Source organism: Pseudomonas proteolytica (genome assembly GCF_007858275.1).
Classification (GTDB): Bacteria; Pseudomonadota; Gammaproteobacteria; order Pseudomonadales; family Pseudomonadaceae; genus Aquipseudomonas; species Aquipseudomonas proteolytica.
In genome coordinates this window covers 1-57201 of record NZ_VFEV01000039.1, presented here as the reverse complement: position 1 = coordinate 57201, position 57201 = coordinate 1, and the positions used below count along the sequence as shown (strand labels likewise).

The window sequence follows — 57201 nt, the reverse complement described above, 5'->3', positions numbered from 1 at the left end:
GGAGGACGGGCTGGTCTCAGTCTGCAGGCCACCCTTGACCGTCGGAGCATCCGGAATCGCCCGGGTCACGAAGTTGACTACGCCGCCGACGTTTTGCGGCCCGTAACGCACGGCGCCACCGCCGCGCACCACGTCTACTGCATCCATGTTGCCCATGCTGATCGGCGCGAACGACAGTTGCGGTTGGCCATACGGGGCGAAGGGCACCGGAATCCCGTCCATCAATACCGTCGAGCGTGACGCCAGGCGCGGATTGAGCCCGCGAATGCCGAAGTTCAACGCCATGTCGTGGCTGCCGGTGCCGTTGTTTTCCGGAGCGTTGACCCCTGGAATGCGGTTGAGCACGTCCCTGGCCTGGGTTGCGCCCTGGCGCTCGAACTCTTCGCGACGGATCACATCACGGGCGCCGGGGTGTTCGAAGACGTTGGTTTGCGCGGCATCGCCCAGCCAGTCGCCCACGACATTGGACGTGCCCAGCTCCAGGGTGGCCGGCGCGTTCAGCGGTTGCAGGCTGTAGGCGTTGTTACCTTCGGCGCGGGCTTGCAGGCCGGTGCCCTTGAGCAACGCGTTCAAACCTTGCTCGGTGGTGTAGTTGCCTGTCAGGCCCTGGCTTTGTACGCCGGCGGTCACTTCGGAGCCAAAGGAAATCAGCACGCCGGCTTCACGGCCAAACTGATTCAGCGCGGCCTCCAGGGACGTCGGGGCGATCTGATAAGGCTTGGCCTCGGCCGCCATGGCGTAGGGCAGGGCGCTGAAACTGAGGCTCGCGCCCAGCAGCAAGTGGCGCAGCGTTCGGGTAAGTGGCGTCAGGCGAGTCGGTTGCTGGGGCATGAAGAACGTTCCTCAGAGGTGGGAAACTGGGTGGCTTTCCCTCTCTGTCACGCGAGGTACGGAAAACGGCTCACGTTTGCCGAAAATAATTTAAACGCGGGCTTCGACGCTGACCCAGTAACGGGTAAAACGCCGCACTTTGACCGGCAGGCTGATTTGCAGCAGGTCGAGGATGCGTTCGCTGTCGTCCAACGGGTAGCTGCCGGAGATCAGCAAGTTCGCCACCTGTGGATCACACTGCAATTGGCCGCGGCGATATCGGCTCAGTTCCTCGAGGAAATCTGCCAGTCGCATGTGCGACGCCACCAGCATGCCGTCGGCCCATGCACCCGTGTTGGCATCGGTGGGGCGCGGCATATCCCAGCCTTTGCGGGTGAGGTTGGCCAGGTGGGATTTTTCCAGGGTTAGGGGCAGACCGCTGTAGGACTTGGGTGACATTTGCACCTGGCCATCCAGCACCGCGACCTGGGTGTGATCGTTGAACTGGCGCACATTCACCTGCGCCGCCTGGGTGGTGACGATGCCCTGGCTGGTGATGATCTGCAGTGGGGTGTTGGCGCGCAGCAATATCTCGCCTTCGAGCAGCCGGATCAGCCGTTGTGGGCCATCGAATTGCACGTCCACCGCACTCGCGGTATTGAGTTGCAGTTGGCTGCCATCGGCCAGCTGTACCTTGCGCCGCTGGCCGAGGGGGCTGCGGTAGTCGGCGGTCAATGGCGGGATCAAGTGCTGCTGGCGCAAGCCCCAGGTCGCTGCCGAACCGGCGCCCAGAATCAACAACAGCTTCAGGGCCTGGCGCCGGCTACTGGATTGCGGTGCGTTCAACGCCGCATGGGCCAGGGGCGAAGGCATCCCGCGCAAGCGCTGGTTGACCCGCTGTATATGCTCCCACGCCCGTTGATGCTCGCTGTGGGCATCCAGCCAATGCTGCCAGTTTGCCTGTTGGCGCGGGTTGAGCGGGCCTTGCTGCATTTGCATCAGCCACTGCACCGCCTGCTCGGCGACTTGGGTCGAGAAGTTCGCGGTGGGGTTCATAGGGCGAAATAGCAGCGCATGGCGGCTTTATTCAGATGACGTTTGACGGTGGCGATGGAGATCCCCAGTTCGGCAGCGATTTGCCCGTAGGTCAGGCCATCGAGTTGGGCCAGCAGGAAAGCGCGCTTGACCAGCACTGGCAAACCGTCGAGCAACTGGTCCAGCTCCATCAGGGTTTGCAGGATGATCGCCCGCTCTTCTTCCGACGGCGCGGCGAACTCGGGCATTTGCGCCAGGGCATCGAGGTAGGCGCGTTCGAGGTCCTGGCGGCGGTAGTGGTTGAACAGCACGCGCTTGGCGATGGTGGTGAGGAAGGCGCGGGGCTCGATCAGCGTCGGTGTCTCGCGGGCGGTCAACACCCGGATAAACGTATCCTGGGCCAGGTCTGCGGCACTTTGCGGGCAGCCGAGCTTGCGTCGCAACCAGCCGGTCAGCCAGTGGTGATGGTCGTGATACAGGACTTCGACGGTATTGGACGGCCGCAACGCGAACACTCCGGCAGCATCTGCATGCTTTAGGTAACGAGAATTGTTCGCATTGTAGGCGGCGAGATGGCATTCAGCAATCGGCAGAAGACCGATAGCCGCTTTTATAGCCGCCAGTCACCTGTGGGAGCTGGCTTGCCTGCGATAGCGCTGTGTCAGTCACCTATGCGTTAACTGACCCACCGCTATCGCAGGCAAGCCAGCTCCCACATTTGTTTTGGGGCATGTCCAAAACTCTCTGTCTTGCCGAGATCCCCTGTATGTCGACTGCCCCACCGCCATCGCAGCCAAAGTACATTTGATGTTCGTCGTTCTCTTTTGCTTATGAGAATATTTATCATTAAACTTCCGCCCCTGATAAACCAGGCGCCACTGGCATGAAAAGCAAAGCCTCACTTCCTCTTTCCTATCGCCTCGGTGTGACGTCGCGCCTGCTGGCGGCTGTCGTCGGCGGCTATGTGTTGGCGTCCCTGGCCAGTGTGTGCCTGAGCTTCTGGCTGCCACTCTCGCGCGCCGATGCGGTGGTCAGTGGCATGCTCAGTTCCTTTGTGTTCTACCTGCTGGCGGTGATCTGGTGCTTTGCCTGCCGCAGTGCGGCCCGCGCCTGGTTTGGCGTGCTGGTGCCGTGCGCGATACTGGCCACCCTGGCTGGCCTGGCCTATTGGATGGGGCGCCCATGAAAGAGGGTTTCCGTCAGGCAATGGCCTGGTTGCACACCTGGGCCGGGTTGATTTTCGGCTGGTTGCTGTTCGCGATTTTCCTCACCGGCACCCTGTCTTACTTCAAGGGCGAAATCACCCACTGGATGCAGCCGGAAGTACCCGCCCATGCCGTGGACGATGCGCGCAGCGTGGCCGTGGCGCAACGCTACCTCGAACAGCACGCACCCACGGCGGCCCGTTGGTTTATCGGCTTGCCCGATAGCCGCGACCCCGGTTTATCGGTGATGTGGCAAGACAAGATCGACCCTGGCCGGCGCGGCAATTTCATCGAGAAAATGCTCGACCCGGTCTCCGGCGAACAGCTCCAGGCCCGGGAAACCATGGGCGGCGAGTTCTTCTACCGGTTCCACTTCCAGTTGCAGATGCCCCATCCGTGGGGTCGCTGGTTGTCGACTATCGCCGCGATGGTGATGTTTGTGGCGCTGATCACCGGGATCATCACCCACAAGAAAATCTTCAAGGACTTCTTCACCTTCCGTCCGCGCAAGGGCCAGCGCTCCTGGCTCGATGGGCACAATGCGGTCGGCGTGCTGGTGTTGCCGTTCCACCTGATGATCACCTACAGCAGCCTGGTGATTTTCATGACCATGGTCATGCCCGCCAGCATCATTGCGTCCTATGACGGCGACACCCGCGCCTTCTTCAATGAATTGTTCCCCGCCACCGACAACGCGCCGGCCCTGGGCCAGCCGGGCAAACTGCTGCCGTTGGCGCCGCTGGTGGAACAGGCGCGGGCGCAGTGGGACGGTGGTCATGTGGGGCGGCTGGCGGTGAACAACCCTGGCGACGTGAATGCCTCGGTCAATGTCTCCCGCGCCGGCTCTGACCGGGTGGTGCATGATTTCGGCAGTACCGTGTCGTTTAATGGCAACACTGGCGAGCTGCTACGGGTCAGTGCCGAACAGTCGCTGCCGATGGCGATTGGGGGCAGCTTCTATGGCCTGCACATGGGGCATTTCGCTGGCCCGCTGCTGCGGTGGCTGTACTTTATCTGCGGCCTGGCGGGCACGGCGATGATTGGCACCGGCCTGGTGATCTGGCTGGGCAAGCGGCAGCTCAAGCACGCAAAAACCGGGGTGATGCCGTTTGAATTGCGCCTGGTTGAAGTGCTGAACCTGGCCAGTATGTCCGGGCTGCTCATCGCCATTGCTGTGTTTTTCTGGGCCAATCGCCTGCTGCCTGCGACCTTCGCCGAGCGTTCGGACTGGGAAGTGCAGAGCTTCTTTATCGCCTGGGGCCTGACCTTGCTCCACGCCATGCTGCGCCGTGGCCGCCGCGCCTGGATCGAGCAACTGGGCCTGGGCGCCGTGCTGTTCATGGGCGTGCCGCTGCTCAATGCGCTGACCACTTCCGAGCACCTGGGCGTGTCGCTGGCCAAGGGTGATTGGGCCATGGCCGGCTTTGACCTGACGTGCCTGGGCAGCGGCCTGTTCCTGGCCTGGGCCGCCTGGAAAATGCAGCACCGCAGCGCCGTGCAGCCCCGGGCCGAGCGCGCCCGCCCACTGACCCTCAAAGGCGAGGTGCACTGATGTTGCTGGCCTTGCTGCTGTGCTACGCAGGCTTTGTTGCGCTGTGCCTGTCCCTGGACCGTCACCACGGCGAGTTGCTGCACAGCAAACCTTCGCCACGGCGGCGCCTGGGGTTGCGTGTGGGCGGATGGCTGCTGTTGGCGCTGTCGATCTGGCCGGCGGTGCACATGGCCGGCTGGAGCCGGGGCCTGGTGGACTGGTGCGCGGTGCTGATGCTCAGCGGGCTGTTGCTGGTGTTGCTGTTGCCGTATCGGCCAAGGCTGGCCTTGATCCTCGCGGGCGTCGGCCTGCTGGCCAGCCCCGTTGCGGCATTCGCGACCCTCTGAGCCCTGTCGATGATCAGCACACCGCCCGAACCCCAGGATCACCCCCACGCAGAATCGTCGGGAGGGCGTGCACATTTCCTGCAGGTATTTTTGTCCCAGCGCTCACAGATGGAGGCGTTGGTCAGCCGCCGCGTAGGCTGCCGGGCGACGGCCGCGGACCTGGTGCAGGACTTGTTCCTGCGCTTCTGGCGCCGGCCCCTGGTGCAGGTCGAAGAACTCAGCACCTACCTGCTGCGCTGCGCCGGCAATATCGCCATCGACCACTTGCGCAGCGAAGGCGCGCGGGTGCGCGGCAATGAAGGCTGGTTGCCGGAACATCAGGATCATCACGGCTCCGAGCCCCAGGCCGCGCTGGAAGCGGGCAACGATCTGCGCCATGTGGAAGCGGCGCTGCGCAGTTTGCCGGAGCGTACGCGGCAGATCTTTTTGCTCAACCGCATCCACGGGCGCAAATACGCAGAAATCGCCAAAGCCATGGGCCTGTCCCAAAGTGCCGTGGAAAAACATATGATGCGCGCCCTCGAAGCCTGCAAAGCCAGCCTTCGTGAACCCCCACCACCACGCTCGCCAGGGAAAGCACCGTGAACGTCACCCCGACGCCCGCCCAGGAACAGGCCGCCCTGGCCTGGCTCAGCCTGCTGCACGATGCGCCGAGCAGTGGCGACCAGGCCACGTTCAGCCACTGGCTGCGCGCCGACCCGGCCCATGTCGAGGCGTATGCCCAGGCCCAGGTGTTGTGGGAGTTGAGCGAAGTGCCGGCGAGCACCCTGGCCGACGAAGATGCCTTGGCCTTGCAGCGTTACCTCAAAGCCATGGATGGCGCGAAACCCGCCCGTATGCGCCGCTGGTCTGTGGCACTGGCGATGGCGGCTTGCCTGGTGTTGATGGTGTCGATGGGCGCCGGTTGGCAGCCGCAGCGCTGGGCCGACGACCTGGGCGCCGATTACGTCAGCGCGCCGGGTGAAGTCAAAACCGTGACCCTGGCCGATCACAGCCAAATCACCCTGGATGCCGACAGCGCGATTGCCGTGGATTTCAGCCAGGGCGAGCGGCATATCCAACTGCGTCGTGGCGCCGGTTTTTTTAATGTCGCCCACACAGGGCAAGCCTTTGTGGTGCACGCCGACAGCGGCGAAGTGCGGGTGCTGGGCACGCAGTTTGAAGTGCGCCTGCAACCGGCGGGCGCCCAGGTAACGGTGTTGTCGGGGCGGGTAGGGGTGACGCCTTCTGCCCAGGGTACTCAGCAGATTCTGACGGCCGGCCAGCAAGTGACCTACGTCGAGGGTGTGGCTGATGAGCGGCATGCCGTGGACAGTGAATCACGCCTGGGGTGGCGCGACGGCTGGCTCAACTACTACAAGGCCCCATTGGCCGATGTGGTCAAGGACCTTGGCCGTTACTACCCCGGCCGCATCCTGCTGCTCAATGACGAACTCGGCGCCCGCCGGGTCAGCGGCAGCTTCCCGAGCAAGGACCCCGAGGCGGTGCTCAAGGCATTGCAAGCAGTGCTGGGTTTTGAGCAGCACAATGTGCTGGGCCGGCTGATTGTCGTTCGCTAAAAACTATCCACATCCCTGTAGGAGCCGGCTTGCCGGCGATGGCGTCGTCAAGAGCAGCGTAGGTCTTGGGGGCCTCATCGCTCGCAAGCCAGTTCCTACAGGAATGGGTGGGTGAGAGAGAGTTGATAACTGTTCTTATTTGTATTTATGATATGTTATTACATTCAAGCGAAGGAGCCTCCCCCATGAAAGTCCTGTCCTCACTCAAAGAAGCCAAAAACCGTCACCGCGACTGCCAGATCGTCAAGCGCCGTGGGCGGATCTATGTGATCTGCAAATCCAACCCACGCTTCAAGGCCCGCCAGGGTGGGGCAAAAAACAAGAATAAAGGCTGAGGGTGAAATTATTTTCAATTTCACCTGAGGTAAAACCCCACGCCATCCGTGTAGTGCTTGAAACTGCGATCAATTCGCATTAACGGCGTTTTCTACACGGGTTCTCAAGCATGAAGTCCAGGGCAAAGTCGGCGGCAGGCGGTTCGGTTAAACAGTGGCTGGGAGCCTCCCTTCTGGCCGCTTCAGGTCTGGCGGTATTGCCGCTGAGCCTGGCGCAGGCGGCGGATGCGCAACAGCAAAGCACGGTCTTCAACTTTGCACTCCAGGCCAAACCGTTGCCCCAGGCACTGAGCGATTTCAGTCGCGTGACCGGCATCAGCGTGGTCTACACCGACGAAGCGCCCTACACCCTCAATGCCCCGGCCGTCACTGGGCAGATGAGTGCGGCCCAGGCCCTGCAGCGCCTGCTGGGCAGTTCCGGCTTGACCTTCCGCCAGATCGACGCGCGCACCCTGGCCCTGGAGCCGCTGCCTACCGAAGGCGCGGTCAACCTCGGCGCCACGACCATCAGCGGCGTGAACCCGCAGCAAGCCACCAGCTACCAGCCACCGCCCACCAGTTCGGTGATGCGCTCCCAGGGCTTGCTGCTGGAAACCCCGCAAACCGTGAACATCGTGCCGGCCCAGGTGATGCGCGACCAGGTGCCGCGCAACCTCGACGATGCATTGACCAACATCAGCGGCGTCACCCAGGCCAACACCTTGGGCAGCACCCAGGATGCGGTGATGCTGCGTGGCTTTGGTGATAACCGCAATGGCTCGGTCATGCGCGACGGCATGCCGGTGGTGCAGGGGCGGGCGTTGAACGAAACCGCCGAGCGCGTCGAAGTGCTCAAGGGCCCGGCGTCGTTGCTGTATGGCATCCAGGACCCGGGCGGTGTGATCAATATCGTCAGCAAGAAACCCGAGCTGACCCAATCCACCGCGCTTACTGTGCGCGGCTCGAGCTATGGCAGCGGCAAGAACGGCAGCGGCGGCAACCTCGATACCACCGGCCCCATCGGCGACAGCGGCCTGGCTTACCGCTTGATTGTCGATCATCAGGATGAAGACTACTGGCGCAACTTTGGCACCTACCGCGAAAGCCTGATCGCACCGTCCCTGGCCTGGTACGGCGACAACACCAAAGTGTTGCTGGCCTACGAGCACCGCGAATTCCTCTCGCCGTTCGACCGTGGCACAGCCATCGACCCGAATACCAACCACCCACTGAACATCCCCGCCACGCGCCGCCTGGACGAGTCGTTCAACAATATGGAAGGCCGCTCCGACCTGTATCGCTTCGAGGTTGACCACGATCTGAATGACGACTGGAAGGCCCATTTCGGCTACAGCTGGAACCGCGAAACCTACGACGCCAGCCAAGTGCGCGTGACCAAGGTCAACCCCAATGGCACCCTGAACCGCAACATGGACGGCACCCAGGGCGCGCTGACCACCGACCGCTTCACCACCGTCAGCCTCGAAGGCAAGGTGGATGTGGCCGGCATGCGCCATGACCTGGTGTTCGGCCTGGATGACGAGTACCGCAAAATCTACCGCGCCGACCTGATCCGCCAAGCCAGCCGCAGTGTGTTCAATTACAACGACCCGGTGTATGGCCGCGAAGTGGCCGGCACCACGGTCAGCGCGCCGGACAGCAACCAGACCGATCTGCTGCGCAGCGACTCGGTGTTTTTCCAGGATGCCATCCACCTCACCGACCAGTGGATCCTGGTCGGTGGCGCCCGCTTCCAGGAGTACGACCAGTACGCCGGCAAAGGCCGGCCGTTCACCGCCAACACCGACAGCAACGGCCAGAAGTGGGTGCCCCGCGCCGGTCTGGTGTACCGCTATACCGATGCGCTGTCGTTTTACGGCAGCTACACCGAATCGTTCAAACCCAACTCCACCATCGCGCCGTTGGACAACAAGATGGTGATCGACGGCAGCATCGCCCCGGAAGAATCCAAGTCCTGGGAGCTGGGGGCCAAGCTCGATATGCCGGGGCGCATTACCGCCAACGTGGCGTTGTTTGATATCCACAAGCGCAACGTGCTGGTGTCGATCACCGAGGGCGCGACCTCGATCTACAGCGTCGCCGGCAAGGTACGTTCCCGTGGTCTGGAAATGGACCTGAGCGGGCAATTGACCGAGCAGTGGAGCCTGATCGGCAGCTACGCCTACACCGATGCCGAAGTCACCGAAGACCCGACCTACAAAGGCAAGGGCCTGCAAAACGTGGCGAAGAATTCCGGCTCTGTTTCAGCCGTGTACGACTTCGGCACTGTCGTCGGCGGCGATCAACTGCGCGTCGGTGCCGGTGCGCGTTATGTCGGTGAGCGTGCCGGCGATGCCCTCAACAGCTTCGACTTGCCGGGCTATACCGTGGCGGATGCGTTTGCCACCTACGACACCAAGGTCGACGGGCAGAAGGTCAAGTTCCAGCTCAACGTAAAGAACCTGTTTGACCGTACTTACTACACCTCGGCCGTCAGCCGTCTGTTTGTGTCCATGGGCGATGCGCGCCAGGTGACGTTGTCCAGCACCCTGGAGTTCTGATCATTGGCGATGACGCTGGCGGCGTGAGCTGCTAGCGTTGCGGTCTTTGATGATTGCCGGGACGGTTTGATGCAGTTGGGACGATGGATACACGCCAGTGCCATGCTGGTGGGCTTGAGCCTGTTGTTGGGTGGCTGTGCCACGTCTTCGAAAACCAGCGAGCAGGCACTGGACCAATTGCTGGCCGATCCGGCCCTGGCCGGTGCCAGCGTTTCCCTGATGGTGCGCGATGCCCGCAGCGGCAACACGCTGTACCAGCACAACCCACGCACGCGGCTGGTGCCGGCTTCCAGCATGAAACTGCTGACCACGGCGGCGGCCATGGATGTGCTGGGCCCGCAGTATCGGTTTTCTACGCAGTTGCTGAGTAATGGCAGCCAACAAGGCACACGCCTGATGGGCAATCTGTACCTGCGCGGCCTGGGCGACCCGACGATCCAGTGGGCCGATTACCAGGCGCTGGCGGCGAGCCTGGCCGCGCAGGGCATCCAGCAGATCCAGGGCGATTTGGTGTTCGATGACACTTGGTTCGACGCCGAACGCCTGGGCGTGGATTGGGCCCATGACGACGAAGACAAGTATTACGGCGCGCAGATTTCCGCGCTGACGGTGTCACCCAATGCCGATTTTGATGCGGGCACCTTGATCGTCACGGCCAAGGCGCCTGTGGCGGTCGGCCAACCGCTGAGCGTCACCCTCAGCCCACCTACCGATTATGTGCAACTGAGCAATCTGGCCGTCAGTGGCCCAGGCAACAGCTATGGGCTCAATCGCCAGCATGGCAGCAACCTGCTGCGCCTCAGTGGCACCCTCAAGCCGGGGACGCAAAGCCGCCAGTGGGTCAGCGTGTGGGAGCCGACGCAACTGGTGGCCAATCTGTTTGCCCAGGCCCTGGCGGAGCAGGGGATCAGCGTGCAGGGTCGGCGGGTGATCGGAGGTGTGAGCCCGGCGAACGCCACTGTGCTGGCGACACACCAGTCGGCGCCGTTGCAGGAGCTGATCAGGCCGCTGCTCAAGCTGTCCAACAACAGCATGGCCGAAGCACTGCTCAAGGCCATGGGGCGACAACAGGCGAATGCCGGGACAGCGGCGGCGGGTGTGGCAGCGGTTGCGGATTTTCTGCGCCGCCAAGGCCTGGACCCGGCAACGCTGAACCAGGTGGATGGCTCCGGTTTGTCGCGACGTAACCTGGTGTCGGCGCAGAACTTCACCGACCTGCTGCTGGCCATGGGCAAGCAGCCGTGGTTTAACGCCTGGTACGACGCGCTGCCGATTGCCGGCAACCCGGATCGGCTGAGCGGCGGCAGCCTGCGTTACCGCCTGCGCGGGACCGCGGCACAAGGCAACCTGCAGGCCAAGACGGGTTCGATGGGTGGGGTGTCTTCGTTGACGGGCTACCTCACCGATGCGAGTGGGCGGCGGTTGGTGTTTTCGATGCTGACCAATAACTACGTGGTAGAGGGTAGCCGGATCAAGGCTGTGGAAGACCGTGTGGCGACAGTCCTTTGTAGGAGCGAGCTTGCTCGCGAAGGTCGTTAACGCTAACGCGGGGAACCTGACTGCCTGCATTGGCCTCAGGTTTTTCGCGAGCAAGCTCACTCCTACAGCGGCGGGGTTGGAGTTCCTGGCGAAACCAGTTGGCAACGGCCCTGGCCCAAAGCCCCTTGTAGGAGCGAGCTTGCTCGCGAAGGTCGTTAACGCTAACGCGGGGAACCTGGCTGCCCGCATTGGCCTCAGGTTTTTCGCGAGCAAGCTCGCTCCTACAGGGGGCGGGGTTGGAACGCCTGCCGGTATTCACCCGGTGTCGCCCCCATCGCCTGGCGAAACCGGTTGGTAAAGTGGCTGGCACTGGAAAACCCGCACGCCAGGGCAATCTCCCCCAATGGCAGTGATCCGCCGCGCAACATGGCCTGGGCCCGTACCAGGCGGCGGGCCAGCACATATTGGTGAGGCGGCAGGCCGAAACTGCTGCGAAACATCCGCGCAAAGTGGTACTCCGACAACGCACACAACCCCGCCAATTGCCCCAGGCTGAGCGGCTCGGCCAGTTGCTGTTCGACGTATTCCACCAACTGCCGGCGTTGGTGCGCGGCCAATCCACCCTTGAGCCGCAAACCTTCGCGCAGGCCGACCTGGCTGAGCAGGGTGTGGCTGAGCATTTCATGGGCCAGGCTACTGGTCAGCAGGCGTTCGGCGGGCTCCTGCCAGTTCAGGCCGATCAACCGGTGAAAACGCCCGGCCTGCTGCGGGTCTTCCAGGAACGTGCTTTCGCGCAGTTGTAGCGCCCGGGGTTCGCGGTCCAGCAGGGTGACGCAACCCAGGGCAAATTGCTCCGGGCTGAAATACACATGGGCCAGGCGGATTTCGCCGTTGATCACCCAGGCCGATTGATGTTCGGCCGGCAGGATGCACAATTTGTCGGGCCCGCCCTTGGTGCCGGGCTGGCCACGGCGAAATGTCTCAGTGCCACCGCCCACGTAGCAGGACAGGGTGTGATGGCTGGGGGCCTCGTAGTCCTGGGCGTCGTGGTGGTTACTCCACAAAGCCGCAGACAAGCCGTCACCCAGCTCGGCACTCAGCTCAAGGCGAGCGTTGGGCGAGCTGTTCAGGGCTTTGAAGACTTGTAGGTTTTCCAGTGCAGACATGGGGTTCTCTCCGACGCCTTGCATCCTACTCCCGGCGGCTGGCGCTGTGATCCCTCGGCCCGACAAAAGCGCAAGAATCTGCAAGTGCCTGGCAGCCAGTCGGGGTGAAACTGTGGCTCAACCACCGGAGTGCGCCATGAACCTATCCCTGTACTTACTGACCGTGCTGATCTGGGGCACGACCTGGATCGCCCTCAAATGGCAACTGGGCGTGGTGGAGATCGCGGCATCCATCGTCTATCGCTTCGGCCTCGCGGCACTGGTGCTGTTTGTGTTGCTGCTGCTCAGTCGCAAATTGCAGGTGATGAACCGCCGTGGGCACCTGATCTGCCTGGCCCAGGGCTTGTGCCTGTTTTGCGTGAACTTCATGTGCTTCCTTACCGCCAGCCAATGGATCCCCAGTGGCCTGGTGGCCGTGGTGTTCTCCACCGCGACGCTATGGAATGCGTTGAATGCCCGAGTGTTCTTCGGCCAGAAAGTCGCGCGCAATGTTCTGTTGGGCGGCGGCCTGGGCTTGATGGGCCTGGGCTTGCTGTTCTGGCCGGAACTGGTCGGGCATACCGCCAGCCCCGAGACGCTGCTGGGCTTGGGCCTGGCGTTGCTGGGGACGATGTGTTTCTCGGCGGGCAACATGCTGTCGAGCCTGCAACAGAAAGCCGGGCTCAAGCCGTTGACCACCAACGCCTGGGGCATGGCTTACGGCGCATCGATGCTGGCGTTGTACTGCGTGATCCAGGGCATTCCTTTTGAAATGGAATGGAACACCCGTTACATCGGCTCGTTGCTGTACCTAGTGATCCCCGGCTCGGTGATCGGCTTTACCGCCTACCTGACCCTGGTCGGCCGCATGGGCCCGGAGCGTGCGGCCTATTGCACGGTGTTGTTCCCGGTGGTGGCGCTGAACGTCTCGGCGCTGCTCGAAGGCTACCAGTGGACCGCCCCGGCGCTGTGCGGGTTGGTGCTGGTGATGCTGGGGAATGTGTTGGTGTTTCGTAAGCCCCGAGCGATTACGCCTGTGAGTCCGCTTTGGGAATCGAAGCAAATCTGATGTGGGAGCAGGCAAGCCAGCTCCCACAGTTTGATCGGGGTTACTTCAGGCCCAGGCGTTTGGCCATGCGCCCCAGGTTGGCGCGGTCCAGCCCCAGTTCGCGGGCGGCGCTGGCCCAGTTGTGCTGATGGCGTTCCAGGCAGGCGCTGATGACTTGCCTTTGGTAATGCTCGGTGGCCTGGCGCAAGTCACCGGTCACCACGGCTAGCTCGGCCTGTTCCTCAATCAGCGGCGCCGCTTCACTCGGCAAGTCCAGGTCCTTGGCGCTGAGGCTGAGGATCTTCGGCCGCTCCCGGTGGTTGCCCAAGGCTTTCAGCGCGCTGCGGCCAATCAAGTGTTCCAGCTCTCGCACATTCCCGGGCCAGCCATAAGCCAGCAACGCCGCCTGGGCATCGCTGGTCAGGCGCAGGCTGCCCAGGCCCATGCGCGAGCGGTTCTGTTCCAGGAAGAAACCGGCCAGCAGCAACACGTCGCGCCCGCGTTCACGCAAGGCCGGAACTTGCAGCGGGTACACGCTCAAGCGGTGATAGAAGTCGGCGCGGTAACGGCCGTTGCGCACTTCTTCGGCCAAGTCACGGTTGGTGGCGGCGATCAGGCGCACGTCCACTTGATGTTCCTTATCCGAACCCAGTCGCTGCAACTGCCCGCTTTGCAACACCCGCAACAGCTTGGCCTGGACAGCCAGCGACAACTCACCCACTTCATCGAGGAACAAGGTGCCGCCATTGGCCAGCTCGAACTTGCCCCGCCGTTCGTTCAGCGCCCCGGTGAACGCGCCGCGAACGTGGCCAAACAGCTCACTTTCCACCAGGGTCTCTGGCAGCGCTGCGCAGTTGAGGCTGATCAGCGGTTTCTCCGAGCGGGGCGAGGCCGCGTGAATGGCCTGGGCCACCAGCTCCTTGCCGACCCCGGTCTCGCCGGTGATCAACACGGTCAAGTCACTGCCGCCCACCAGCTTGATTTCTTCCACCAGGCGTTTGTGGGTCTTGCTCTGGCCGATCATTTCCTTGTGCTGCTGGCCGCTGGCCTGGCGATATATTTCTGCACGCTGGTGTTCGTCCTCGGCGCGCAGGGCCAGGTGTTCCATGCGTTCGGCGACATTGACCGTGGCGGCGGCGAGGCTGGCAAACGCCTGCAAGGCGTCCAGTTCAACGCGCTCGAAGCGTTCGGTGTCGAGGGCATCCAGGGTCAGCAGGCCCCAGGGGTGGTCGTCGACAAACAGCGGGCAGCCCATGCAGTCGTGGACTTCCAGGTGCCCGTGCAGGCCATCGACCAGGCCGTCGTAGGGGTCGGGCAGGTCGCTGTCGCTATCAAAGCGGGTTGGGCCGGGGCTGCTCAGCAGCACGGCAAAGCGCGGATGTTCGCTGATCTTGAAGCGTCGCCCCAGGGTGTCAGGGCTCAAGCCGTCCACCGCCAACGGCACCAGCCATTCGCCGTCCAGGCGCAGCAGTGCGGCGGCATCGCAGGGCAGCAGGGTGCGCATGGCTTGCAGCAGGCGTCGGTAACGCTCGCCTTCTGGCAGTTCGCGGGAAAGGTCGGCAACCAGTGGCAGCAGGGTGGTGAGCAGGGAGTGTGCAGTCATAATGACTCCTTGTAGTCCTAATGACTATAAGTTGTGGGAAGTCATATTGACTACTATTAATTTAAGTCGTTGATAATTAACGGATTATTTGTTGGCACGAATACTGAGTATCCCAAGGTAATCATTCAGAAGCCCAAAGGCTCAGGAGTCTCCCCATGCTTAGCGTTCAAGACCGTGCCATCGTCAAATCTACTGTGCCACTGCTCGAAAGTGGTGGCGAAGCCCTGATCACCCACTTCTACCGCATGATGCTGTCCGAGTACCCCGAAGTGCGCCCGCTGTTCAACCAGGCCCACCAGGCCAGCGGCGACCAGCCTCGCGCCTTGGCCAATGGTGTGCTGATGTACGCCCGGCACATCGACCAGTTGGATCAGTTGGGCGACCTGGTGGCCAAGATCATCAACAAGCACGTGGCCCTGCAAATTCTGCCGGAGCATTACCCGATTGTCGGCAACTGCCTGCTGCGGGCGATTTCCGAGGTGCTGGGTGATGAAATCGCCACCCCTGAAGTGATGAGTGCATGGGGCGCAGCCTACGGGCAACTGGCCGATATCCTGATCGGCGCAGAGAGTGCCATCTACGATGAAAAAGCCCAGGCCGTTGGCGGCTGGCGCGGGGCGCGGTCGTTTTTGCTGGTCAAGCGCGTGGAGGAGAGCAGTGAAATCATCTCCCTGTACTTTGCCCCGGTGGACAACGGCCCGATCCTCGCCGCCGAGCCCGGCCAGTACATCGGCCTGAAGCTGATCCTCGACGGCGAAGAAGTGCGCCGCAACTATTCGTTGTCGGCGCGTACCGATGCGGGCCTGTACCGCATCAGCGTCAAACGCGAAGCGGGCGGGCGCGTGTCCAATTACCTGCATGACCAGATGCACGTGGGGGCGAGCATCGACCTGTTCCCGCCATCGGGGGAGTTCACGCTGGGGGACAGCGACAAACCCCTGGTGCTGATCAGCGGCGGTGTGGGCATTACGCCAACCCTGCCGATGCTGGAAGCGGCGTTGGCGACCGAGCGCCCGGTGCACTTTATCCACTGCGCGCGCAATGGTGGCGTGCATGCGTTTCGCGACTGGGTCGATGCCCTGGCCGCGCGTCACCCGCAACTGCAGCGCTTCTACTGCTACGCCGAAGACGACGGCATCAGCCCGGCGGCGGACAAACTGGGGATGTTGACCCAGGAGCAACTGGCGGCGTGGTTGCCTGAGGAGCGTGATGTGGATGCCTACTTCCTTGGGCCCAAAGGGTTTATGAGTGCGATCAAACGTCACCTCAAGGCTTTGGGTGTGCCTGAAAAGCAGAGCCGGTATGAGTTCTTCGGGCCGGCGGCGGCGCTGGAATAAGCGGCCGCTCTTCAACACCGCATTGGCCTCTTCGCGAGCAAGCCCGCTCCCACATTTGATCTGTGAATACATTCAAATGTGGGAGCGGGCTTGCTCGCGAAGAGGCCCGAAAGACCACCACATTAATGTGTCGTTAACCCGCCTGCACCTAAGATGCCGACGCCTACTGCTAAATTTTCACTTCCTGTGTGTAAACTTGCGGCCATTGGCACACCCATCATTAGGCAAAGGGAAACGGGGATGATTGACGAAATGCGGTTGGGGCGTGAGCGGCGCTTTTTGGTGTTGCTGGGGATCATCTGCCTGGCGCTGATCGGTGGCGCGCTTTATATGCAGATAGTGCTGGGTGAAGCGCCATGCCCACTGTGCATCCTGCAGCGCTATGCCTTGCTGCTGATTGCGCTCTTTTCCTTTATTGGCGCGGCAATGCGTACCCAGCGCAGTGTCACGATCTTTGAAGTACTGGTGGTGCTCAGCGCCCTGGGCGGTGTCGCTGCCGCCGGGCACCATGTGTATACCCAGTTCTATCCGGCCATCAGTTGCGGTGTCGATGTACTGCAGCCGATTGTCGATGACCTGCCCCTGGCGAAGATCTTCCCCCTGGGTTTCCAGGTCGATGGTTTCTGCAGCACGCCGTATCCGCCGGTACTGGGCTTGTCCCTGGCCCAGTGGGCGCTGGTGGCGTTCGTGTTGACGGTGGTCCTGGTGCCGCTGGGCATTTACCGCAATCGCAAGCACAGCGCTTAAACCGTCCTACAAAACGCCCCGGTCCTGCTGATGCAGGCCGGGGCGTTTTTGTGTGTGGGCATTTTGTGAACGGACCGTGACTCTGGACAAGATTGGCGGTGCGCGAAGTGCGACACGTTGTCACAGTGAAGGTGCCGCAGGAGGTTTCCTACCCCTGGGTTTGCCGGTTAATCCACCCTCGGGCAGTTGCTTTTACCTGTCACTTTCTGCTTGGAGCCGAGCCGCGAACGGCGTGCGTTGCAGAACTTGCGGTGATCTACGAATGCCTTGTTTTTAGAGGGCTTGCCTGGGGTTTGGCGACCCGGGAAGGACCCCTTGGGTGCGACACAATGGGCAATAACACGGCATTTTTTGTGGTTTTTGTTGAGAATCAAACGCGATACGATCCCGAACCTTTGCAACAATGGCGCAGGATTATTGCTGGAATCGATAAAAATTATTTCTTTATAAGTCATGGTTTATACATCGCTAGCTAACTACAATCGCCCGCACTGAGTGTCCGGTGCTGCTCAACCCTGAGCAAATAGGGCGGTCGAGAGGCGAAAACATTGCTTCATGCGACCCCAGGTGCCGGCAGCCTTTCAACTATCCGCACCAAATGGAATTGGTCTGTAACAAGGCCTTTGACCAACGAAATCGAATAAGAATTCACCGCCAGACCTGGACGTGTCGATCAGCGCATGAAGCGCCGGGCAGGCCCTTATTCAATCGAAGAGAAATGCCAACCCTTGGCAGGGTGAAGTGTTGGCGATCAAAACCCAACTGCATTGCGCAAGCTGCTTTAGAGGTCGTGAGATGAGTAAAAACAGGTACACCCGATTACTAGGCATAGTGCCGCTTTTCGGCATGTTATTGCTGGGAGGCTGCAACTGGACGCTGCTCGACCCTGTGGGTCAGGTCGGCGTGGAGCAACGTAACCTGATCATCACCGCTACGCTGCTGATGTTGTTGGTCGTGGTGCCGGTGATCGTGATGACCTTCGCGTTCGCCTGGAAATACCGCGCGTCCAACACCAAGGCCACCTACGCGCCGAAGTGGTCGCACTCCACCAAGATCGAGATCGCGGTGTGGCTGGTACCTGTACTCATCATCATCGCCCTGGGTTACATCACCTATAAGTCGACCCACGAGCTGGACCCTTACCGTCCGCTGGAATCCGACGTGCCGCCAATCACTATCGAAGTGGTCGCGCTGGACTGGAAGTGGCTGTTCATCTATCCCGAGCAAGGGATCGCCACCGTCAACAAGATCGTGTTCCCGGCCAACACCCCGATCAACTTCAAAGTGACCTCGGATGCGGTGATGAACTCGTTCTTCATCCCGGGCCTGGGTGGCCAGATCTACGCGATGGCGGGCATGCAGACCAAGCTGCACCTGATTGCCAACCAGAACGCCGAGCTCGACGGTATCTCCGCCAACTACAGTGGCGCGGGCTTTACCGGCATGAAATTCAAAGCAATCGCCACCACTCAGGAAGACTTCAACGCCTGGGTACAAGAAGCCAAGAGCTCACCAAAACAGCTTGAAAAAGCTGAATACGAAGCCCTTGCCAAGCCAAGCCAGAACAACCCTGTAGAGCTGTACTCCTCGTACACGCCGGACCTGTTTCAGAAAATCATCGATAAGTATGAAGGGATGAAGCCAGGCAAGCCGGTCAAGCACGAGAAGAAAGAAGTGGCTGCTGTGGAAGGGACGGACGCAAATTCGCATTCAGCTGCCGGGGCAGAGGAGTAAACGATGTTTGGTAAATTAAGTTGGGAAGCGGTCCCATTCCACGAGCCGATCGTGATGGTGACCATCGCCATGATCGCGCTGGGTGGTCTGGCGCTGTTTGCGGCAATCACCTACTTCAAGAAGTGGACCTACCTGTGGACCGAGTGGCTGACGTCGGTCGACCACAAGAAAATCGGCGTGATGTACATCATCGTCGCCATGGTCATGCTGCTGCGCGGTTTTGCCGACGCCATCATGATGCGGACCCAGTTGGCCATGGCCACCGAAGGTTCGCCTGGCTACCTGCCGCCTGAACACTATGACCAGATCTTCACCGCCCACGGTGTGATCATGATCATCTTCATGGCGATGCCTTTCTTCACCGGCCTGATGAACCTGGCAGTGCCGCTGCAGATCGGTGCGCGTGACGTTGCGTTCCCGTTCCTCAACTCCCTGAGCTTCTGGCTGCTGGTTTCCGGCGTCGTGCTGATCAACCTGTCCCTGGGCGTCGGCGAATTCGCCAAGACCGGTTGGGTTGCCTATCCGCCGTTGTCGGGGCTGCAATACAGTCCGGGCGTGGGGATGGATTACTACATCTGGGCGCTACAGTTATCCGGGTTGGGTACGACGCTAACGGGGGTCAACTTCCTGGCCACCGTGCTGAAAATGCGTACCCCAGGCATGAAACTGATGGACATGCCCATCTTCACCTGGACCTGCACCTGGGCCAACGTCCTGATCGTGGCTTCGTTCCCGATCCTGACCGCTACCCTGGCACTGCTGACGCTTGACCGTTACATGGATTTCCACATTTTCACCAATGAACTTGGTGGCAATCCAATGATGTACGTGAACCTGTTCTGGGCATGGGGTCACCCTGAGGTGTACATCCTGATCCTGCCAGCGTTCGGTATCTTCTCCGAAGTGATCTCGACCTTTACCGGCAAGCGCCTGTTCGGTCACCACTCGATGGTCTACGCCTCCGGCGCGATCTCGGTGCTGGGCTTCATGGTTTGGCTGCACCACTTCTTCACCATGGGTTCGGGGGCCAGCGTCAACGCCTTCTTCGGCCTGGCGACGATGCTGATTTCGATCCCGACGGGGGTGAAGCTATTCAACTGGCTGTTCACCATCTACCACGGCCGCCTGCGCTTCACCAGCCAGGTTCTGTGGACCCTGGGCTTCATGGTGACCTTCGCCATCGGCGGCATGACTGGCGTACTGCTGGCCATCCCGGGTGCTGACTTCGTACTGCACAACAGCCTGTTCGTGATCGCTCACTTCCACAACGTGATCATCGGCGGCGCGGTATTCGGCTACATCGCTGGTTTCAGCTTCTACTTCCCGAAAGCGTTCGGCTTCAAGCTGCACGAAGGCTGGGGCAAGGCTGCATTCTGGTTCTGGATCACCGGCTTCTTCGTCGCGTTCATGCCGCTCTATGCACTGGGCTTCATGGGCATGACCCGTCGTCTGAACGCCACTACCAACCCTGAGTGGGTGCCGTACCTGTACGTTGCCATGTTCGGTGCGGTGATGATCGCTGTCGGTATCGCCTGCCAGTTGATCCAGCTGTACGTGAGTATCCGTGACCGCAAGCAAAACGCCTGCGACTCCGGCGATCCATGGAATGCACACACCCTGGAATGGTCGACCTCGTCGCCACCACCGTTCTACAACTTCGCCGTGCTGCCTAAGGCCGAGACCATCGACCCGTTCACCGAAGCCAAGGAAAACGGTACGGCGTACCAGCGTCCTGTGCGCTACTCGCCGATCCACATGCCGAACAACACCGCCACTGGCGTGGTGATGGGCGCGCTGTTGACGGTCTTCGGTTTCGCGATGATCTGGCACATCTGGTGGCTGGCTATCGCAAGCCTGGCTGGCACCGTGATCTATTTCGTGATCCACGCGGCTCGTGATGATCAAGGCTACATGGTGCCGGTCGACGTGATCGAGCGCATCGAAGCCGAGCAGCACGCTCGCCTGGTAGCCGAGAAGAAGATTCCGGCCAACCGTGTTGAAACCTCGTTGGAACAGGCTTAAACCATGTCGAACTTAGTGACCAATGCTGGACACGCCCATGTCGATGACCATGGGCACGATGACCACCACGACGCGGGCGAGATGACCGTATACGGTTTCTGGCTCTACCTGATGACCGACTGCATCCTGTTTGCATCGATCTTTGCGGTATACGCGGTACTGGTAAACAACGTAGCGGGTGGCCCGTCGGGCCACGACATCTTCGAACTGAACTACGTACTGGGCGAAACCGCCTTGCTGCTGTTCAGTTCGATCACCTACGGCTTCGCCATGCTGGCGTTCTTCCGTGGCAACAAGGCAGGCGTGCTCAAGTGGCTGGGCCTGACCTTCCTGCTCGGCCTTGGCTTTATCGCCATGGAGATCAACGAGTTCCACCTGCTGATCTCCGAAGGCTACGGCCCTAGCCGTTCCGGCTTCCTGTCGGCGTTCTTCACCCTGGTCGGTACCCACGGTCTGCACGTAACCGCTGGTCTGATCTGGATGGCGATCATGATGTACCAGGTCAACAAGCATGGCCTGACGTCGACCAACAAGACCCGCCTGAGCTGCCTGAGCCTGTTCTGGCACTTCCTGGACGTGGTCTGGATCTGCGTCTTCACCGTTGTCTACTTGATGGGGACTCTGTAATGGCTAATGCACACTCCCATGACAGCCATGATGCGAGCCACGGCAGCGTAAAGTCTTACGCTATCGGCTTCATCCTGTCGGTGATCCTGACGATCATCCCGTTCGGCCTGGTGATGTACCCGACCCTGCCGAAGGCCACCACATTGGCTATCGTGCTGTTGTTCGCGGTGATCCAGGTGGTTGTCCACCTGTATTACTTCCTGCACCTGGATCGCTCCCAGGCCCAGCGCAACAACGTGATTGCGTTTGTGTTCACGGCCATTGTGATCCTGCTGCTGGTTGGCCTGTCGTTGTGGATCATGTTCAGCATCCACACCTACATGATGGCGAAGTGAGGTAAGACCCGATGTCGCTTAAGCACTTTATCCAAATCACCAAACCGGGGATCATTTTCGGTAACGTGCTTTCTGTGGCAGGCGGTTTCTTCCTGGCCTCCAAGGGGCATGTCGATCTGGCCATCTTCCTGGCGGCAATGATCGGCACTTCCCTTGTTGTGGCCTCCGGTTGCGTGTTCAACAACTGCATCGACCGTGACATCGATATCAAGATGGAGCGCACCAAGAATCGCGTGCTGGTCCAGGGCCTTATCTCCCTGAAACTGGCATTGATCTTTGCGACCGTCCTCGGTGTTGCCGGCGTGGCGTTGCTGTACACGGTGGCCAATCCGCTGGCGGCGTTGTTTGCCGTGATCGGTTTTGTCATCTACGTCGGCCTCTACAGCCTGTACCTCAAGCGCAAGTCGGTTCACGGCACGCTGGTGGGCAGTCTGTCGGGGGCGATGCCGCCGGTGATTGGTTACGTGGCTGTGACCAATAGCTTCGACATGGCCGCGCTGGTGCTACTGGTGATGTTCAGCCTGTGGCAGATGCCGCACTCCTACGCCATTGCGATCTTCCGTTTCAACGACTACCTGGCGGCTTCGATTCCGGTATTGCCGGTCAAGCGCGGCATCCAGGTGGCGAAGAAACACATCCTGCTCTACATCCTGGCCTTCCTCGTGGCGACCTTGATGTTGACCTTCAGTGGCTACGCCGGCATGAGCTACCTCGCCGTCGCCGCGGCCATGGGCATGTACTGGTTGTACATGGCCTGGACCGGCTACAAGGCGGTGGATGACACCGTCTGGGCGCGCAAGTTGTTCGTCTTCTCGATCTTCACCATCACCGCCTTGAGCGTGATGATGTCCCTGGATTTCCAGGTGCCGAAAGAGTTGCTGCTCACTTACGCCCACTGAGTTGGGATGCAATGAAAAGCCCCGCCTTCGAGAGAAGAGCGGGGCTTTTTATTGAGCTCTGAAAATACCGCAGAACCCTGTGGGAGCGGGCTTGCTCGCGAAAGCGGTGTATCAATCAACAAATAAAGTGACTGACACTGCGCATTCGCGAGCAAGCCCGCTCCCACATTAGAGAGGTGGTGCGGCGGCTTATTGCTGGGCGATGCTGTAACCGTCAAACGCCGTCTGCTGCTGCAGCGCGGTGACGATGCTCTTGCGCGTCAAAGGCTGCTCGGCACCGGAGTTATCCACAAAGGTCTCGCTCTCAAGCTCGGCCTCGTCGCCTTCACCCACAAAGCTGAAACCGAGGAATTCCAGCGCCTCGCGGTCGACATTGAGTTTGGAGCGTGGTGTGCGCAATGGCAGGGTGACGCTGATGCCATCCTTGCTGATTACAAACACTTCCACTTCCTTCTTCACCCGGGCGGCCTTGCCTTTGCCGGCGCTTGGGTTGCTGATGGCCTGGTGGGTCTGGTTCAGCACCTTCAGCGCCAGGCCGTAGACCAGTTCCTGGAACTCTGGGTCGTCCTTGAAGCTGGAAAGGATGCGGCTGATCGAGAACTTGCTGCTCAGGTCTTCGAGGGCGGCGTTGTCGGCGGCTTCGGCGTCCTTGAGCTGCTTGAGCTGGCCCATCAGGTCGTAGGCCTTGTCATCGTCAAAGGCGTCGTGGGCCTGGCGGATGGCCACGCGCAACTCGCGGATCTGGTCGCTTTCCTTGGAGGTATGGAACGCGTCCAGCACCATTTCACTGATGTTCTTGGCCGCTGGCACATGCTGTGAAAGATTGATGGCGTTTTCGTATTCAGCTTTGGATTGCAAGGTGACTACGGATTCTTCGGTACGGGAATCAGACATTGAAATTTCACTACTTCTGTAAGCGGGGAGACGAAAAAGCGTCGGGCATTTTCAAGGGCCAGGGTAGCAAGGTCAAGGCGGCACTCTGCCTTCATCGTCATCCGCGTCTACAGGCCCTGCATCTCCTGCAATTGCGCCTCCAACCGCTCCCTCAGCTCACTACCGCGTCGCGCGATAAACACCAGTTGTGCCGAATTTTGCGCATGCTCGCCGCTGGCCAGGGTGAACTGGCTGCGGTTGCCCACATGTTGCAGCCAGAAGGGCTGGTCGTTGCCCTGCAAATGCACCAGGCCTTTAAGGCGGAACACGTCCTTGGGCAGTTGCCCCAGCCAGTCGCGCAGGGCCTTGGCCGGCAGGGCCTGGGTGCCTTGCCAGGTCCAGCTTTCAAACAGTTCATGGTGCGGCGCCGGCACGGGAGTAAAGCCGTTGCGCGGGCTGCGTTCGCCCAGCAGCAGGGCGTCGGGGATCTGCGCCTGCACGGTGCTGATCACCCGTGTGCGCGCACCGATAGTTGCGCGCAGGCTTTGCAGTTCGGCGGCGCTGACCAGATCGGCCTTGTTCAGCAGCACCAGGTCGGCACAGGCCACCTGAGCGCGGGACAAACGGGCGAACTCACCTTCCAGGGCGGCATAACCGCTGGCATCCACCAGGGTGATCACCGTATCCAGATGCAAGTGCGCCTTGAGCTGTGGATAACCCAGGGTCTGCACAATGCGCTGCGGGTCGGACACGCCACTGCACTCGATCACGATGCGATCCAGGCGTGGGCGCAGTTGGCTCAGGCTCACCAGTTGCGCCAGCAGGTCCTCTTGCACGGTGCAGCAGATGCAGCCGTTCTGCAGGCTGAACACCGCATCGGTGACTTCGGCGATGATCGCCGCATCGATATTCAGCTCGCCAAAGTCATTGACGATCACCGCCATCCGCCCATGTTGCGGCTGCTGTGCGATGCGGTTGAGCAGGGTGGTCTTGCCGGCGCCGAGAAAGCCCGAGACCACCGTGACGGCAATGCTGTCGTTATTCATTCGATCACCGGCGGCAGGCCCTGCCACACAGCTTGCAAGGCTGTGCCTTCAAACGCGTTGAGACGGTCGTAGACCGGACGGCCATCGACAAAGGTCAGCAGCACCTGGGTCTGGTGGATGTAGTTGCGCGCCGGCTGGGCGAACAGGTCGCGGTCGATCACGATCAGGTCGGCGCACTTGCCCACTTCCAGGCTGCCGGTGGAATGCTCCAGGCCCATGGCGTGGGCGCCGTTTAGGGTCGCCACTTGCAGCGCCTGTTCCAGGGTGATCGGCTCGCCGAAGCAGTCCGGTTCCTGGTTCCACGGGTTCTGCCGGGTGACCATGGTTTCCAGGGCCAGCCACGGGTCAATCGAGGCCACCGGCCAGTCAGTGCCCATCACCGCCAGGCCACCTTCGGCCAGCACACCTTTGAAGTCGTAGATGCGCTTGAGGCGTTCGGCGCCATAACCGGAGCGGGCGCCACTGGCAAACGGCGTCGGGTACCAGGCCGCCGGGGAGAACTCGGCGATCACGTTCAGCGCCTTGAAGCGCTTGAGGTTGCCCGGATGCAGCAGCGTGCTGTGGGCGCACTGGTGCCGGATGCCACTGTCGCCATTGACCCGCCGCGCCTCGGCCACCGCATCGAGGAATACATCGGAGGCGCCGTCGCCGGTGCAGTGGGCGATCACCCGCAGGCCGCGACGGTCCATGTCCACCACCATGTCGGTGATGTGTTCCGGGGTCAGGTTGAGCTTGCCGCGCCAGGTGGAATCGGCGGCCCAGGGCGTCATCAGGTACGAAGACTTGGGCTCCACGGTGCCGTCGAAGTGGAACTTCACCGCGTTGGCATTGAGCCGCGCGCTGCGGTAGTAGTGACGCTCGCCACCGAGCAGTTCCCAGCGCCGGCGCACCGGGAAAATATCGTCCTGCCAACTGATCGCCGCTTCCACGCGCACGCTCAATTCGCCGGCGTCGTCCAGTTCCTTGAGGGCGTCCAGGCGCCGCTCGCAGACGTGCACGTACTTGGTCGCGGTAACGCCGCGTGAGCTCTGGAAGTGCACGCCGTCGCGATAGGCCCGGCGCAGCACCGCCACCGGTGTGGGCGGCATGGCCGCGTGGATCAGCGCGTAGGCGCCGTCGATCATCAGGCCATTGGGCTCGCCGCTGAGTTCGTCGCGCTCCATATAGCCGTTGCGCGGGTCGGCGGTGTGGCGGTCGATGCCGGCCAGTTTCAAGGCGCAGGAGTTGACCATCATGGTGCCCCACATGCGGTCCAGCAGCGCCACCGGGCGGTCGGGCATGATGCTGTCGAGCCACTCGCGACCTGGGGTCAGCCCGGCTTCGCGGAAGGTGTAGCGCACCCAGTATTGGCCGTAGATCCAGCCATCACCGGGGTGGGCGTCGGCATAGGCGTGGATCGCCGCCGCCAGTTGTTCGGGGGTGGGGTCTTCGATGCCCACGTCCAGGTCATCGCTGTAGCGCGGGGCCAGGGCGAGGTCGGGGTGAGTGTGCATGTCGTGCAGGCCGGGCATGCAGAATGCGCCCAGCAGATCGTGCTGGCGGGTCTGCGGGCCGATCAGGTGTTGCAGGTCGGCGAGCGTGCCCACCGCGATAAAACGTCCCCCGCGAATCGCCACCGCGTCGGCCCACGGCTGGCTCGGGTCGAGGGTGTAGAAACGGCCGTGGTGCAACACCAGGTCAGCGTGCTCGCCGACAACGGAGTGGGTGGAAGTGAATTGGTCGGAAGCGGTCACGGGGCAAACCTCAATATTCAAGACGAGCAAAGATCAAATGTGGGAGCAGGCAAGCCAGCTCCCACAGCAATCCCAGTGTTCACATAATCAGCGGTTGGCTCTCAGGCCCTCGACGAACCCGGCAATGCGCTGGCAGGCGTCCTTGAGGGTGTCGTCGGCGACGGTAAAGGAGATGCGCACAAAGCCCTCGGCACTGGCGCCAAACGCCTGGGCATCGAGCACCGAGACGCCGGTGGCGCGGAACAGCTGCCAGGCAAAGTCCATGCTCGACAGCCCCGTGCGGCGCACGTCCACCAGCATGAACATCCCGGCCTGGGGCACGCGGCAATCGAGGTCGGCAATGCCGCCGAGGCCCGCTACCACCAGGTCACGCCGGCGGCGATACACCGTGCGCGCATCGCTGACCACTTCGTCATCCAGTTCCAGGGCCTTGATCGCCGCTTCCTGGATAAACCCCGGCAAGCCATAGAGCATGCACAGCAGCAGGTTATCCAGGTGGCCCACCAACGCAGTCGGCGCTACCACCCAACCCACGCGCCAGCCGGTCATGGCGTGGGTTTTCGACAGGCTGTTGAGCACCACGGTGCGCTCAGCCATGCCCGGCAGCGAGGCGATGCTCAGGTGCGGCTGGTCGTAAGTGATCTGGCCGTAGACTTCATCGGAAATCACCCACAGGTCATGCTCACGGGCGACTTCGGCCACCAGTTCCAGCTCTTCCCGGCTGTAGACGTTGCCGGTGGGGTTGCAGGGCGTGGCCAGGGCAATGCCCCGGGTCTTGGCGCTAATGGCTTTTTCCAGGGCGGCGCGGGTCAGGCGGAAACCGTTGGCCGCCGGTTGTTCGATGGTTGCGATGCGTGCACCGGAAGCATGGATGCACGCTTCATAAGTCAGGTACATCGGTTCTGGCACCAGCACTTCATCGCCCTGGCTGAACAGGCACAGCGAAGTGGCGAACAGGCCGTTTTGCGCACCGGCCACCAGGGCCACGTTATCAGCGTGTACGGCAATCCCTTGCAGGCGGCTTTGCTTGGCGGCAATCGCCTCGCGCAGGGCCGGCCGGCCGAGGACGTGGGTGTAGTGAGTGTCGCCGGCGCGCAGGGCATCGACGGCGGTTTCGCAAATGGCGCTGGCGGTGGCGAAGTCCGGGTCGCCCACGCTCAACACAATCACATCTTCGCCACGGCCACGGGCTTCGACGGCCGCGTAGTGAATATCCCAGGCGCTGACGGACTCGCCACTAATGCGCTCGACAAACGGTGAATAACGCATCCTTGTTCTCCTAAAGTTGATTCAAGCCTGGCGCTGCGGGACTTTGCCCCAGCGCGAGAAGACGTGTTCGATCACGAACGCCAGGACAATGTAGATCACCGCCACGGCCAGCAGGGGTTCGTACACCCGCAGCGTCTGCGCACGCACCAGGTTGGCGGCGCCGAGCAAGTCGGTGACGGCCACGGTGGAAGCCAGCGCGGTGGCCTTGAGCAGCAGCACGGTCTCGCCCACCAATGTCGGCTTCACCAGCTCCAGCGCCCGCGGCAGCCAGACCCGGCGCAGCACCATCAGGCGCTTCATGCCAAAGGCCCGCGCCGCTTCCAACTCGCCCCGTGGCACCGCACGCAGGGCGCCGCGCAACACTTCGCCGACATACGCGCCGACACACAGGATCAGCGCCAGGGCCACGTACCAGAAACCTTCACGCAAGTACGGCCAGAGGAAGCTGCCGCGAATCAGCGGGTAGCTGGCAAACACGCTGCCTACGCCGTAGTACAGGATGTAGATCTGCACCAGCAGCGGCGTGCCCCCGAATACCGCGGTGTAGGCGCGCAGCGGCGCACTGATCAGCGGGTTGGACGACAAGCGCCCCAACGCCACCAGCACCGCCAGCAAGAACCCGAACACCCCGGACAACGCCAGCAATTTCAGGGTGATGCCCAGGCCATGCAGCAGCTCGTTGCCAAAACTGTTGATCCATGAAAAATCCATCCACTGCGCTCCTTAGTGCTGCGGCATCCAGCGGTTGATCCGTCGCTCGAACACCCGGAAGGCGCCGTTGGAAATCAGGGTGATGATGAAATACACCGCTGCCACCGCCAGGTAGAACACCAGGTAATGTTTGGTGGAACCGGCCGCCTGCTTGCCCACCGAGAGCAGCTCGCTGTAGCCGACGATGCTGATCAGCGCGCTGTCCTTGACCAGCACCAGCCACAGGTTCGACAGGCCGGCCATGGCAAACGGCAGCATGCTGGGCAGCAGCACCCGGCGTACCAGCAACCAGCGTTCGATGCCAAAGGCCCGCGCTGCTTCCAATTGGCCGACGGGAATGGCCTGGATCGCGCCACGAATGATCTCCGCCGAATAGGCGCCCTGGACAATGCCCAGCACCAGCACGGCGGCGATAAAGCCGTTGACCGTCACGCTGTCGCGGCCCATGGCGGCCATCGCCATGTTCAGCAGGTCGGTGCCGGCGTAATACAGCAGCAAAATCAGCAGCAACTCCGGCACCGCGCGGTACAGCGTGGTGTACAGGTTGGCCAGGCGCACCATCCAGCGTGGGCCCTTGAGCTTGATCATGGCCACCAGCAGGCCGATGCCCAGGCCCAGCACAAAGGCCCCGGCGGAAATCTGCAAGGTCACCACCGCCCCCTGGAGCAGGGCGTTGAGCCAGCCGTCGGCGACGAACAGCTGGGTGAGTTCGGACAAAGAAATCATGGCGCGTTCCGTTGGACGTTATTGCGCGGAAATATCGACGCTGAAATAGCGACTGCGAATTTTGTCGTAGGTGCCGTCAGCCTTCAGCGCCGCCAGCGCGGTGTTGAGCTGCTCGCGCAGGCTGTCATCACCCTTGCGCACGGCGGCGCCGATGCCCGAACCGAACAATGGATCCTTGGGCGCCAGGCCCTTGTCGGCCAGGCCGCTGCCAGCATCAGACTTGAGCATCGGCTCGATGGTCAGGGCGTCGGCCAGCATGACGTCGATCCGTCCGCTTTGCAGGTCGGCGGTCATGTCGTCCTGGGTGTTGTAGTAGCGCAGGGTCGAACCCTTGGCGTAGTAAGCCTTGAGATACGTGGCGTTGGACGTCGAGCCCTGCACGCCGATCAGCTTGCCCTTGAGGCCTTCGGGGGTGGTGACCAGCTCCAGGCTCTTGTCGGCGACCCACATGGCCGGGGTCTGGTAGTAAGGGGCGGTGAAGGCGATGACCTTTTCGCGTTCCTCGGTGATGCTCAGGGAGTTGAGGATCACGTCGATCTGGCTCGATTGCAGCGCCGGAATCAGGCCGTCCCAGGACACTTCCTTGAGCGGGCATTGGGCTTGCAGGCGTTCGCACAGGGCCTTGATCAGGTCCGGTTCGAAACCGCTCCAGGCGCCATTGCCGGCTTTTTCGGAAAACGGTGGGTACGGTTCCAGGGCGATGCCAAAGACAATTTTGTCGGCGGCAACGGCACTGTGGGAAAGCACGGCGAGCACGCAGCCGGCGGCGAGGGATTTCAGAGAGTTGTGCATGGCTTGACCCTTTCGAAGTTATTGTTTTGAAGGATGGAAGCGGCAGTTCAAACGCGATTGTCCTGGGCCATGACGAACTGGCGGCAACGCTCGCTGGTGGGGTTCTGGAAGACTTGCTGTGGCGTGCCTTCTTCTTCAACCAACCCTTGGTGCAAAAACATGACTTTGCTCGATACGTCGCGGGCGAACGCCATTTCGTGGGTGACGAGGATCATGGTGCGGCCTTCTTCGGCGATGCCCTGGATCACCTTCAGCACTTCGCCGACCAACTCCGGGTCGAGGGCCGAGGTGGGCTCATCCATCAGCAATACGCGCGGGCGCATGGCCAGGGCGCGGGCGATGGCCACGCGTTGTTGCTGGCCACCGGAAAGGAAGGCGGGGAACGCATCGCGCTTGCTGGCCAGGCCGACTTTTTCCAGCAGGTGCTCGGCGTGGGCGATGGCGTCCTTGCGGTCTTCACCCAGCACATACACCGGGGCTTCGATGACATTTTCCAGCACGGTGCGGTGGGGCCACAGGTTGAAGCTCTGGAACACCATGCCCAGTTGCGTGCGCAGGCGAGCGACTTGATCCGGGTCGGCGATCAGCGGGTTGCCGGCGCGGTCCTTTTTCAGGCGCACTTCTTCGCCGTTGATGCGCAGGCTGCCGCTGCAAGGGATTTCCAGCAGGTTGATGCAACGCAGCAGGGTGCTTTTGCCCGAACCGCTGGAACCGATCAGCGACACCACATCGCCTTCGTTGGCGCGCAGGGAAATGCCTTTGAGAACATGGTGCGCAGCGTAGCTCTTGTGCAGAGCATCAATGGCGACCACTGGGGTGACTGGGTTCAAGGGTTTTCCCTCTTTATTTTTGTAAATTGATCAACCTGGACACCGCCCCCTGTGGGAGCTGGCTTGCCAGCGAAAAACGCAAGAACACCACGTTTATCCAGCCTGCCCATGTCATCGTTGACGACCAACGCCGGCAAGTTTGGGCGTGCCGTGCTGAAGGTCGAGAATAGCCACTGGCCATTTGAGGTCAATCGAGCATTTTTCCGTCGATCTTGAAATTTAATTCAACTGTCCGCTTTGCCGGTGGCTATGTCTGACGGCCGATTACGGCTATGGTGCGGGTATCTTTGAGCAGGTGAACATCCATGCGTTACCCCTCCATGACCGCCTTGCGGGCGCTGGACGCGGTGGCCCGGCTGGGCAGTGTGTCCGAGGCCGCTACTGAGCTGAACCTCACCCCCAGCGCCATCAGCCACCAGATCAAGAGCCTGGAACAAACCCTGGGCTTTGCCCTGACCGAGCGCACCGGGCGCAATATCCGCATCACCTGGCAAGGCGAGCGCTATGCCCGGGATATCCATGGGCTGCTGGCCAATATCCTCGAGGCTGGCCAGCGCTTTGATGGCCAGCAGGTCAGCGGGCGCCTGTGTATCAGTAGCCCGGCGGGCTTTGCCACCTATTGGCTGTGCACGCATATCGCCGACTTCCAGACCCTTTATCCACAGGTCGAACTGCACCTGATTTCACCGCGCACCCCAGACGACACCAGCGACCACGGCGCCGACCTGTTTATCGCCTACGGCATGGGCGACTGGCCCAACCAGCATGTGCAGAAGATCGTTTCGCTGCGCTACTTCCCGGTGTGCAGCCCGCGCCTGGTCAACACCATGGGCGGCCTGAAGAACCCGGAGCATCTGGCCGGCGCACCTTTGCTGCATATGATCGACTACTCCGACTGGCGCGTCTGGCTGGCCGCCGCCGGGGCGCCGAATGTCGATGTGCAGCGCGGCATCGTGTTTGCCGATGCGCACTTTGTGCAGTCGGCGTGCATCGCCAGCCAGGGTATCGCCATGGGCGACAACCTGATCAGCGGTGAAGCCCTGGCCAGGGGCTTGCTGGTGCGACCGTTCGAGACCGAGATCGAGTCCAACCGTGGCTATTACCTGGTGGCCGATCACCAGAAAGTCGAACGACCGGTGGTGCAGGCGTTTGGCGAGTGGGTGAAGTCGCAGTTGGGCGGCGGGCTTTGACGCCAGGCAATCCGTGAATTTTTTTTGCCAATGGCCGGTAAATTTTTTGCTTGTCCGCCCTCGGGTCGCACCCTAAGGTCTGGCCAATCGACAAAGAACAATAAGAAGGAAGTGAGCAATGACCACCTGCGCCCAGTCCCTGGTTCGCCTGCTGGAAGGTTATGGGGTAGATACCGTGTTCGGTATCCCCGGCGTGCATACCGTCGAGCTCTATCGCGGCCTGCACGGTAGCCGCCTGCGCCATGTCAGCCCGCGCCATGAACAGGGTGCCGGTTTTATGGCCGACGGCTACGCCCGCGCCAGTGGCAAGCCGGGCGTCTGTTTCATCATTACCGGCCCGGGCATGACCAATATTCTGACCGCCATGGGCCAGGCTTATGCCGACTCGGTGCCGATGCTGGTGATTTCCACCACCAACCGCCGCGAACATCTGCGCCTGGGCCATGGGCATCTGCACGAGTTGCCGGATCAGCGCGCGATGGTCGCGGGGGTGTGTGCGTTCAGCCACACGTTGCAATCGCCTGAGCAATTGCCCGAGCTGCTGGCCCGCGCTTTCGCCGTGTTCAAATGTGCGCGCCCGCGCCCTGTGCACCTGGAAATCCCCCTGGATGTGCTGGACATGCCGGCCATCGACCTCAACCTGATGCCCCGCAGCCTGCCTGGCGCACCGGCCCCGGCGCCGGCCTCGTTGCGTGCGGCGTTGAATTTGCTCAACGACGCGCGCCGGCCGCTGATTCTCGCCGGCGGCGGTGCCCGTGATTGCGCCGAGGTGTTGCAGCAACTGGCCGAGCGCCTGCAAGCGCCGGTGGCCCTGACCACTAATGCCCGTGGCTTGCTGCCCATGAACCACCCCTTATTGCTGGACGGCGTGCAGTCATCCAAACATGGCCGCTCGCTGTTTGACGAAGCCGATGTGATCCTCGCCGTGGGCACGGAGCTTGGGGAAACCGACTACGACTTCTTCGGCCTTGGCCCACTGAAATTCAAGGCGCCGCTGATCCGCCTGGATATCGACCCGATGCAAGTCATGGGCGTGCAACGCGCCCATGTCGGGCTGGTGGGCGATGCCCGCGAAGGGTTGCAGGCGCTGCTGGATGAGGTCAGCCCGCCAGCCCCGAGCGGGCGTTGGGCGCAGGACAGCGTGCAGCGGGTCAACCGTTTGGAGCGCGAGACATGGAATGCCAAGCAACAGGGGCTGCAAGGCTTGCTGGACCTGCTGCGCGACAGCCTGGTCGACCCGTTGATCGTCGGCGATTCGACCCAGCCGGTGTATCAGGGCGCGGTGGGTTACCAGGCGCCGGTGGCCAACAGTTGGTTCAATGCTGGCACTGGCTACGGCACTCTCGGCTACGGGTTGCCGGCGGCTATCGGTGCCAAGCTGGCCAAGCCCGAACGACCGGTGGTGGCGCTGGTGGGCGATGGCGGCCTGCAGTTTGCCAGCAACGAACTGATCGCAGCCCGTGAGGCAGGTATCGGCGTGATCCTGGTGGTGTGGAACAACCAGTGCTATGGCGAGATCCGCGACTATATGCAAGCCCGGGAAATCACCCCGCTGGGCGTGGATATCTTGACCCCGGACTTTGCCGCGATGGCCCACAGCTGCCATGTTGAGCACCACACCGCCGCCACGCCACAGGCCTTGCATGAGCTGTTGCAAACCCTGGCCGGCAGCCGCCAGCCGGTGATGATCGAACTCGACGCTGCGCAATACCTGCAAAACGCCTGAACCTTCCCCGGCCCTGATCCATATCAACGGGCCACCATCGAAAATCCGCTACAACAAACCGGGGCTTACAAAGCCCCGGTTGTCCGCCTGATGACCTCATAAAAACGAAGATAAACCTGTACCCAGGGGCCAACCCCCAGGCCAGGTTATTAAAGGAATAATGCGATGGCCCTTTCTCTGTCACGTTTGGCCTTGATGGGGGCGACGCTGTGTCTTGCGCTTCCCCTGCACGCCAACGAACCCGCCAAACCCGATACCGAACTGATCGCCCAGGGCAAATACGTTGCCCAACTCGGTGACTGCATCGCCTGCCACACCGCCAAGCAAGGCCCCGAGATGGCAGGTGGCCTGGAGCTGAGTACGCCCATGGGCACCATCTATTCCAGCAACATCACCCCGGATCGCGAGACCGGGATCGGTCACTACAGCTTTGAACAGTTCGACCGCGTGATGCGTGAAGGTGTGACACCTGCTGGTATGAACCTGTACCCAGCCATGCCGTATCCGTCCTACGCGAAGATGAGCGAAGAGGACATGCGCGCCTTGTTCGCCTACCTGATGCATGAGGTCAAGCCGGTGAGCCAGGCCAACCTCGAAGCAGACATGGGGTTCCCGTTCAACCAGCGCTGGGGCCTGGCGTTGTGGAACTTCATGTTCCTCGACAAACAACCGTTCCAGCCCGACCCGGCCCGGGATGCAGTGCTCAACCGCGGCGCCTATCTGGTCCAGGGCCTCGGCCACTGCGGCTCGTGCCATACCCCGCGGGGTATCGCCTTCCAGGAAAAAGCCATGAGCGACACCGGCAGCGGCGGTGAGCACTACCTGGGCGGGGAAACCGTCGAGCATTGGCGCGCCTTGAGTCTGCGCAACCTGTGGACGGTGGAAGACACCGTGCAACTGCTCAAGACCGGGCAGAACCGCTTTGCCACAGTGTCGGGCAACATGGTGGACGTGATCCGTCACAGTACCCAGCATTTCACGGACGCCGACCTGACGGCCGTCGCGACGTATTTGAAATCCCTGCCACCGGGCAAGGACGACCTGCCGATGCCAGCGGTCGCCAAAAGCCCTGCCGAACTGCCCAAGGACTTGTTCACCAGCCGTGGCGGCCTGGGTTACATGCAGTTCTGCAGCGATTGCCACCGCAGCGACGGCGCGGGTGTGAAAGGGCTGTTCCCGGCATTGGCCGGCAACGCCGGCGTGGTTGCCAGCAACCCGACCTCGTTGCTGCACATTACCCTTACCGGTTGGGAAACCGCCGAGACCGCAGCCCATCCACGGGTCTACACCATGCCGGGCTTTGCGCGCCTGGCGAACAACGAAGTGGCGGAAATCCTCACCTTCGTGCGCACGCGCTGGGGTAACGAAGGCACGCCGATCAGTACCGCCCAGGTGAAGAAAATGCGTGACCAGCTCAACCCGGTCAGCACCGACTCATCGGCGTTCGAAACCCCGCGCCTGGCCAATCTGCTGGCAGCTTCGAATGCCGACCAAGTGATACGCGGCATGCGCTTGCACCTGCAAACCAAGGAACTGCTGCCAGACAATGTCGGCAACTCGCTGAACTGCACCAGTTGCCATCTCAATGCCGGCACCGTGGCGGATGGGTCGCCGTTTGTGGGGGTGTCGGCCTTCTTCCCCAGCTACGCCCCGCGTGCTGGCAAGGTGGTGAGCCTGGAAGAACGCATCAACGGTTGCTTCCGCCGCTCGATGAATGGCAAACCGGTGCCGCCACAATCGGCGGACATGCAGGCGATGGTGGCGTACTTCGACTGGATGAAAAACAACACCAAGCCCGAGGACAAGGTGCCAGGCCGGGGTGTCGGCAAGATCGACCCGGCCATAAAGCCCGACCTTGCCAATGGCGAACAGGTCTACGCCAAGCAATGCGCGGTATGCCACGGCAATGACGGCGAAGGCCTGGCCCGAGCGGACGGCACTTTGGTGTACCCACCGTTGTGGGGTGATCAGTCGTTCAACATCGGTGCCGGCATGGCCCGCACTTACACCGCGGCCGCGTTCGTCAAACGCAACATGCCGATCGGCTTCCACGAAAAATTCCCGTTGGGCCAGGGCGGCTTGTCGGACCAGGAAGCGGTGGACGTTGCCGCCTACTTCTCGCAAAAACCACGCCCGGACTTCCCGGACAAGGTCAAGGACTGGCCGAACGGCGGCAAGCCGGTGGATGCGCGTTACTAGCGCGGGGGTATTGGCAAAAAAACTGTGCCCTGTGGGGAATGGGGGCTGCTGCGCAGCCCAGCGCGGGGCAAGCCCGCTCGCCACAACAAGCCCGCTTGCCACAACGGGCGCTCTGGCTGCAGTCGGGGGGCTGGAGCGGTAAATGTGGAGAGGGGGCTTGTCCCCCGTTGGGTGGCGAAGCCGCCCTAAAACCTGTTTGCTTGGTGTGTCAGGGGTAACTGGGGTGGGTTTGTTGGGGCTGCTGCGCAGCCCAGCGCGGGGCAAGCCCGCTCGCCACAACAAGCCCGCTTGCCACAACGGGCGCTCTGGCCGCAGTCGGGGGGCTGGCGCGGTAAATGTGGAGAGGGGGCTTGTCCCCCGTTGGGTGGCGAAGCCGCCCTAAAACCTGTTTGCTCGGTGTGTCTGGGGTAGCTGGGGTGGGTTTGTTGGGGCTGCTGCGCAGCCCAGCGCGGGCAAGCCCGCTCGCCACAACAAGCCCGCTTGCCACAACGGGCGCTCTGGCCGCAGTCGGCAGGCTGGTGCGGTAAATGTGGAGAGGGGGCTTGTCCCCCGTTGGGTGGCGAAGCCGCCCCAAAGCCTGTTTGCTCGGTGTGTCTGGGGTAGCTGGGGTGGGTTTGTTGGGGCTGCTGCGCAGCCCAGCGCGGGGCAAGCCCGCTCGCCACAACAAGCCCGGTTGCCACAACGGGCGCTCGGGCCGCAGTCGGCAGGCTGGTGCGGTAAATGTGGCGAGGGGGCTTGTCCCGTTGGGTGGCGAAGCCGCCCCAAAGCCAGTTTGCTTGGTGTGTCTGGGGTAGCTGGGGTGGGTTTGTTGGGGCTGCTGCGCAGCCCAGCGCGGGCAAGCCCGCTCGCCACAGCAAGCCCGGTTGCCACAACGGGTGCTCTGGCCGCAGTCGGGGGGCTGGTGCGGTAAATGTGGAGAGGGGGCTTGTCCCCCGTTGGGTGGCGAAGCCGCCCTAAAACCTGCTTGCTCGGTGTGTCTGGGGTAACTGGGGTGGGTTTGTTGGGGCTGCTGCGCAGCCCAGCGCGGGGCAAGCCCGCTCGCCACAACAAGCCCGCTTGCCACAACGGGCGCTCGGGCCGCAGTCGGCAGGCTGGCGCGGTAAATGTGGAGAGGGGGCTTGTCCCCCGTTGGGTGGCGAAGCCGCCCTAAAACCTGCTTGCTCGGTGTGTCTGGGGTAGCTGGGGTGGGTTTGTTGGGGCTGCTGCGCAGCCCAGCGCGGGGCAAGCCCGCTCGCCACAACAAGCCCGCTTGCCACAGGTATAGGCACAGTCCCTATTGTGAAACCCGGTCCTTGCCTGCTGCCTTGGACCGGTACAACGCCTGGTCCGCCCGAGCCATCAGGTTGCTGGGCGATTCGTGGTCGAGGCGTTGTACCACCCCCAGGCTCAAGGTCACCTTGAAATCACCCACAGGGGGGATGTCGAGGACTGCCTGGCGGATACGCTCGGCCAGTGCCATGGCAGTTTCCACGGTGCTCTTGGGCATGATCACCATAAACTCATCACCACCCCAGCGTGCCAGTAGATCGCCCTGGCGCACGCAATGCTCCAGGCGTTCGACTACCTGCAGCAGGGTGGCATCGCCCACGGCATGCCCGTGCTGGTCGTTGATCGGTTTGAAGTCATCGACATCCATGGCAATCACCGCCAACGGCAGGCGAAACCGCTGGGCGCGTTCGCATTCTTCCAGCAAGGCTTTTTCCAGGCGATAGCGGCTGGCGATACGGGTCAACGTATCGCGCTCGGCCAGGGAGCGGTTTTCGTCCAGTTGTAGCTGCAGTTGCTGGTTGACCCGCGACAGCTCACGGGTGCGTTCGGCCACCAGGGCTTCCAGGGATTGGTTGCGCCGCTCAAGTTGTTCCAGGGAGCGTTTGCGTTCGTGAATGCTGCGGTGTGCGCCGACCATACGCCACACCGAACCATCGGGATTGCGGGCGATCACGTAGCCACGGTCTTCGATCCATAGCCATGTGCCGTCTTTTTTTCGACAGCGGTACTCGACTTGATAGTGGGTGGCGCGGCTATTGATGTAGTCATCGAAGACTTTCATCACATGGGGGTAATCGTCGGGATGGATCACGCTTTCCCAGGTGAAGACGGTGTTTTCCAGGGAGTGGGGATTGTAGCCCAGCATTTCGTACCAGCCGGGGTTGCGATAGACAAACCCGGTGTTGGCATTCCAGTCCCATATTCCATCGCTGACCAGTTCCATGATGGCATGGACCAGGTCGGCATTGACGTCGAAAAGCTCACCTTTCAACGGATCCTTTTCGGATATATCGCCCATCTGCGCGCTCCCTGCGAGGGTGCTGGCTCACTATGGCCAGTCAGGTGTTAACGCCGATACTCCGTGGCTTGGCGTACTGTACAACGAGGCTTGCCTGCGTAGAAGAGGCCGCAAAACTATGGCTAAGTGCCATTGTTCGCGGCCTGCAGGCTATTGCGGCTCTACCATGCGCGTGGGCGGCGCCCCGTTGGCATTGTGCTGGTAGATCGATTCAGGCTGGCCTTGCTCGTTGAAAAATACCTGGCCGATGCCGGCACTGTTCCACAGGCGCTCGCCGGCTTCGGCATGCTCCGGGATATACGGCACCACCTGCATGCGACGGCGACGGGTCAGCCAGTTCAGGGGCGAGCGCGGCGAGTACAGCCAGCGGTTGAGGCGGTCGAACCATTCCAGCAGGCGCGGCGGGAACTGGTTCTTGATGCCGCTGCTGGTGATCTGCCAGATATGCGGCCCGACATTGCGATGGCGGATCAGCACCTTGTAGACGAACGAGTAGTGCACATCCCCGGACAGAATCACGTAGTTCCCCGGGGTACGCGAGTGGCGGAAGATATTCAGGATCACTTGTGCGGCGCCACGGTGGGCCATCCAGTTTTCGGCATCTACCAATAGCGGGTAGCCGCACCAACTGAAGATTTTCTGCACGGTTTCTATCAGCTTGACGCCGAAGATCGGCGCGGGCGAAACGATGATGGCCGACGGGTGGTCCAGCAGTTCCTGTTGCAATTCGCTCAAGGCTTCCCAGTCCAGCAGGCCGGACGGTTGCTTGAGGGTGAACTCACTGCGCCAGCGCCGCGTGCGGGTGTCGATGACCACCAGCGCCGGAGTGGTGGGTAGCACGTAGTGCCACTGCTGGAATTTCAGGAGTTCTTCCAGCAATTGGTCCTGGCTGGGGGCATGCAGATGATTGTCGTGGTCCTGGGCGGTAGCGGTCAGGGCCAGGGTTTTTTCGACGATTAGGGCGAAGGCATCGGGGTTGTTGCCCCAGCCCTGGCAAAGCATGTAGGCGAGCAGGGCGTTGCCGATGATGCGCTTGGAGAAGGGGTTGCCGTAGGCGGTCTGCTCCCACTGGGCGCTGAGGTTCCAGTCATCGGTAATGTCGTGATCATCGAAGATCATCAGGCATGGAACATGGGCGAACACCCGGGCCACGCCGGCCAGGCCATCGCGAAACTTATCCACAGGCACCTGTTCACGGGCGTAGCGTGCCCGTTCTTCCAGGGATAACCGCGTGGGAGGGTGCGGGGCGATCAGGCTCCAAGGGGTTGGCGACCAGGCCAGCAGGTACATCGCCATGACTTCGGCGAAAGTTACCAGGTGGTTGTCGGCGGTGCTGCTGGTGAAGATCGGTTTCTTCACGCCGCCAAAGAAGCGTTCGCGCAGGGTCTCGTTGCTCTCCAGCGCCGGTAACAGGTCGGCGCGATGGTAGTAGCTGGCGGGGTGGTCGTAGAGCCGGGTGCTGTCGTCCACCACTGCGCCATCGAGGTGTTCATCGAACAGGCCCAGGCGGGCAATCAGGCCATGAATGGCGCGCAGCATCGGCCCGGCGACATCGTCGGCATACACCTGGTCGCCGCTCATCATCAACAGGGCCGGGCGCTGGGCCAGGCTGCGATCTTCGGCCAACAGGCGGTCCGCGCAGAGCAGGCCTTCATCGGCGTAATGGTGGGGTTTGCGGCAAGAGCCGTGCAGCAACTGGCGGATACGGCTGTGCAGGATGAAATCCGGGGTCTGGGCATTGGCGTACAGCAGGTGCGGCGCCCACTCGGCGATGCCGCTTTGATCATCGATCAGCAGGTCATAGCTGATGGGCACGTCCTGGGGCAGCGGCGTGTCCAGCGTTACATCGATCAGGTGGATAAACGCTGCGCGACCTACGGGGATCACCTGGCAGCGGCTGGCGTCGAGGTCGATATCCAGCGACTGTTGGCGCGCGTGCTGGGTGAACTGCAATCGCAGGGTCAGTGCCAGTGCTCGACTGCCCACCAGCCACAACACCAGGCGCCCAGGTTCCAGACGACGCAACAGGGGGCCGGCGAGGACGGCGGGCAATGTGTCGGGTTGCAGCATGAAAAAATGGCTCTGTGCGAAGGATGACAGCGCAGGTTAGCGCAGGGGATGTCGGTGTTTTGTCAACGCGGCAGGTGCGGGGCCCCGGCCTGGATCATCTACAGCAGGTTCCCACGGCCCAGGCTGTCCAGCGTGCCGGTGTTCTTGCGGCGGTCGTTGGCCGAAAGGCGGTTGAAGTCATTGGCCGGGCCCGCGGCGAAGGGCTGGTCGTAGGAACGTTTGTTGCGCGTGAGGGCGGGTTCGTCCGAGTGTGCAGGGTACTGATGCAGGTGTACGAGGGGGGAAGTGATAGTGGCGATCATCGGTATCGTCTCGGTAAGAATGTCTGGCGCTGCCATGGCGACGCCAACGCTACCTAGCAGGCTGATAGTCGAGCTATAAACAACTCGCTTCCAAATATGAATGCGAAGAGCGCGACGCGGTGGCAAGCGGCTTGCCACAGCACGCCCGATCATAGGTGTGATTCTTTCGGCGCTTTTGGCACGGTAAAGCGGAACTCACTGCCACGTCCCAGCTCGCTTTGGGCCTCGATCCGGCCGCCGTGGGCCTTGACGATACCCTGGGTGATGTACAACCCCAGGCCGCTACCCGTGGGATTGTTTTCGGTCAGGGTCCAATAGCGATCAAACACATGGGGCAACTGGTCAGGGGCAATGCCCTCACCGGAGTCACGCACTGAAAACACAATTTCCTCGTCATTGCTCATCGCCGAAATACCGATAATGCCCTGGCGTGGTGTGAATTTGATGGCGTTGCCGATCAGGTTCGACAGCACCTGGAACAGGCGCTCGGGGTCGGCGTTGATCTGCAGGCCGGGTTCGGCGTTGAACGACAGGTCCACGCCCTTTTCCAGGGCCAGGGGCGCCAGCAGTGAGTAGGCCTCTTCGAAGATCTGGCTGACGTCCAGCGGCACCGGCCTGACGGTGTAGCGGCCCGCTTCGATTTTTGAGGTGTCGAGCAAATCTTCCAGCAACACATTCATGCGCCCGGCGGCTTGTTGCATGGTGTCGATGGCCGAGGAAATCCGCCGCGAGGTGTGGGTGCCATCGGAACTGAAAGCCTTTTGCATCATGCCGCAGAGCATCGAGATCACGGTCATCGGGTTGCGCAGGTCATGGGACACCACCGCTACCAGCTCATCCCGGGCGCGCACGGCCTGTTGTTCGCGCAGGACCTGGCGGGCCAGGTCGTTTTCCAGGGCCGAGCGGCGCAGATCGTTGGCGGCAAAGCGGTCGCCGGGGCTCCACTTGGTGGAGATGCCGGCCATTTCCACCTTCCAGATTTCAAACGAGGTGCGTGGGCGAAGGCGCAGGCCAGTGTCGGATTTTTCCAGGGCCAGCGGTTTCTTCGGGTCGCCGCTCCACTGGATGTTCTCTTTGACTTCCGGGCGGAACCACAGCACGCCGTTGTCCACCGGTTTGGGCAAACTCATGGCCATGACGCCACTGGCTACCGCCTGATAATCCGCCGCGGGCGGGTAGACCGCTGACAGATGATGGCTGGCAAACACCGGTTGCCCGGTGTCCTTCAACCACTTGTGCAAGGCGCGGATCTGCTCCGGCTCGGGGCAGTTGCCGTAGCGGTGCAGTTGCTGGCCTTCAATGATTGCCACGCCGCCGGCCTGCACCAGGTCCATCAGCACCTGTGGACATTGGGCCAGGCCGTCGAACACCGCGTCCGATGAGTTGCTCATTGCCTGGTTAAGTACGCCCAGGGCGTCGACCTTTTCTTCACGCTGGCGGCTGATATCCAGGGCTTCCATGGCGCTGATCTGCAACGACAGCACCTGGCCGATGGTCTGGCAGGTGGTGCGCAGATCGTTGGGCACGTGCAGCGGCTCGCGGTTACCGCAGCTGATCAGGCCCCACAATTTGTCGCCCTTCATCAGCGAGATGCTCATGGACGACAGCACGCCCATGTTCTTCATGTATTGGCAGTGGATCGGCGACACGCTACGCAGGGTGGCGAAGCTCAGATCTAGCGGCTGTCCGGTGTCCGGGCGCAGCTTGGGCAGCAGCGGCACCGGCTCGTAGTCGGCATTGGGGATGATCCGCAACCAGTTGGTGCGGTACAGCTCGCGGGCTTGTTGCGGGATGTCGGACGCGGGGAAGAACAGGCCGTTGAACAGTTCCATGGAGGGCGCGGATGCTTCGGCGATGACCTGGCCGTGGCCTTCCTCTTCGAAGCGATAAATCAGTACCCGGTCATAGCCGGTCATGGCCTGGATTTCGCTCACGCTGATTTCGTACAAGGCTTGCAGGGTTTTCGCCGACTGCAACCGTTGCAGCATCTTGCCCAGGTTGCTGGTGCGACCATTCCGGGACTTGGGCTGGAAGTGCTCGTAGTGTGGCTCGAATTCCAGCACCAGCACGCCTTGGTGGCGATGCAACAGGCCTTCGAACTGGCCACCGTTAAGGGTGACGTAGAGTGGCGGGGCATCGATAAAGCTGGGTTGGCCGGCCATCTGGCGCACAACGTCGGTAGGTTGCGTGCCTAGCAGCGTGTCCAGTGGTTGGCCGAGCAAGGCCTCGGGCTGGTGATTGAACAGGCTGACCACGTTGGCGCTGACTTGCACGATCCGCAGGTCTGGTTCGCTCAGGGTCAGCAGCACGCCGTGAGGCTGGATCGCACCGGGAAAACGGATTGGCTCGTCAGCACAGTTGGCCAGCAGTTGTTCAAAGTCATCGGGTTTCATAGCAGTACCTCCTGGCTGTCGAGCCATTGCTCAAAACAGCGAAATGTCGCACAGGCCGCGTCCACCGCCTGCTGACGGCCAAGGTCGTCCAGCGGGACGTGGCCCAGGTAGTCGAGAAAGTCTTTCCAGCGCCGACCGGTCTCGGCGCCATAAACATTGAGAAAGGCGCCGCCATTGCTGGCGTCCAGCCCCAGGCTGCGGGCCATCTCCCGGCGCAGCACCTGGCCGCCAAGGGTCGCACCTTCGAGCACATACAGCACGCCCAGGCACGCGGCCGGCGTGCCGAGAGGAGGGAGGCTCGGGCAGAGGGGCAGGGCGACAATCGCTGGGTTAGCCAGGCCCAAGGCAATCAGGTCACTGTGCAGGGTTGGTGTTTTCACTCGCAGCGTCTGGTCGAATCCCACGGGAATCATCGCGCTGTCGTACAGTCGCGATTCCATCGGATGGTAGAAACCGTAGTAGGCCGCAAGCAGGCGGCCATACCAGTCGACATCCAGTCTCGGTGAAAAGAACGGCAAACGTTTTTCCAGGGCCACATGGAGTTGGGCTGTGCCCGAGCGCAAGGCTTCAAGCAGGGAGGGCGCCGCGACGTCATGGGCCGGTGGATGCATGCAGGAAGCTCGGAGGGGTCGGCCAGGGCGGGCCATGGCTGACGCGTGAGTGAAGGGTGACCGCACAATTCTATACGCCCGACCGTCTGTATCTGAGAGGTCATAACGAAAAACCTGACGTTTTCGTCAGAAAAATAACCGGATACTCAAAAACAGACCTCACACGCTGTCGCGAAGTTCGATTGCCGCGATATTGCGATGCTATTAGTGCAGGGAGGTACCTTGCACCAACGCGGCTTGCACACAGTCGAGCAGCCGCTCCGTGCTCCAGGGCTTGGGCAAAAACTTCACCGTGCTGCCCAATTGTGCGGCCATCACCGTATTGCCTGAGGTCAGCACCACTGGCAAGGATGGCCAGCGATGGGCCACGACCTTGCTCAAGTCATAGCCGTTGAGCAGGCCGGGCATCTGGATATCGCTGACAATCAGGTCTACCGGATCACTGGTCCTCTCCAGAAAAATCATCCCCTCATCGGCCGAAGGGAAAGAGGTCACCACGGCGCCGAATTCCTCCAGCACGTCCACCATCAGCGAGCGAATAATCTCGTCGTCTTCCAATACCAATATCGATGGCTGAGCCATGATCCTTACTCCACCATCTGGGTTGAATAAGGTGGAGTGGCCTGTCAGGGGTTAGGTTCGATTGGATGTTTTTTATTCGATGGGTGGTCATTTGGTGGTATCTACGGCGGCTGCACAACCGCTATAGCTTGCGAGTCTTGGGTGGGTTAAGCCAGGATGTGGGCCGGAAAATTCACCGCAAGGAATGCCAGTGTGAAAGAGATGATCGGCGCGTTGATCGTCGTTGCCACCGTTTTGTTCGGTTGCACCGGGGTATTGGTGGCAGTGGCGTTCAGCACCAAGAAAAGTCGCCTGGAAATACTCAAGAGCTTGAGCGGCATGAGCCTTGGCCGTGATCGCTTTATCGGGATAGCGCAGTTGTGGGCCAGTTGCTTCCAGCGGGTGTTCGGGCGCACGTTACTGGCCAAGCGCCAGTTGATCAGCATCCCGCTGTACACCTTGCTGGTGTCACTGGTGTTTTTTGTCGTGTGGCTGCTGGATCTCTACCTGTTTAAAAACCCTGAGCACGTGTTCAATGTGCCGCCGCCGCCCAATGTGCTGCAGGCGATCAAGGACTTTTATAGCAAGGGCCTGCTCGTCGCGATCGCGATCGATTGCGTGACCATCCAATTGACGAAATGGAGCATCAATGTGGGGATGCGCCGCGGCTTTGGTTCGTGGCGGTTTTTGTGGTGCTTTTCGGCGACGATTGCCTTGGCGTACCTGCTGTTCAGCGCGGCGGTTTACTGGTTTCGCTGGTCGGATATGAGCGAGCTGTACGCCATGTTGCCCGCCGACGAAGTGCGGCCGACGATCGCGTTCAGTCCATTGCGCGATGTGCTGTATTCGATTTCGCTGTTTCAGCCCGTGACGTTTATCTACGCCACGTCCGAAGGTTTTATCTCCAGCTACTTCATGCCTGAGCCGATCCTGTTTTACTGCGCGGTCACCGGCACACTCTCACTGCTTACCATCACCGTGGCCTACCAGTTCGCCAGGGGCGCTGACTGGCTGCGACGCTTGTGCATGGGGGTTGTCAGCCACGTTGGCACGCCCCGGACCAACGCCATGAGTGTGGTGTTCATGATGTTGTTGGGGCTGGTGTTGGTGCCGTTGTGCCTGATGGCGATCTACCTGGCTGTCTGAAGATTCGGCCTATTGAGTCAGAAGCGCTCGTCGAGCAAGGCCGGCAACGTCAGCTCCTTGACGAAGCTGGCCGATGACAGGCTCATGGCCATGCGCACCACCTGCACCACGTCATGTACCGGGATCAACTGCCCTTCGCCGCGCTGCTCGGCTACAAGCCGGGAGGTGCTCAACGGGTCCTCGGTATTCAGGTAGCCCAGGTTCAGGCAGGTCACGCCCAGGCGCTGGTGCCGATAGCCTTCGCGCAGGGCATCGGCCATGCCGCGCAGGGCGAATTTCGACGCGCCAAATGTGACCTCCGGGCGCCCGCTCTGGGGCAGTCCCGAGGTCGAGCCGGTCAGGATGATGCGTGGGTTGGGGCTTTTTAACAGTACGGGCAGCAGGCGCTTGATCAGCAGCAGAGGCGCGGTGATGTTGCAACTGACGATGGCTTCCAACTGCGTGTCTTCATCCTTGAGAAAGCTGTAGGCCTCATCGAACGCCCGATCCTCCCAGATACCCAGGTTATAGATCAGCGTGTCCAGGCCGTCCTGCGCCACTGCTTGTTCGATGAGCTGCGCGGCCTGTGCTGGTTGGCCAAGGTCGGCTTCTACCCACGACACTTCGGCGCCGGTGCTGGAGACCAAGCCAGTGGGGCGGCTGCGCGAGACACCGATCAAGGTATCGCCCACCCCGGCCAGGCCTTCCATAAATGCCCTGCCCAAACCTTTGCTTGCACCGACCACCATGGTTCTCATCGATCGCTCCTGAACTGACGTGCTGAGGGAAAGTGCGCATGCAAGCAGAGGGCGGGAGTGATGGCAATTAAATGGCTGTGTCTAAATGTTATGCCAGGTACAGGGAGCGATTTGTCTCGAGTTGTTTTAGAGTGATGGCTCTTTGCCATTTACCCAGTCGACGCTAAGGAAGTAAAAATGAAACGGATCGAACGCGACTTCATCACCCTGTTCAATTGCCTGTGGTATCAGGATTTTCCGGTGGAGGTTGATGCCGTCACCAACCGTGCGGGCTGGACGATTCATGTGGGGTTGGTAATGCGCGAATGCGCGAAATTGCTGGGCGCACGTGCTTATTTCGAACAGGGCGGGCGTACCGATGCGGTCCTGAAGTATCCCGACAAGAGCATTTTGTCCAATGTCGAATGGGAGTGGGTCCAGTCCCACAACGATAAAGTGGATGAAATCAGCAAGCTGTTTAAAAACCATGAACAGGCGGCGTTCTCAACCTTCGTGTCCTATAGCACCAAAAGCCATTTGCCCGAAGCCATCGAGAAGGCTTCCAAGCTCTGGGCCAAGGCCAGTACGCCACTGATCTTTTTCGTCGTGACCTTTGAATCAGTTGGGCGCGACCGACACTTCCTAGAACTGCAAACGCACTTTTTCAGCCGTGGCAAACACAAGAAAATCCGTTCGCAGCCAGCCCTGCCTTGGCAGATCAACCGGGCACGCTTCAATAACGTGGACGAGGACAAGTAAACCGCAGGCATAATTGCCGCCTTCACTGCTAAAGCCCTGACCTGGAGCCCCTGATGAAACCCGCTGCCTTACTGACTCTTTTGCTCACTGCCGCGCTCTTTAACACTTCGGCGACGGCAGCGGGTGATGCCGAGGCGGGTGGCAGGTTGTTCACCAAGACCTGCGGCGGTTGCCACAGTGTCGGGTTGAATGCACGCGGCGGTTTCGGGCCACAGCTCAATGGGGTGATCGGGCGGCTGGCGGGTGCCACGGCGGACTATCAGTATTCCGACGCGATGAAAAACTCAGGTGTGGTGTGGACGCGGGAAACACTTGCCGCCTATATCGAGAACCCGAAGAAAGTGGTGAGCGGCACCCGTATGATTTTCTGGGGGATCAGCGATCAGGAGAAGATCGAGAATCTGCTGGCGTATCTTGAGACTTTCCAGACGCAATAGCCCAAACCAGCCGCTACGAATATCTGATACACCGCATTTGGCTGGTTGGGGCTGCTTCGCAGCCCCTCGCGGGCGATGCGGCGCTCCGACAAGCCCGCTCGCCACAGACGAGCAGGCTGCCAGGATCAGGTGCCCTGGGGTGTTTCACCACGCGCTAGTCGCCCATTGATGTCATCGATCACCGCTGGCAGGTCGACGATGGTATCGATTAGGTAGTGTGGTCGCGCACCCTCAAACATCTGGGAAATGCGCTCACGCTCCTGGGCCAGTTCTTCGGCCGGTAGCGCTTTGTATTGTGCGTAAGTGCGCCCCAGCGCGTTGCCGGAGCATGTCAGCGCCACCGTCCACATGCCGGCACTGCGCCCTTCCAGGATCCCTGGCCAAGTGTCATCGACCTTGACGCATGCCGCCACATCGCTGATGCCCAAGGCGATCACGTTGGCCAGGGCCTGGGCCGGATGTGGACGTCCGTTGGGCACTTCGTCAGTGGCCACCACATGATCGGCCACGTAGCCATTTTGCCGCGCCAACTCAACCACCTTGGCCATCACCACCGCCGGATAGCCCGAGCACGAGCCGATCTTCAGGCCTTTGCCCCGCAGGGTTTCAATTGCCTGCAGTGCGCCGGGAATCACCGCCGAATGCAGGGCGATTTTCTCGATCTGCAGTGGCATGAACCGCTCATACAGGGCGGTGACGTCCTCGTCGCTCGGCAGGCGATGGAACACGGCGCGATAACGTTCGGCAATCTGCGGCTGATTGCACAGGGTGCGGATGTGATCCCACTTGCCCATGCCCATGGGGCCGCGCGCTTCCTCCAGGGAAACCGCGACGCCGAACTCGGCAAAGGCTTCGACAAAAATCTGCGTGGGGGCGAAGGAGCCGAAGTCGACCACAGTGCCGGCCCAGTCCAGGACCACGGCTTGCAGCTTGGCAGGTTGTTGGTAATGCATGAGCAATCTCCAGTTTCGGGTATGAGTGGGCCGTCCCCCGATAAACGGGGTAAGCCGGTTGCGTACAAAAAAATCAGGCGATTCAGGTAGCCGGTATGGGGCTGGCCTCAAACAGTTCGGCGATCATCGGGCGGTTGCGCCGGATCCCCAGGCAACACAGGTGGTAGTCGATGGAAAACGGGTGATCGACAAAGGTGATCGGGGTGGTGCCCGGCGTTTCGGCGTACTCCACCGCCGACACAAAGCCGATGCCGATGCCCTTGGCGATGGCATGCACGATGGCCTCGCGGCTGTTGAGTTGCATCACGCAGTTGAGGTCCACACCCAGGCGCTTGCAGCTTTCTTCCACCAACTGCCGGGTGCGTGAGCTGCGTTCGCGCATGACCCAGCGCTCCTGGCTGATCTGTGCGACGTGCACCTCTTTCTGCGCCGCCCAGGGATGGTCGTCGCGCACCACCGCGATGATCGGGTAGCGCCGGTACAGCTGCGTGTCGAAGCGTTGGTCAAATTCCGAGAGGGCCAGGATTGCCACGTCGATATCAAAATTGAACAGGCGGTCGAGGGTTTCCTTCTCCGGGGAAAACGAGGTTTCCAGCTCGATGTCCGGATGGCGTTGCATCAACTCGTACGTCAGGTTCATGGCGATTGGCGGCGACACCGCGCCCAGGCGCAACATCCCGGTCTTGCGCTGCTTGAAGCTGTGCAGCAATTGCATGGCCTCATCCTCCTGGCCGAACAGGCCCTGGGTGATTCCGTAGAGCGCGTGGCCGGCCGCGCTCATCTCGATAAAGCGCCCACGGCGGTGGAACAACTCCACCGAGAACTGCTTTTCCAGGGCGTTCACCTGTTCGCTGACCGTTGGCTGGCCGACGCTCAAGTACTCGGCGGCGAGGGTGAAACTACCGGTCTTCGCCACCGCATGAAACGAACGCAGCCACTTGTGGTACTGGTACATAACGGGTCCTGTTGCAGAGGGCGTCAACGGCGGATAAACAGGGCCACCACCGCGCTGCACAGGCAGGCCGAGGTGACGACGATGAAGATCAGCGACGTATTGCCGGTACTGTCGAGCATACTGCCGATCAGCGGTTCCGCCAGGCCAGCGAATAGATAAGACGAGAAGTTCATCACACCGGTTGCGGTGCCTGCGCGCTTGGCACCTACCAAGTCCGGGCACAGAGCCCAGAAACTGGATGCCGGGCCGTAGACAAAGAACCCGCACAGAAACAGCGCCACCAGGCCGATTGCACTATGGGGCGGCAGGCTTCACATCCACAGGCTGGTGGCGGCGCCGAGGAACATATAGAGCATGATCGCCAGGTAGCGCTTGGAGCCGAACAGCTTGTCGGACACCCAGCCATTGCTCAGGGCGCCGACGGCCATGCCGACTGGCAGGGCGACGGTGATCCACTTGGGATCGATCATGCTGTCGCCGCTTTTCCAGTTGGCACCGAGAAAGTGCACCGGCACCCACACGATCAAGCCGTAGCGCGCAGCATTCTGAAAGCCCAGGGACACGGCGGCGATGATCAGGCGCGCGTTTTTCAGCACGGCTTTGTAGCGCTGTGCCGAGGTTTCTTCGGTGTCCTGGGCCACTTCATGGCCCTTGTCCTCGGCGTTGGCCACGCCGGTATCGGCCAGGGGCTCGAAGCCAAGATCCTGTGGGCGTTCACGGGCCACCAGGTAAAATAGGATGCCCCCGGCCAGCATCAGCAGGACTGGCAGGCGGAAGATCCAGCGCCATTCCAGGTGCAGCACTTCCAGCACCACGATGGAGGTCACATAGGACAGCACCGAGGCACAACCGGCGGCGAACACATAGAAGCCATAGACCCGGCCGCGCTCGCTGGCGCTCCACCAATTGGAGATCAAGCGGCTGCCCGGCGCCCAGCCCAGTGCCTGGAAGTACCCGTTGATGCCCCACGGCAGGATCAACCCGGCAAAGCCACTGGCAAAACTGGTGACCCAGTTGGCGCCACAGGACAGCACCGCGCCCAGGGTCATGATGCGCCGGCCGCCGAATTTGTCGGCCAGGTTGCCGTTGATCGCCTGGCCAATGGCATAGGCCCAGAGCATGGCGGCCGAGATCCAGCCCAGCACCTCCTTGGTCAGGCCGAACTCGGCCTGTATCCCCGGGATGGCGAAGCCGAAGGTCTGGCGCCCGGTGTAGAAAAACAGGTAACAGAACATCGCCGCCAGCAGCATGCGCCACTGGGCAACACGGAACGACGCCGAGCGAACGGCAGGGACAGGCAGGGTGTGTGCACGATTCATGATGTTTTCCTTATTGTTATTCGCCCCCGAAACCGCAGCGACGGGGTGGCACGCTTTACAGGTGCAAGAGGAAAGACTGAATTGCGTTGGGCTCAGGCGGCCCTGGAACCGATAAAGTTCTTGCCGCGTGCGCCTTGCAGGGCGAAGCGGATCATCGCGTCGGCCTCGGTGGGCGTGACGCCGTAGTCGGCGAACTCGGTTTTTACGTCCAGGCTGTGCAGGAAGTTGCGCAGCTGGGTCTGGGCTTTATCCAAGTCATCGCCGAACACCCGGCGCAGCGTGTGATCGCGCGCCGCGTCATGCCCCCATGCCAGCCCCAGTACCAGCGGCAAGGTGAAGGAACAGGCGATGCCATGGGGCAGGCCGTGGTGCAGGGTCATTTCGTAGGAAATGGAGTGGGCCAGGGCGGTCTTGGTATTGGAAAACGCCAGGCCTGCCTTGAGTGCCGCCAAGGCCATGCGTGAGCGCAACTCTGGGTTGCCAAGGTCGCGTCGCAGTTGCGGCAGGCACTCCAGGATGTCCTCGATGGCGGACACCGCAAAAGTGTCGGAAACCGGGTTGGCGTTGATATTCCAGATCGACTCCAGGGCGTGGGATAAAGCATCGAGCCCTGTGGATACGGTGACCCCGGCTGGCACCGTGAGCATCAACTGTGGATCAACAATCGCTACCTTTGGCCAGGTGCAGTCCAGGTGCAGGGAGTACTTCTTGTGGCTGGCCGAATCCCAGATCGTCGCCCAGGGCGTCACCTCGCTGCCGGTACCCGCGGTGGTCGGCGCCGCGATCAACGTCTTGCAATGGGCCGGTACAAACGGTTGGCCGGTCGCCAACAACGCCAGCAACTCATCGAACTGCCCGGACTCGGTCCCGACAATCAATGCCTTGGCCGTATCAATTGCACTGCCACCACCGACGGCCAGCACCACATCACAACTTCCGGCCTGCAGCCAGAAACGCTCGTAGGTGTCACGCAATTGCGCAACATCGGGATTGGGCTGCACATCCTCGACCACATACACCAGACGCTCGCCCAGCAGTGCCTGGATCCTATCCACCAAGCCCAGCGCACGGGCTTCTGGAAAGGTGACGAGCGTGACGGTCTGCTGCGCGGTGATACTGGCCAGGTCTTGCAGGCAGCCCCAGCCGAAGCGGGTGTCTACCGGGTTGTGGAATCGGGCAGTCATGGCGTGTTCCTGGTTTTTGTTGTTGGAAGTGGCGCCAATAGTCGGGGAGGGTGGGGGATAGCTCAAATCGATAGATTGGGGGGATGGATTGGTTGGGCCGATAGTGGGCCTGAATGGACAAGTGCGGGGTCGGTGACTGAACTGATTTGACGGTTGGATGCTTCCAGCGCTCACTGCGCCTCGGCGCCGAAAGCTCCAACCCCTTGCATCAAGCGTCTACGGGCCAGGTGCCTCGGCGCACCATCTCCCTGACACGGTCTGCGCCATTGGCCCTGACCAGCAACTCCATGCGGGCTTTTTCGATAGCCTCGGCGCTCCATTGATCGGTTGCCATGGTGGCTTTTTCATGGGACCAGCCGTTGTCGTAGTGACGCACGACAAATTGCTGCTGGTACTCCCACATCGGCGTCCCGGGAATTGGGGTGACGATAAACGGGTTGGCATAGGCCATGCCGGCGCCCATCAGGTTGACGGCGTAATCGATGGTCCGGTCGATCAACTCCAGGCTTTCTACAAAAGGCTTTTGCCCAGGCCCCGCGGGAGGGTTGACGAACCCCAGCATGAACCCGCCGGTGACTTGAATCCCGTGTTCGGTGAAAATTTCTATGAGTTCGAATGTGGAGTGTTGAATGGCGTTGAGTCGGGATTTGTTGGAGTTGACCAGGGCGTCCTCGTTCGCGCTCTCTACCGCAAGGTAGATGTTGTAGCAGCCATTTTCGGCAATCGAGCGAATGAACTCCCTTGCCGTCAGTCCTCCTTTGACCGCTTCGATCACATTGCGATATTGGGGGTTCTTGCGCTCCTTTTCGTCCATCTGGGCGATAAAACGCTCACCCAGGTGCAGCAGGATCAGGTTGAAGAGGCTCAACCCGCCTTCCTCAACCCAGGGCAAGTCATGTTTTTTCAGCAGCCGACCGACCTCCATGGCATACAGCGGGTCGTGCATCAGGTGATCGTCCTCGATCAACACCTCGGTCACGCCTTGCTTGACCAAGTCGGCCAAGTGCAGGTCAAACCAGTCGAGGCCCAGGGCGCGCCAAGGGCCATTGATTTTCGGGATGTAGCAGAAGTTACAGTTCACGTTGCAGCCAATCGTGGAGAATATCTGCGCCCAGGCACCGTACTTGCGCACCCGTGCTCCGGAGGAGTGGTAGGGCTGCAGGTAATGGTTCATGTTCAGAAAGCTGAAGTCTGGCAACGGCATCAGGCCAAGCCGCTCGTCGAGGTCCTGGCGCTTGGGGACGATGCTCAGATAGCTGGACTTGTGGCTAGGGCGAACCAGTTGCCCACGGCTGCCGCGGTAGGCCACGCCAGGCACGGCATTGATGTCGGTGCCCTCGTGGGTCAAGGCATCGAGCAGCAGTGTGAAGGCGCGGTCGGCTTCGTTGATCAGTGCAAAGTCGAAGGCCGAATCCAGCAGCGCGTTTTTCCAATCGCCACTGGAATGAGCACCGCCGGTGACCAGGACCAGGTTGGGGTCGATATTCCTTACCAGTTCAGCCAGTGCACGGGCATTGCCCCATTGCACGGTGTAGTTGCATTGGATGCCGACAATATCGGGCTGCGCGGTTTCGATGATCTTGCGCATCTGCGCATCGGTCAGGCCGTAGCGGATCAGGTGGCCCTGGTCGACCTTGACCAGGCTGGACTCCTGGGACCAGCCGGCAAAGGGCGCATCGACAATCTGCACCTCATAACCCGCACGCCGGGCGACGGTGGCGATGCGCAACAGACCGATGGGGGTACCGGCACGTTTCATGACTTCAAATGTATCAATGCCGATGCGGGCGAATGCGCTGTCGTCCAGCGTGGGCTCGATCAGGCGCGTGTAAGGGGGAACAAACAACAATACGCGAGGGGCTTCGCCATTGGCACGCCGGCGGATGCCGGTGCGGCTGCTCAGTAACGATGGCTGTCCCAGGTGACTGAGCAAGGGCCGTGTGGGCGCAACCGAAAAACCGGGGCCGCAGCTCTCGATCCTCACGGTATCTTGCGAAGCGATCAAATCCATTTGTCTATCTCCTGGGGGGCTCGATATCAGCGTGAGGTTTTGCGTGAGCGTGAAGTGGCAATGACGGCCCCTGCGATGATTAACGCGGCAGGGAGCAGCAGGATCGGCTTGGCGTCGCTTTGCCCTACGGCAATCAGCAGCAGTGTGGAGAACAGCGGCGCCAGGTAAGACAAGGCGCCAAGCATCGCCAGGTTGCCGTGCTTGGTTGCGTGATCCCATGCGAAAAAGGCCAGGCCTACCGGGCCGAGCCCCAGCGCGACGATTGCCGCCCATTGGCCCGCGCCAGGCTGCACTGTGGTTTCGAAGGCCAGGTGGCACAGCAATCCGGCGATTGCGACCAACCCGCAAATGCCGCCGATGATGCTGCTGGGGACATTGCTGAAGCGCCGGTTCACCACCGAGTAAATCGACCAGACCCAGGCACAGGCAAAGGCAGCGGCGTAACCGACAATCGGCATCGCCAGGCTTTCACCCTGGGCGCGCTGTTGCATGATGAAGGCCGTCCCTGCCAGACCGAGCAATGCCCCCAGCAGTTGGCGCTTGCGCAGCGACTCACCAGTGGAAAACCCCGACAGCAGGACGATCAGCAGCGGCCACAGGTACGCAATAAGGCTGGCTTCAGCCGCCGGCGCGGCCTTCAGGGCGAAAAAATACAGAGAGTGATAGACAAAGATGCCGGCGAAGCCCGTTGCCCACACGTACCAGGGCTGGCGCCAACTGCTGAACCCCTCAGCGCCGCGCATACCCAGCATCAACAGACTTGCCACGAATGCGACGGCGAAACTCGATGCCAGCAACTGAAAAGCCGGGATTCCTGCGGTCAATGTGGTCAACAGTGCCAGGCACGCCCACAAAAACACTGCAATGACCCCAATCAGGGTGGCACCTGCGGCGCCCTTGGCAAGGGTGAAGGATGCGTTGGAAGTGCTCATGCTGCCCCGTCTTTAGATGATCCTAATGCCGGGACAATAAAAAAGTTTCGAGGGGCGCGTATTGATCGGGCCTGCCAAAAAAATGTTCAGGCCTGCTGTTTTCAATGATCGCGTGCTTGTTTACGCACAGCCGCCGGGGTGAGGTTGCGGGCTTTCTTCAGGGCATGGCTCAACGCACTCTGATCGGCATAACCGGCGCGGTGCGCAATATCAATGATCGACAGCGAGGTCTGGCGCAACAGATCGACGGCCAGGTTCAGGCGCAAGGTCGCGATGTGGGTGAACGGGGTTCGTTTCAGGTGTTGTCCGAACAGTACATACAAGCGCCGCTCGCTGGTGCCCGCGTATCGGGCAATGTCATGCACTGTCAGGGGCATACTCAGGTGCTGTTCGATGTAGGTCAGCGCCCTGGCGAGAATGAGTTGCCCGGGGTCGTTCGGCGGGGCGTCGGGTTGCAGCAATGAGCCCAAGAGCAAATGGCTCCATGACTGGGCCATTTCTGGTGAGTTGACCAGCCATGTTCCGTTGTTGTTTGCGTAGTCGAGTAAATGCCGGATCTGGGGGCGGACCGCGAAAAAGCGTTTGTCATGGAGCGGATCCAGGAGCTGCGCGGTGCTTGGCTGCTGTTGTTCGGCAGGCGGCATCAACACGTCCAGTACCAGGAAACTGTTACGGGTATTGGCCAGGAACGTATGCCGGGCGCCGGCGGCAATCACCACGCCCTGGCTCGCATCGACTTTGCCACCCCATCCGTCGACCTCAATCTCCATCGACCCGGATTGGGGGAGGACTATTTGATGAAAATCGTGCTCGTGCAGCTCGATCTGCCCGGAATAAGAGCGCAGCGCCAGAGAGAACGATTGGGGGGGAGTGGCGCTCATCCGTGACGCTCCTTGGGCTGAAGCACTTATCCTACGTCAGCCATCGGGCTGGGAGCCAGAGCAATGAAACAGTTGGCAACCGCTGGGAGTATTGCCAGCCGATCATCCCAACAGATGTTTAGAGATCAGCCTGGAGATTTCGACAATCGAGGTTTTGCCCGTGAACTCGAACTTCACTTTGCCCAGCGATGAGAAGTAGATCTCCAGTTCCGAATCCAGGTCGAACGTACCGGAGGTTTCCACCGAGTACGCGACGATGTTTTTGTAGGGCAGTGAGGTGAAGTCTTTCTTGCTGCCGGTGATGCCTTGTACGTTCACGGCGATGATGCGTTTGGTGGTGAACACCACGCCGTCGCGCATGGCTTTATAGGCATCGACTACTTGTTCGTCATCGAGCAACAGCGAAGCAACGCGTTCGGCATACTCGTTGTTTTGCTTGAGTTTGAAGAAGCCTTTGTTGTTGAAGTCGATCATTGGACGGTCCTTGTGTGTCTGGGAGGGGGCTACAGGATTGCCTTGAGGTAATCCTTGAGTGCTTCGAGTGGAAGCTTCAGTTCCTCTAGTGTCGAGGCTTGCTGGACGTCAGTCATAAGCTTTTGCAGCTCGCGGCCCAGCACCGTGTCGGCTCCGCCCAAGGTCGCCAGGGCCTGCTTGGTGCATTCATCTACCTTGCGTTTGATGGTTGGCAGGTCGCCACTGCGCACCAACAATCCAAACACCTCCCGCTCGTAACCATCCATGACCAGATCGTCGCGCAGGATCGGGCTGCCATCTTCGGTCTCATGCACCAGTTTGAGGGCGAATAGAGCAACGGCTTCGAGCGTCAATTCCATGGTCCTGGGTCCTCTCCTATGGAGTGCGGCGGGGGTGGTCATTTTTCTGCAGGCGAAAAAAAGACCTTGAGTTTCAAGGCCTTTCTTTAAAGCATTAATGGCTTGATTTGTATAGATTAAATTGGATGTGGCGGTAGGTGGGTGGCGCGTTATTGCAGGGGTACATATATGTCGGTCTGCCATTGATCCTGCGGGGTCTCGGGATAAACGCTCAGATAATCGAAGAACAGGGGGTGGTCGCGCAGTTCCTCGCCGCTGGTGGGTAGCCAGTCGCGATAGATCGGGTAGATGGTCTCGCCGATGTGGTCCGTCGAGCCCACGTGGCGCACGACAACGCAACGCCCTCCTGGGATAACGCGCTCGGTTACGCCGAACTCATTTGCGGCCACGGCCTCGTCAATTTCACCGCAGAGTGCAAACCGGAATGCTTCGGGCGGGGTTGTATCGGGGTTGCCGAAAGGAATGCCAAAGCTGCGACTTGATTGCACGGGCGACTGTCCGCTGTGCATGCGCCACTCGGAAAACTTGCGCACACTCTCGCTAACGAGCCCGGGAGCACCACAGTGTTCGAGTGCTGCCACTCTGACGGGGTGAAACTCTACGATTCGTACGTGCATGATGATGTTCCTTGAGAAGTGAGGGATGGTGAACACCGAACTCCAGACCTGCCAACTGGGCTGCTTCCTGAACGCACTCGGTGCCATACCGAACGCTCGCCGAAATGCCCGGGAAAAAGCCTCGGGGCTTTCGAAACCTGCGCCGAAGGCTGCTTCCAGTACCGAGTAGCCCCCGGTGGAGGCCAGGCAATGCGCCGCGCGTCGTAGCCGCATCAACTGCACATAGCGCGAAACAGGTACGCCGACGAAGGCGGTGAATTGCCGATGGAAGTGAAACGCCGAAAAGTTCGCCACTTGGCTCAACGCCTTCACGGACAGGTCACCTTCGAGATTGGCTTCTATATAGGTGAGGACTGCATTGAAGCGTTGTGTGTAGGCGGCGTTGCTCGACAAGTCAGACACTGGGTGGAGGCTCCTGGGAGTTCGATAGGCCACAGAGTCAGGCATGCCGGCACGCCCGCGCCTAGCCGCGCTTGCTGAGGTAGTGATTGGGCTGTCTTGGATGTTTCATAATGGCAGCCCGGGTGCTTTGGAAAGAATTTTCAGGCGGGGGTTGACCGCGCATTTTAATCCTGTATTATTCGCCTCCCGCTGACGAGAGATCGGAAGCGCAAGTGGTTGAAGTTGTTGAGGAAATCCTCGAAAACTTCTGAAAATAACCACTTGACAGCAAGTGAGGCTGCTGTAGAATGCGCGCCTCGGTTGAGACGAAAGATCTTAACCAACCGCTCTTTAACAACTGAATCAAGCAATTCGTGTGGGTGCTTGTGGAGTCAGACTGATAGTCAACAAGATTATCAG

52 protein-coding genes and 2 pseudogenes (1 of these 54 only partly in view) are annotated in these 57201 nt (G+C 61.1%); 22 read left to right on the top strand and 32 right to left on the bottom strand.

What is annotated here, in order from left to right; all coding sequences use genetic code 11:
• The 3 genes from fecA to FIV38_RS23700 form a co-directional block, all read right to left on the bottom strand.
• On the bottom strand, positions 1-831 hold the beginning of the coding sequence (gene fecA / locus FIV38_RS23710) for a TonB-dependent Fe(3+) dicitrate receptor FecA (protein WP_092233686.1). The gene continues 1515 nt to the left of window position 1, outside the view; 831 of the gene's 2346 nt are visible here — the first part of the coding sequence; the start codon lies at positions 829-831; its stop codon lies beyond the left edge, outside the window.
• Positions 832-921: 90 nt separating this feature from the next.
• Positions 922-1866 carry a FecR domain-containing protein gene (locus tag FIV38_RS23705; protein WP_029295527.1) on the bottom strand — a complete coding sequence of 315 codons (945 nt, stop codon included), beginning with the start codon at positions 1864-1866 and terminating at the stop codon, positions 922-924.
• Positions 1863-2351: a sigma-70 family RNA polymerase sigma factor gene (locus tag FIV38_RS23700; RefSeq protein ID WP_029295525.1), complete on the bottom strand. Its 489-nt coding sequence runs from the start codon at positions 2349-2351 to the stop codon at positions 1863-1865. The genes FIV38_RS23705 and FIV38_RS23700 overlap by 4 nt, the downstream gene beginning before the upstream one ends.
• Before the next feature lie 377 nt (positions 2352-2728).
• Here FIV38_RS23700 and FIV38_RS23695 point away from each other — a divergent pair, with 377 nt between their 5' ends.
• The 8 genes from FIV38_RS23695 to dacB all read left to right on the top strand — a co-directional run bounded on the left by FIV38_RS23695 (position 2729) and on the right by dacB (position 10901).
• Positions 2729-3031, top strand: a complete 303-nt coding sequence (locus tag FIV38_RS23695) for a DUF3649 domain-containing protein (RefSeq protein ID WP_029295523.1) — start codon at positions 2729-2731, stop codon at positions 3029-3031.
• Positions 3028-4602: a PepSY-associated TM helix domain-containing protein gene (locus tag FIV38_RS23690; protein WP_092233689.1), complete on the top strand. Its 1575-nt coding sequence runs from the start codon at positions 3028-3030 to the stop codon at positions 4600-4602. The genes FIV38_RS23695 and FIV38_RS23690 overlap by 4 nt, the downstream gene beginning before the upstream one ends.
• On the top strand, positions 4602-4928 hold the full coding sequence (locus FIV38_RS23685) for a DUF3325 domain-containing protein (protein ID WP_092233692.1): 327 nt from the start codon (positions 4602-4604) through the stop codon (positions 4926-4928). Before FIV38_RS23690 ends, FIV38_RS23685 begins: the two co-directional genes overlap by 1 nt.
• Before the next feature lie 9 nt (positions 4929-4937).
• The gene (locus FIV38_RS23680) at positions 4938-5513 is read left to right on the top strand and encodes an RNA polymerase sigma factor (protein ID WP_029295516.1); all 576 of its coding nucleotides are present in this window, start codon (positions 4938-4940) and stop codon (positions 5511-5513) included.
• Positions 5510-6487, top strand: coding sequence for a FecR family protein (locus FIV38_RS23675; RefSeq protein WP_092233695.1), 978 nt, complete (start codon positions 5510-5512; stop codon positions 6485-6487). Before FIV38_RS23680 ends, FIV38_RS23675 begins: the two co-directional genes overlap by 4 nt.
• Positions 6488-6672: 185 nt before the next feature.
• Positions 6673-6822 carry a type B 50S ribosomal protein L36 gene (gene ykgO, locus FIV38_RS23670; RefSeq protein ID WP_020297337.1) on the top strand — a complete coding sequence of 50 codons (150 nt, stop codon included), beginning with the start codon at positions 6673-6675 and terminating at the stop codon, positions 6820-6822.
• A gap of 110 nt (positions 6823-6932) precedes the next feature.
• Positions 6933-9362: a TonB-dependent siderophore receptor gene (locus FIV38_RS23665; protein ID WP_092233698.1), complete on the top strand. Its 2430-nt coding sequence runs from the start codon at positions 6933-6935 to the stop codon at positions 9360-9362.
• A 69-nt stretch (positions 9363-9431) separates the two neighbouring features.
• On the top strand, positions 9432-10901 hold the full coding sequence (dacB, locus tag FIV38_RS23660; RefSeq protein ID WP_092233701.1) for a D-alanyl-D-alanine carboxypeptidase/D-alanyl-D-alanine endopeptidase: 1470 nt from the start codon (positions 9432-9434) through the stop codon (positions 10899-10901).
• 221 nt (positions 10902-11122) lie between these two features.
• Here the strand turns inward: dacB and FIV38_RS23645 are convergent, their stop codons facing one another.
• Positions 11123-12007 (bottom strand): helix-turn-helix domain-containing protein, encoded by an 885-nt coding sequence (locus FIV38_RS23645; RefSeq protein WP_092233705.1) that lies wholly within the window; start codon positions 12005-12007, stop codon positions 11123-11125.
• A 136-nt stretch (positions 12008-12143) separates the two neighbouring features.
• Here FIV38_RS23645 and FIV38_RS23640 point away from each other — a divergent pair, with 136 nt between their 5' ends.
• Positions 12144-13055: a DMT family transporter gene (locus FIV38_RS23640; protein WP_092233708.1), complete on the top strand. Its 912-nt coding sequence runs from the start codon at positions 12144-12146 to the stop codon at positions 13053-13055.
• Positions 13056-13095: 40 nt separating this feature from the next.
• Here FIV38_RS23640 and norR read toward each other — a convergent pair whose 3' ends face one another.
• Positions 13096-14637, bottom strand: coding sequence for a nitric oxide reductase transcriptional regulator NorR (gene norR / locus FIV38_RS23635; protein ID WP_092233711.1), 1542 nt, complete (start codon positions 14635-14637; stop codon positions 13096-13098).
• A 155-nt stretch (positions 14638-14792) separates the two neighbouring features.
• Between norR and hmpA the strand changes: the two genes are divergently transcribed.
• Both hmpA and FIV38_RS23625 read left to right on the top strand, forming a co-directional pair.
• Positions 14793-15974, top strand: coding sequence for an NO-inducible flavohemoprotein (gene hmpA, locus FIV38_RS23630; protein WP_092233714.1), 1182 nt, complete (start codon positions 14793-14795; stop codon positions 15972-15974).
• 240 nt (positions 15975-16214) lie between these two features.
• Positions 16215-16721: a disulfide bond formation protein B gene (locus tag FIV38_RS23625; RefSeq protein WP_092233717.1), complete on the top strand. Its 507-nt coding sequence runs from the start codon at positions 16215-16217 to the stop codon at positions 16719-16721.
• Positions 16722-16888: 167 nt separating this feature from the next.
• On the opposite strand, the gene FIV38_RS23620 is transcribed toward FIV38_RS23625, so the two are convergent.
• Complete coding sequence (locus tag FIV38_RS23620) at positions 16889-17176, bottom strand: hypothetical protein (protein ID WP_139273553.1); 288 nt, start codon at positions 17174-17176, stop codon at positions 16889-16891.
• Positions 17177-17274: 98 nt separating this feature from the next.
• A pseudogene (locus FIV38_RS30790) lies at positions 17275-17489 on the bottom strand (hypothetical protein).
• A gap of 27 nt (positions 17490-17516) precedes the next feature.
• Between FIV38_RS30790 and cyoA the strand changes: the two are divergent.
• The 5 genes from cyoA to cyoE are packed head-to-tail and all read left to right on the top strand — an operon-like array spanning position 17517 to position 22338.
• Positions 17517-18455, top strand: a complete 939-nt coding sequence (cyoA, locus tag FIV38_RS23610; RefSeq protein WP_029300208.1) for a ubiquinol oxidase subunit II — start codon at positions 17517-17519, stop codon at positions 18453-18455.
• A gap of 3 nt (positions 18456-18458) precedes the next feature.
• On the top strand, positions 18459-20477 hold the full coding sequence (gene cyoB, locus FIV38_RS23605; protein WP_029300211.1) for a cytochrome o ubiquinol oxidase subunit I: 2019 nt from the start codon (positions 18459-18461) through the stop codon (positions 20475-20477).
• A gap of 3 nt (positions 20478-20480) precedes the next feature.
• Complete coding sequence (gene cyoC / locus FIV38_RS23600; protein ID WP_029300213.1) at positions 20481-21104, top strand: cytochrome o ubiquinol oxidase subunit III; 624 nt, start codon at positions 20481-20483, stop codon at positions 21102-21104.
• Entirely contained in the window at positions 21104-21439 is a 336-nt protein-coding gene (gene cyoD, locus FIV38_RS23595; protein ID WP_029300215.1) for a cytochrome o ubiquinol oxidase subunit IV, read from the top strand. The genes cyoC and cyoD overlap by 1 nt, the downstream gene beginning before the upstream one ends.
• 11 nt (positions 21440-21450) lie before the next feature.
• On the top strand, positions 21451-22338 hold the full coding sequence (gene cyoE / locus FIV38_RS23590) for a heme o synthase (RefSeq protein WP_029300217.1): 888 nt from the start codon (positions 21451-21453) through the stop codon (positions 22336-22338).
• 189 nt (positions 22339-22527) lie between these two features.
• Here the strand turns inward: cyoE and FIV38_RS23580 are convergent, their stop codons facing one another.
• From FIV38_RS23580 to FIV38_RS23545, 8 genes are all read right to left on the bottom strand, one after another.
• Positions 22528-23232: a hypothetical protein gene (locus tag FIV38_RS23580; protein WP_070996862.1), complete on the bottom strand. Its 705-nt coding sequence runs from the start codon at positions 23230-23232 to the stop codon at positions 22528-22530.
• A gap of 107 nt (positions 23233-23339) precedes the next feature.
• Positions 23340-24257 (bottom strand): CobW family GTP-binding protein, encoded by a 918-nt coding sequence (locus FIV38_RS23575; RefSeq protein WP_092233720.1) that lies wholly within the window; start codon positions 24255-24257, stop codon positions 23340-23342.
• On the bottom strand, positions 24254-25990 hold the full coding sequence (locus tag FIV38_RS23570; protein ID WP_092233723.1) for an amidohydrolase: 1737 nt from the start codon (positions 25988-25990) through the stop codon (positions 24254-24256). Before FIV38_RS23570 ends, FIV38_RS23575 begins: the two co-directional genes overlap by 4 nt.
• An 87-nt stretch (positions 25991-26077) precedes the next feature.
• Positions 26078-27259, bottom strand: coding sequence for a pyridoxal phosphate-dependent aminotransferase (locus FIV38_RS23565; protein ID WP_029300225.1), 1182 nt, complete (start codon positions 27257-27259; stop codon positions 26078-26080).
• Between the two features lie 21 nt (positions 27260-27280).
• The gene (locus FIV38_RS23560) at positions 27281-27970 is read right to left on the bottom strand and encodes an ABC transporter permease (protein WP_092233726.1); all 690 of its coding nucleotides are present in this window, start codon (positions 27968-27970) and stop codon (positions 27281-27283) included.
• A gap of 12 nt (positions 27971-27982) precedes the next feature.
• The gene (locus FIV38_RS23555; RefSeq protein ID WP_057437878.1) at positions 27983-28696 is read right to left on the bottom strand and encodes an ABC transporter permease; all 714 of its coding nucleotides are present in this window, start codon (positions 28694-28696) and stop codon (positions 27983-27985) included.
• An 18-nt stretch (positions 28697-28714) separates the two neighbouring features.
• Complete coding sequence (locus FIV38_RS23550) at positions 28715-29488, bottom strand: transporter substrate-binding domain-containing protein (protein ID WP_029300231.1); 774 nt, start codon at positions 29486-29488, stop codon at positions 28715-28717.
• A 47-nt stretch (positions 29489-29535) separates the two neighbouring features.
• Positions 29536-30318 (bottom strand): ABC transporter ATP-binding protein, encoded by a 783-nt coding sequence (locus tag FIV38_RS23545; protein ID WP_029300232.1) that lies wholly within the window; start codon positions 30316-30318, stop codon positions 29536-29538.
• 305 nt (positions 30319-30623) lie between these two features.
• Between FIV38_RS23545 and FIV38_RS23535 the strand changes: the two genes are divergently transcribed.
• From FIV38_RS23535 to FIV38_RS23525, 3 genes are all read left to right on the top strand, one after another.
• Positions 30624-31508, top strand: a complete 885-nt coding sequence (locus tag FIV38_RS23535; RefSeq protein ID WP_092233728.1) for a LysR substrate-binding domain-containing protein — start codon at positions 30624-30626, stop codon at positions 31506-31508.
• Between the two features lie 118 nt (positions 31509-31626).
• Positions 31627-33234 carry a 5-guanidino-2-oxopentanoate decarboxylase gene (locus tag FIV38_RS23530; RefSeq protein WP_092233731.1) on the top strand — a complete coding sequence of 536 codons (1608 nt, stop codon included), beginning with the start codon at positions 31627-31629 and terminating at the stop codon, positions 33232-33234.
• A gap of 165 nt (positions 33235-33399) precedes the next feature.
• Positions 33400-35433, top strand: a complete 2034-nt coding sequence (locus FIV38_RS23525) for a c-type cytochrome (protein WP_092233734.1) — start codon at positions 33400-33402, stop codon at positions 35431-35433.
• A gap of 1273 nt (positions 35434-36706) precedes the next feature.
• Here the strand turns inward: FIV38_RS23525 and FIV38_RS23520 are convergent.
• The 6 genes from FIV38_RS23520 to FIV38_RS23495 all read right to left on the bottom strand — a co-directional run bounded on the left by FIV38_RS23520 (position 36707) and on the right by FIV38_RS23495 (position 43678).
• Complete coding sequence (locus FIV38_RS23520; protein ID WP_092233737.1) at positions 36707-37720, bottom strand: diguanylate cyclase domain-containing protein; 1014 nt, start codon at positions 37718-37720, stop codon at positions 36707-36709.
• Between the two features lie 150 nt (positions 37721-37870).
• Positions 37871-39790 (bottom strand): alkaline phosphatase D family protein, encoded by a 1920-nt coding sequence (locus FIV38_RS23515; protein ID WP_029300240.1) that lies wholly within the window; start codon positions 39788-39790, stop codon positions 37871-37873.
• A 98-nt stretch (positions 39791-39888) separates the two neighbouring features.
• Positions 39889-40128: a hypothetical protein gene (locus FIV38_RS23510; RefSeq protein WP_139273554.1), complete on the bottom strand. Its 240-nt coding sequence runs from the start codon at positions 40126-40128 to the stop codon at positions 39889-39891.
• A gap of 113 nt (positions 40129-40241) precedes the next feature.
• Positions 40242-42485 carry an ATP-binding protein gene (locus FIV38_RS23505; RefSeq protein WP_092233743.1) on the bottom strand — a complete coding sequence of 748 codons (2244 nt, stop codon included), beginning with the start codon at positions 42483-42485 and terminating at the stop codon, positions 40242-40244.
• Entirely contained in the window at positions 42482-43096 is a 615-nt protein-coding gene (locus FIV38_RS23500) for a biliverdin-producing heme oxygenase (RefSeq protein WP_092233746.1), read from the bottom strand. Before FIV38_RS23500 ends, FIV38_RS23505 begins: the two co-directional genes overlap by 4 nt.
• 204 nt (positions 43097-43300) lie before the next feature.
• Positions 43301-43678 (bottom strand): response regulator, encoded by a 378-nt coding sequence (locus FIV38_RS23495; RefSeq protein ID WP_029300246.1) that lies wholly within the window; start codon positions 43676-43678, stop codon positions 43301-43303.
• A 192-nt stretch (positions 43679-43870) separates the two neighbouring features.
• Here FIV38_RS23495 and FIV38_RS23490 point away from each other — a divergent pair, with 192 nt between their 5' ends.
• Positions 43871-44803: a hypothetical protein gene (locus FIV38_RS23490; protein WP_029300248.1), complete on the top strand. Its 933-nt coding sequence runs from the start codon at positions 43871-43873 to the stop codon at positions 44801-44803.
• A 17-nt stretch (positions 44804-44820) separates the two neighbouring features.
• On the opposite strand, the gene FIV38_RS23485 is transcribed toward FIV38_RS23490, so the two are convergent.
• Positions 44821-45540 carry an SDR family NAD(P)-dependent oxidoreductase gene (locus FIV38_RS23485; protein WP_092233749.1) on the bottom strand — a complete coding sequence of 240 codons (720 nt, stop codon included), beginning with the start codon at positions 45538-45540 and terminating at the stop codon, positions 44821-44823.
• A 177-nt stretch (positions 45541-45717) separates the two neighbouring features.
• On the opposite strand from FIV38_RS23485, the gene FIV38_RS23480 reads away from it, so the two are divergent.
• Both FIV38_RS23480 and FIV38_RS23475 read left to right on the top strand, forming a co-directional pair.
• A complete protein-coding gene (locus FIV38_RS23480; RefSeq protein ID WP_029300252.1) occupies positions 45718-46278 on the top strand; it encodes a hypothetical protein in 561 nt (186 codons plus the stop codon).
• Between the two features lie 53 nt (positions 46279-46331).
• Positions 46332-46715, top strand: coding sequence for a c-type cytochrome (locus tag FIV38_RS23475; RefSeq protein ID WP_092233752.1), 384 nt, complete (start codon positions 46332-46334; stop codon positions 46713-46715).
• Positions 46716-46840: 125 nt separating this feature from the next.
• On the opposite strand, the gene phnX is transcribed toward FIV38_RS23475, so the two are convergent.
• From phnX to FIV38_RS23425, 10 genes and pseudogenes are all read right to left on the bottom strand, one after another.
• Complete coding sequence (gene phnX / locus FIV38_RS23470; protein ID WP_070996884.1) at positions 46841-47668, bottom strand: phosphonoacetaldehyde hydrolase; 828 nt, start codon at positions 47666-47668, stop codon at positions 46841-46843.
• An 82-nt stretch (positions 47669-47750) separates the two neighbouring features.
• Entirely contained in the window at positions 47751-48623 is an 873-nt protein-coding gene (locus FIV38_RS23465; protein ID WP_092233755.1) for a LysR substrate-binding domain-containing protein, read from the bottom strand.
• Positions 48624-48646: 23 nt separating this feature from the next.
• Positions 48647-49942, bottom strand: a pseudogene (locus FIV38_RS23460) (MFS transporter).
• A gap of 92 nt (positions 49943-50034) precedes the next feature.
• Positions 50035-51126, bottom strand: a complete 1092-nt coding sequence (gene psrA, locus FIV38_RS23455; protein WP_092233757.1) for an iron-containing alcohol dehydrogenase PsrA — start codon at positions 51124-51126, stop codon at positions 50035-50037.
• Between the two features lie 208 nt (positions 51127-51334).
• Positions 51335-53137: a B12-binding domain-containing radical SAM protein gene (locus tag FIV38_RS23450; protein WP_092233760.1), complete on the bottom strand. Its 1803-nt coding sequence runs from the start codon at positions 53135-53137 to the stop codon at positions 51335-51337.
• A gap of 26 nt (positions 53138-53163) precedes the next feature.
• Positions 53164-54069: an aromatic amino acid exporter YddG gene (yddG, locus tag FIV38_RS23445; protein ID WP_070996891.1), complete on the bottom strand. Its 906-nt coding sequence runs from the start codon at positions 54067-54069 to the stop codon at positions 53164-53166.
• Positions 54070-54170: 101 nt separating this feature from the next.
• Entirely contained in the window at positions 54171-54950 is a 780-nt protein-coding gene (locus FIV38_RS23440; protein WP_070996893.1) for an AraC family transcriptional regulator, read from the bottom strand.
• A gap of 102 nt (positions 54951-55052) precedes the next feature.
• A complete protein-coding gene (locus tag FIV38_RS23435; protein ID WP_029300265.1) occupies positions 55053-55424 on the bottom strand; it encodes a PH domain-containing protein in 372 nt (123 codons plus the stop codon).
• Positions 55425-55453: 29 nt separating this feature from the next.
• Positions 55454-55783, bottom strand: a complete 330-nt coding sequence (locus tag FIV38_RS23430; protein ID WP_092233763.1) for a hypothetical protein — start codon at positions 55781-55783, stop codon at positions 55454-55456.
• A 149-nt stretch (positions 55784-55932) separates the two neighbouring features.
• Complete coding sequence (locus FIV38_RS23425; RefSeq protein WP_092233766.1) at positions 55933-56802, bottom strand: AraC family transcriptional regulator; 870 nt, start codon at positions 56800-56802, stop codon at positions 55933-55935.
• Positions 56803-57201: the final 399 nt, after the last annotated feature.

Bases quoted from the DNA above. Each gene is read 5' to 3' on its own strand.
- FIV38_RS23705 (WP_029295527.1), bottom strand. From the start codon at position 1,866: ATGAACCCCACCGCGAACTTCTCGACCCAAGTCGCCGAGCAGGCGGTG.
- FIV38_RS23695 (WP_029295523.1), top strand. From the start codon at position 2,729: ATGAAAAGCAAAGCCTCACTTCCTCTTTCCTATCGCCTCGGTGTGACG.
- FIV38_RS23690 (WP_092233689.1), top strand. From the start codon at position 3,028: ATGAAAGAGGGTTTCCGTCAGGCAATGGCCTGGTTGCACACCTGGGCC.
- FIV38_RS23685 (WP_092233692.1), top strand. From the start codon at position 4,602: ATGTTGCTGGCCTTGCTGCTGTGCTACGCAGGCTTTGTTGCGCTGTGC.
- FIV38_RS23680 (WP_029295516.1), top strand. From the start codon at position 4,938: ATGATCAGCACACCGCCCGAACCCCAGGATCACCCCCACGCAGAATCG.
- ykgO (WP_020297337.1), top strand. From the start codon at position 6,673: ATGAAAGTCCTGTCCTCACTCAAAGAAGCCAAAAACCGTCACCGCGAC.
- FIV38_RS23665 (WP_092233698.1), top strand. From the start codon at position 6,933: ATGAAGTCCAGGGCAAAGTCGGCGGCAGGCGGTTCGGTTAAACAGTGG.
- dacB (WP_092233701.1), top strand. From the start codon at position 9,432: ATGCAGTTGGGACGATGGATACACGCCAGTGCCATGCTGGTGGGCTTG.
- FIV38_RS23645 (WP_092233705.1), bottom strand. From the start codon at position 12,007: ATGTCTGCACTGGAAAACCTACAAGTCTTCAAAGCCCTGAACAGCTCG.
- FIV38_RS23640 (WP_092233708.1), top strand. From the start codon at position 12,144: ATGAACCTATCCCTGTACTTACTGACCGTGCTGATCTGGGGCACGACC.
- norR (WP_092233711.1), bottom strand. From the start codon at position 14,637: ATGACTGCACACTCCCTGCTCACCACCCTGCTGCCACTGGTTGCCGAC.
- hmpA (WP_092233714.1), top strand. From the start codon at position 14,793: ATGCTTAGCGTTCAAGACCGTGCCATCGTCAAATCTACTGTGCCACTG.
- FIV38_RS23625 (WP_092233717.1), top strand. From the start codon at position 16,215: ATGATTGACGAAATGCGGTTGGGGCGTGAGCGGCGCTTTTTGGTGTTG.
- FIV38_RS23620 (WP_139273553.1), bottom strand. From the start codon at position 17,176: ATGACTTATAAAGAAATAATTTTTATCGATTCCAGCAATAATCCTGCG.
- cyoA (WP_029300208.1), top strand. From the start codon at position 17,517: ATGAGTAAAAACAGGTACACCCGATTACTAGGCATAGTGCCGCTTTTC.
- cyoB (WP_029300211.1), top strand. From the start codon at position 18,459: ATGTTTGGTAAATTAAGTTGGGAAGCGGTCCCATTCCACGAGCCGATC.
- cyoC (WP_029300213.1), top strand. From the start codon at position 20,481: ATGTCGAACTTAGTGACCAATGCTGGACACGCCCATGTCGATGACCAT.
- cyoD (WP_029300215.1), top strand. From the start codon at position 21,104: ATGGCTAATGCACACTCCCATGACAGCCATGATGCGAGCCACGGCAGC.
- cyoE (WP_029300217.1), top strand. From the start codon at position 21,451: ATGTCGCTTAAGCACTTTATCCAAATCACCAAACCGGGGATCATTTTC.
- FIV38_RS23580 (WP_070996862.1), bottom strand. From the start codon at position 23,232: ATGTCTGATTCCCGTACCGAAGAATCCGTAGTCACCTTGCAATCCAAA.
- FIV38_RS23575 (WP_092233720.1), bottom strand. From the start codon at position 24,257: ATGAATAACGACAGCATTGCCGTCACGGTGGTCTCGGGCTTTCTCGGC.
- FIV38_RS23565 (WP_029300225.1), bottom strand. From the start codon at position 27,259: ATGCGTTATTCACCGTTTGTCGAGCGCATTAGTGGCGAGTCCGTCAGC.
- FIV38_RS23560 (WP_092233726.1), bottom strand. From the start codon at position 27,970: ATGGATTTTTCATGGATCAACAGTTTTGGCAACGAGCTGCTGCATGGC.
- FIV38_RS23555 (WP_057437878.1), bottom strand. From the start codon at position 28,696: ATGATTTCTTTGTCCGAACTCACCCAGCTGTTCGTCGCCGACGGCTGG.
- FIV38_RS23550 (WP_029300231.1), bottom strand. From the start codon at position 29,488: ATGCACAACTCTCTGAAATCCCTCGCCGCCGGCTGCGTGCTCGCCGTG.
- FIV38_RS23535 (WP_092233728.1), top strand. From the start codon at position 30,624: ATGCGTTACCCCTCCATGACCGCCTTGCGGGCGCTGGACGCGGTGGCC.
- FIV38_RS23530 (WP_092233731.1), top strand. From the start codon at position 31,627: ATGACCACCTGCGCCCAGTCCCTGGTTCGCCTGCTGGAAGGTTATGGG.
- FIV38_RS23525 (WP_092233734.1), top strand. From the start codon at position 33,400: ATGGCCCTTTCTCTGTCACGTTTGGCCTTGATGGGGGCGACGCTGTGT.
- FIV38_RS23520 (WP_092233737.1), bottom strand. From the start codon at position 37,720: ATGGGCGATATATCCGAAAAGGATCCGTTGAAAGGTGAGCTTTTCGAC.
- FIV38_RS23515 (WP_029300240.1), bottom strand. From the start codon at position 39,790: ATGCTGCAACCCGACACATTGCCCGCCGTCCTCGCCGGCCCCCTGTTG.
- FIV38_RS23510 (WP_139273554.1), bottom strand. From the start codon at position 40,128: ATGGCAGCGCCAGACATTCTTACCGAGACGATACCGATGATCGCCACT.
- FIV38_RS23505 (WP_092233743.1), bottom strand. From the start codon at position 42,485: ATGAAACCCGATGACTTTGAACAACTGCTGGCCAACTGTGCTGACGAG.
- FIV38_RS23500 (WP_092233746.1), bottom strand. From the start codon at position 43,096: ATGCATCCACCGGCCCATGACGTCGCGGCGCCCTCCCTGCTTGAAGCC.
- FIV38_RS23495 (WP_029300246.1), bottom strand. From the start codon at position 43,678: ATGGCTCAGCCATCGATATTGGTATTGGAAGACGACGAGATTATTCGC.
- FIV38_RS23485 (WP_092233749.1), bottom strand. From the start codon at position 45,540: ATGAGAACCATGGTGGTCGGTGCAAGCAAAGGTTTGGGCAGGGCATTT.
- FIV38_RS23480 (WP_029300252.1), top strand. From the start codon at position 45,718: ATGAAACGGATCGAACGCGACTTCATCACCCTGTTCAATTGCCTGTGG.
- FIV38_RS23475 (WP_092233752.1), top strand. From the start codon at position 46,332: ATGAAACCCGCTGCCTTACTGACTCTTTTGCTCACTGCCGCGCTCTTT.
- phnX (WP_070996884.1), bottom strand. From the start codon at position 47,668: ATGCATTACCAACAACCTGCCAAGCTGCAAGCCGTGGTCCTGGACTGG.
- FIV38_RS23465 (WP_092233755.1), bottom strand. From the start codon at position 48,623: ATGTACCAGTACCACAAGTGGCTGCGTTCGTTTCATGCGGTGGCGAAG.
- psrA (WP_092233757.1), bottom strand. From the start codon at position 51,126: ATGACTGCCCGATTCCACAACCCGGTAGACACCCGCTTCGGCTGGGGC.
- FIV38_RS23450 (WP_092233760.1), bottom strand. From the start codon at position 53,137: ATGGATTTGATCGCTTCGCAAGATACCGTGAGGATCGAGAGCTGCGGC.
- yddG (WP_070996891.1), bottom strand. From the start codon at position 54,069: ATGAGCACTTCCAACGCATCCTTCACCCTTGCCAAGGGCGCCGCAGGT.
- FIV38_RS23440 (WP_070996893.1), bottom strand. From the start codon at position 54,950: ATGAGCGCCACTCCCCCCCAATCGTTCTCTCTGGCGCTGCGCTCTTAT.
- FIV38_RS23435 (WP_029300265.1), bottom strand. From the start codon at position 55,424: ATGATCGACTTCAACAACAAAGGCTTCTTCAAACTCAAGCAAAACAAC.
- FIV38_RS23430 (WP_092233763.1), bottom strand. From the start codon at position 55,783: ATGGAATTGACGCTCGAAGCCGTTGCTCTATTCGCCCTCAAACTGGTG.